The organism is Rhizobium pisi, assembly GCF_003938655.1.
Taxonomy (GTDB): domain Bacteria; phylum Pseudomonadota; class Alphaproteobacteria; order Rhizobiales; family Rhizobiaceae; genus Rhizobium; species Rhizobium pisi.
The window spans coordinates 1-56,379 of sequence record NZ_RJJT01000019.1; the positions used below are offsets into that span (position 1 = coordinate 1).

Below are 56,379 nucleotides of genomic sequence, written 5' to 3' on the forward strand. Positions count from 1 at the left end.
TTCATACTGATAGCGGATGGAGTTGTGCAGCGTTTCGACCGAACCGATGTCATCGGTTTCACCCGAGAGGCCATCGTCCCACCAGCTGTAGAACAGACCAGCGCGGAAGCCCGCGATGTCGAGATAAGCGGAGTCGAGCTTGGCTTCCTGAGTCGACGCATTGTCAGCATTGAACTGCATGACGATGACGCCGGTCAGCGGACCATACTCGGTGTCGCTCTTGGCCGTGAACTGAACCTGACCGCGGGTCACTGCATCCCAGTCAGAATCGCCGCCGACGTCTTCGCCAACGTTAACCTGGAAACGGATGTAGCCTTCGATCTTGAGGCAGGTTTCGGTGCCCGGGATGTAGAAGTAGCCGGTGCCGTAAGCGTCGCAGACGCGAACATATTCAACCGGTTCCGGCTCAGCAGCAACAATAGCGTCAGCTGCAAGAACCGGCGTCGATGCAGCAAATGCTGCTGCTGATGCTAGCAAAACCATTCTGATGTTCATTTACCAATCCATTCCTTTGTCGATCGGGGCTAGCTTCCAATCGGGTAGTCGATTTGAAGCCGGCCCAGTTTGAACAGCCATCTCGGCGTGCGGATCGATCGAACCGCCAAACCGTCATCACATACAAGGCGCTATCAAGCAATTCTCGATACACGCCAGACGGGCCTCCCAAGGCAACTTTACCCGACGCCGTGATTTTTATACAACAATATCAGAGAATTACGCAGAAAACACAACAAACGGCTCCGCGACGGAAATCCTCCATCGCAAGCCGCAACCGCTACACCCATCATCGAATTCTTCACCGTTCGAACCCTGTCGAACACATTGGTGAAGTTCATAAGTTCTACCGCCGGCTAATGAACACAAGCAAGGCGGCGGTTTGGAACATGGTGTTCTAATTTCGGTACCAATGAGACAAAATGATGACATAGCGCCCACTGGTTCTACGCAACATACGCCCGCAATTGTTATCAGGCTATATATTTTTCCAGGATTTCGCCGCGATTGGCGCATTTTTTTGCTGTTTTTGGGGCTTTTCTAGACCGAGGCGGCATATTTCACCCCTCAGCGTGGCAACGTCGGGCGGCATTCCCGCTTGTCATGGGAATGCCGCACGCGATGCTACTCTTCGTCCGATCGTGCTCTCACGCGCCTGGGCAAGCAGGCCGCACGTCGAGACTCAGTCTTCGTTGGACTTGGCGTTCTCAAGGATCATGTAGTCGAGCGGCAACTGAGTCGAATACTTGATCTGCTCCATCGCAAAGGCGGAGGAGACGTCACGAATCTCGATCTTGGCGATCATCCGCTTGTAGAAGGCATCATAGGCGGCGATGTCCGGCACGACGACTCGCAGGAGATAATCGACATCGCCGCTCATCCGGTAGAATTCGACCACTTCGGGGAATTCGGCGACCACCTCGGAAAAGCGCCGCAGCCATTCGATCGAATGGGTCGCTGTGCGAATCGACACGAAAACAGTGACCTTGGTGTTGACCTTCTCCGGATCGAGGATAGCGACTCGACGCTTGATGACGCCGTCTTCCTCCATCTTCTGAATGCGCCGCCAGCACGGCGTCGTCGAAAGCCCGACTTTCTTGGCGAGATCGGCAACGGCAAGGGTCGAGTCTTCTTGCAGCAGACGTAGTATTTTGCGGTCGAGGCGGTCCATGCGCACAACAGTCCTTTCGAATTATTTTTCTTTGTATAACGCGATTCCGCACGACGAAAAGAATTTTGTTTCAGAAAAGCAGCATTCTTGTGCGTTCCCGCAAGACCGGGAGCAACTCTTCCTCAAACCACGGATTGCGCTTCAGCCAGCCGCTGTTGCGCCAGCTCGGATGCGGCAGCGGCAGCACCGCCGGCGACCGGTTGGAAAGAAGGCTGTCGCGCCATGCCCGCACCGTCTCCGTCATGTTGTCCCGCCTGGCGCCAGCCATATGCCAGGCCTGCGCATATTGGCCGATGACCAGCACCAGCTCGATCTGCGGCATGGCCGAAATCACCCTTTGCCGCCAGAACGGCGCACATTCGCGCCGCGGCGGCAGATCCGCGCCCTTGTCGTCGTAGCCAGGAAAGCAGAAGCCCATCGGCACGATGGCGAATCGGTCGCGGTCGTAGAAACTTACCCTGTCAACGCCGAGCCATGATCGCAACCGGTCGCCGGAAGCGTCGTCGAACGGAAGACCGCTCTCGTGCACCCGAAGTCCCGGCGCCTGCCCGGCGATCAGGATGCGCGCGCTCGACGAGATCACGGCCACCGGCCGCGGCTCGTGTGGCAGTCGATTCTCCGGGCCTCTTGCCGGCGTGTCACGACAGATGCGGCATAACGCGATCTCCCGCCGCAGCGCCTCCAGCATCGCTTCGTCGATCATGTCTCTATTCCCATCCGGCAACCTGCCTGAGGAAGAGCAGGGTGTGGTCGAAACCGGAACCCGCGCGCGCATGGTCGCGCACATCTCGCGGCCGCTCGAAAGTTCCGGCCCAAAGCCCTGCCTTCTCAGCTCTCGCCTCGGCCTCCTCCTGGCCATATCCACCATAGGAGATGGCCATGCCCCGGCGCACCATGGCGGCATTAATGTCTACGCCTGTCCCGCTCCGGCAGACGACGAGCAACCTGTCGTAGCGGTCGCGCTGGCTGCCCTCACATAATGTTCCCGATCCCAGCACCATGCCCTGGAGCGTCTCGCGCGCCATCCGCCCGCAGGCCCAGGCCTTCCCGTCCCGCTCGCAGCTTTGGTTGAGCTCCGGCGCATCGATGCCTTCGAGGCGCAAACGATCTGCTCCGGATGTCAGGCTGTCTCCGTCGGCAGCGCGGAAGGCGCCGGCATACTTGATTTTATCGGCATCGTTGAGCTTGGCGGCGATCAGCGCGGCCAGCGCCAGCAAGGCAAAGGCAGTCACGCCGTCGCGAATCAGGCGCAGGCCCCGTGTCACGCTTTTGCCTCCTTAAAAAACAAATCCTTGGCAAAGATGGCAAACATCTTCTTAAGAATTGTCGGTTAAGCTCTTATCCACCCTGGGATGAAGTTTCAACGTGCACATGAGTACCGGCGTAAGCACATCGACCGACAAGATTATCGTCGACAAGTCGCGCAGCCACCGCAACAAGGCCGTTTCCAAGGCTGTGCGGCAGACGCGCGAACGTCTTCAGTCTGGTCATGCGTCCAATTCCTCCTTCGACCGCGATGTACTTAAGATGTACGTGACGTCGGTGCTGCAGGGCGCGACGATCATGCCGCTCTTCGTCGTCATCATCACCGCACTCGGCGTTTACTTCACCCAGAACACGCAATTGCTCTTCTGGGCGCTGCTGACGCTCACCTGCCACGCCGGCAACATCCTGCTTGCCCGGCGCGCCCGCAGGCAGGAAATCACCGCCGAAAGCGCCCGCAGATGGCGCCGCCTGCTGCTCTTCGGCCAGTTCCTGCTCGGCTGCTGCTGGGCGATCTTTGCGCTGCAGGGCTGCGACACCTGCGAGCCGTCGAGCTTCATTCTTTATAAGGGCGCGACGCTGTTGATCGCGCTCTCCGTCACGGCGATGTCGAACTTCATGCTGACACCGTCCGTGCTCGTCGCCTTCTCTCCGGCGGTTCTGGCGCTCGGCGCCAAGAGCGGCCTGTCGCGCGACCTTCTCGAAATCAGCCTGACGGCGGTCTTCACCACCACCGTCGTCTTCTTCAGCTATATCAGCGACCGGCTCTTCAAGTCGAACCTCATGATCCTCTCCTACCAGTCGGAAAAGGACGATCTGATCGCCGAGCTGGAAGTGGCGAAATCCATGTCGGACGAGGCTCGCCGTCGCGCCGAAGAGGCAAACCTCGCCAAATCCCGCTTCCTCGCCTCCATGTCCCACGAGCTCAGAACCCCGCTCAACGCCATCCTCGGTTTCTCCGAGGTAATGTCGGCCGAAGTGTTGGGGCCGCTCGCCAATCCGACCTACAAGGAATATGCCGGCGACATTCATCGCTCCGGCCAGCATCTGCTCGATCTCATCAACGAGATCCTCGACCTCTCGCGCATCGAAGCCGGCAAATACGAGCTGAGCGAAGAAGCGATCTCGCTTCTCGATATCACCGAGGATTGCATCGGCATGGTCCAGCTGCGCGCCCGCGCCAAGAACATAGCCATTTCGGATCAGTTCGAACGGCAGTTGCCCGCCATCTGGGCGGACGAGAAGTCCATGCGCCAGGTGGTGCTCAATCTCCTCTCCAACGCCGTCAAGTTCACGCCGCAGGGCGGAGAGATCCATGTCAAGGTCGGCTGGACCGCCGGCGGCGGACAATATATCTCCATCAAGGACAACGGCCCCGGCATTCCGGAAGACGAGATTCCGGTGGTGCTGTCGGCCTTCGGTCAGGGTTCGATCGCCATCAAGAGCGCCGAACAGGGCACGGGCCTCGGCCTGCCGATCGTCCAGGCGATCCTTGCCAAGCATGATGGGCAATTTCTGCTGAAATCGAAGCTGCGCGAAGGCACCGAGGTCATTGCCATCCTGCCGGCGAAGCGCGTGCTCCAGAGCCTGCCGGCCGTGGAAGAAGCACATGCGGTCGCCCGCAAGCGCCGGAGCTTTGCCTGATTCAGCTACAGCATGATGCCGAAAAGTGGGAGCGGTTTTCGGACAACATCATGCGGTTCCAAAGAACAGATGCTTGCCGAGAACGAAGCCGAGATAAAGGCAGCAGGCGGCAATCATGCAGGTCACCGCGAAGGAACCGAGATCCTTGGCATGTTTGCCGACGATTGAAATCTCCGGCGAAATCCGGTCGATCACCTCTTCGACGGCGGTATTCATCGCCTCCATCGAAAAGAGCCCGAGAAACAGGAGCACCGCGACGATGATCTCGCCGGCACTCGCCCCCACCAGCGCCAGCGCCGCGAGCGAAACGACGAAGAAGCCAAGCTCCTGGCGGAAGGCCGCCTCTTTCAGCACGCGCAAGAAGCCCGCCCAGGAATAGCTGGCAGCGGCGATGAAATGCCGAAGTCCGGTCTCTTTCGTCACCGCAGGCTTCGTCAAGGCGTCCCTCTCCTCTTTGATGAGCGAATACGCAAATACAAAATCAGGCTGAGCGGCGCAAGCCGATCCGCTCGCGGCCGGCGCAGCACGCCAGCCGCTCTCAATGCTTGTTGGCCACACCCGCCTGGGCAAACGTCGCCATGCCGGAATGACAAGCGGCGGCCGCCTTGACGATGCCGGCGGCCAGCGCCGCGCCGGTGCCTTCGCCGAGCCGCATGCCGAGCGCCAGTAGCGGCGTCTTGCCGAGCATCTCGATCGAGCGCAGATGCGCAGGTTCCGCAGAGACGTGGCCGATCAGGCAATGGTCGAGCGCCGACGGATTGGCGGCTTTCAGGATCGCCGCTGCCGCAGTTGCGACGTAGCCGTCGATCAGCACCGGAATGCGTTCCATGCGCGCGGCGAGGATAGCGCCGGCCATTGCCGCGATCTCGCGGCCGCCGAGCCGGCGCATGATTTCGAGGGGATCGTCGAGATGGTCGCTGTGCAGTTCTACCGCTCTTTCCACCGCCGCGATCTTGCGCTCCAGCATCTCGCCTTCCGAGCCGGTGCCGGGGCCGACCCAGTCACGCGCCGAACCGCCGTAGAGCGCATAGTTGATCGCCGCGGCGATCGTCGTGTTGCCGATGCCCATCTCGCCGATGCAGAGCAGGTCGGTGCCGCCGGCGATCGCCTCCATGCCGAAGGCCATGGTCGCGGCGCAATCGCGCTCGGAAAGCGCCGCCTCTTCGGTGATGTCGCCTGTGGGATAATCGAGCGCCAGATCGAAAACCTTCAGCCCGAGATCGTAGGCGACGCAGATCTGATTGATCGCGGCACCGCCGGCCGCGAAATTCTCGACCATCTGCTGCGTGACAGCGGGCGGAAAGGGCGTGATCCCCTGCTTGGTGACGCCGTGATTGCCGGCGAAGATCGCCACAAGCGGCCGGTTGACGGCAGGTGTGCGGCCCGTCCAGGCGGCGAGCCAAAAGGCGATTTCCTCAAGCCGTCCGAGCGCGCCCGGCGGCTTGGTCAGTTGCGCGTCGCGTTCGCGCGCGGCCACCAGCGCACGGGCATCCGGCCCCGGCAGGTCGCGGAGCAGGGTACGGAAATCGTCGAACGGCAGGCCTGAAACGCTCATCTGTGCGGTTTTCCTATGAATCCAGGTATTCTTGTTTTCTCGCAAACCACTTGTTTGCGTCGCGCAAATCAGCTTCTTTGCGGTGGCAACTCTCTTAAAGCCGCCGGACGAGGCGAACAACACCAAAAGCGCCGCCGCGACCATAAGCCGAGGCCTCCGGCAGAACGAAGCAGAATGAAGATCAAGGACTATGCGGTTGATACCGCCCGCGCCGTCGCCTTCTTGAGCCGTATTCCCATGCCTCAATCGATGTTTACGGGCTATGACGGCAGGCTTGGCCGGCTGGTGCGCGCATTTCCTTTCGCCGGTATCGTCATCGGCTTTGTCCCCGGCCTCGCCCTCCTCCTGCTTTTGAGCCTGCGCGCCGATCCGCTGATGGCGGCGCTGATCGCGCTTTCCATCCAGGCCCTCGTCACCGGCGCGCTGCACGAGGACGGCCTTGCCGATACGGCCGACGGCATCGGCGGCGGCAAGAGCCGCGCGCAGGCCCTCATTATCATGAAGGACAGCCGGATCGGCACCTATGGCGCGATAGCGCTGATCCTCTCCTTCGCGATCCGGGCCGCCGCGCTTTCCGCCCTCGCCCGCCACTCCTCGCCGCTCGCCGCAGCCCTCGCCGTCCCGGCCGTCGCGGCGCTGAGCCGCGGCGCCATCGCCTGGCACTGGCAGCGGCTGCCGGCGGCAAAGCTCGATGGCGTGGCCGCCTCCACGGGCCAGCCCGACGAGGCGGCGATGCAGTTTGCGCTCGTTGCAGCCTGCCTCCTCGCAGCGCTCCTGATCGGGCCGGCATTCGGGCTGCAGCCGCTCGTCGCAAGCCTGCTCGCCACCGGCGTCGCCGCGGTCGCCTTCACAGCCTTCATCCGCCGCAAGCTTGCCGGCCACACCGGCGACACGCTAGGCGCGACGCAACAGATTTGCGAGATCGCCGCCGTCTGCGCCCTTGCCACAGCTCTTTGAAACTCCGATATGTCTACCATGCAAACACCGTGCATTCACGTCTGCTCCATGGAGCCCTCCTCCGGATTTTGCGCCGGATGCGGACGGACTCTCCAGGAAATCGGCGGTTGGATGAGTTTTTCCGACGCCGAGCGCCAGCGGATCATGACGCTGCTCCCGGCAAGGCTGGCAGGCGTGGTCACGGTGTCAAACCACGCAAAGGCGAATTTCGCCGGCGGGCCGGAGCGGCCTTTATGATCCGTCTCATCATCCTTCTCGTCGTGATCGGCATCGGCCTTGCCGCACTGATCATCAACGATGACAGCGGCCGTATCCTCGGCCTGCGGAGCGACGAGTTCGGCCGCGCCATCTATCTGCTGCCGATCGCGCTGATGCTGTCGGCCGGCATCTGGGGAAGCCGGCGCAATGTCGGTGAGACAATGCGCCAGATGATGATCTGGCTGGTCATCATCCTCGCGCTCGTCACCGTCTACCTCTACCGCCAGGAGGCGCTCGGCGTCGGCAACCGGCTGCTTGCCGGCCTCGTTCCCGGCCGGGCCGTCGTCGTCACGACAAGCGGGGGCGGCCAGGAAATCATCCTTCACAAGCTGCTGAACGGCCATTTCGAAGCCGACGTCAGCGTCAACGGCCAGACGATTGAAATGCTCGTCGACACCGGCTCCAGCATGGTGGCGCTCTCGCAGGAAGATGCCAAGCGGATCGGCATCGACCTCTCCCACCTCACCTATTCCATGACCGTGATGACCGCCAATGGTCGCGGCCGCGCAGCTCCGGTCACGCTCGACCAGGTGGCGATCGGCCCTATCGTCCGCAACAATGTCGCAGCCAGCGTCGCCGAGGACGGCAGGCTCGATCAGAGCCTGCTTGGCATGAGCTTCCTGGAAACCCTCGGCTCCCTGCAGATGCAGACTGACGAACTCCGCATTCGCGATTGAGGCCGCGGCCCGCCTCACCCGCTTTCGGCGGGTTCTCCATCAGGAAGCCGGCCCGCGAGCCGCCGGTCGATAAGAGCTGTAAATAACGCTGCCGACAAGGCAAGCGATGCCGATGTCAACAACATCAGGAAGAGGCTCGGGATTGCGCCCGCCTCCCGCAGAAACAGTCCCGCAATCGAGGCAATCAACGCGCCGCCGGCGATCGACATCGCGGCGGCAAGGCCTGCAGCCGTGCCTGCGAGATTGGCGCGAACGGACATGACACCCAGATTGGCGGCGGGAAAGGTCAATCCGTTGCCAATGCCGATGAAGATGCACGGTCCGAAAAACGCCAGGACATGCGTAACGCCTGACATCGAGAGCACCAGCCCCAGCAACAAACCCATGCACGTCGATAGGCGCGCAATGACGAGGGTCATGCCGAGCGATTTGCCGGTGAAACGAGCGGCGAGGTAGCTGCCCAGAATGAACCCCGCGGGCACCATTCCCATGAAGAAGCCCAGTTTCGCACTCGATCCGCCGAGCGAACTGCCGACCGCCAACGATGCGCCGCCGAGGAAGATGTAAAGTGTGCCCATGGAACAGGCCATGCACAGCGCATAACCCCAGAACCGCGCCGAGCTGAGCAACTGCCCATAGGAGACGAAGTAGTTACCCCGCGGCTTCGGCATATGCCCGGAAGTTTCCTTCAACTCGCGCATGGATATGGCGAGGATGGCCGCGCCGAGCAACGCAAGGGTAACGAAGATCGCCCGCCACGCGAACATTTCGTCCAGGACGCCGCCGAAGGTGGGACCGAGCATGGGGGCAATCGCCCATCCCATGGCGGCGTAGCCGATCCTGCTGGCAGCCTGGCGTTCGCCCGCCGTCTCCTTGATAACGACGAGAGCAACACAGAAGCAGGCCGCGATAGGGGCTTGCATCACGCGAAACAGAAGGAAAATGCCGATATTGGGCGCAAGGGCGCAACCGATGGAGGCGACGATGAAAATCGAGACGGCTGTCAGCGCGACCGGTCTGCGCCCATATCGATCCGACATAGCGCCCGCGATGATTTCCGTCAGGGCGCTGACGATCGCATAGCCCGCAATCGAAAGGTTGACGAGTGCGAAATCGGCCCGGAATGCGACCGCGATGTTTGGCAGCGCGGGCAGATATATGTTGACCGGCAGCACGGAGAGTGCGGTCAGCAGAAGGAGAATCGAGCGTCGGGGAGCCGCCGTCGAAGGCGCGGCCGCTTCCCCGGTCATGCGGCCGGCAGAAGTCTGAACGGAATTATCGCGAGTCATGATCTTGCCCGTCTTGTCAGCGAGATGGTGTGGGAAATCCGACGGGGGCGAAGCGCAAATTCAGGGCACAAAAAAAGCCCCGTCAGGAGCTTGATTGACCGCGCATGGGGCTGATCGCCGAATGGTTACACCATCTTGCCCATGCGCCCTATCACCACGACAAGAACCATTGCGATCTTCATGACCGCTACAGCTAGACGGATATCTCCATCTCGTCAACGTGCGGTTTCAGCGCTCGTTGCAATACAAGTCCACGAAGTCAGGCCGCGGGAACGTCTGCGCGATACGGCTTTACGGCAGGTCGACATGGTCAAGCTCGCCGCCGGCACCCTCCTCATCCTGTCGGGCGCCCTCCTGGTCAGCAGTGCCTGACGGAATGCGCATGGCTGGCTGAACGTCAGGCTGTCCGCCTGTCGAGCAGGGTGCAAAGTGCACGAGACAGTCCCACAGGAGTTTGTGGCGATGGTTGCACGGCCTTTGAATGGCCTGCGCTTCTGCCCATTTCAACAGCCTTCCTGATCGCGATGCGGTGCGGATCGAGGACAGGAACCTCTGATGTCGCGATCACCTCCGGAAGGATTCCGATCAGCCCTGCCCCGCCAAGTACGATTCGGCTGGCTCCGATCTCCGCAGCCGTGGCGGCAAGAAACTTCGCGATTGAGCGGCCGTCGTCGAGATGCTCGACGGATCGTATGCCTGCGATTTTATCGCTGATCCCAAGCCGCTGAACCAATTCACCCAACATCTCGCACCACAGGCTTCCCTTTGTGGCAACGAGCGTCGTGCCCGGCTCCGCCGCGGCAGCTTGCAGTCCTGCTTCGGCGAAACCGACGACCGGAAGGCCGGTCAGCTCGCAGAGCGCTTCCCTTCCGGGGTCGCCAAAGCAGGCCAAAAGAATCGCATCCGGCCTGAATTGATCGACGATGAATTTGGCGGCCGCGTCGAGAACGGCGTGCGCGGCGATCGCAACCCCGCTCCGCGTCGAGATATAGTCGAATCCATAGTCTGAAGTAACGACATGGACCTCGGCCGTCGCGCCGACCTCGTCTCGCACGAGAGCGTCGATTTTCTGGCTCATGCGTGTCGACGTGTTCGGATTAATCACAAGCAAACGGGCCATTGAACCCTCCATGTTTATTCCGGGAATGAGCGGGGAATTGTCGCGCTATAGGGATCTGAGCGCGCTTGTCATCCGTTCCAGCGCTTGCGCAAGGACCGATCGCGGGCAACCGACATTGAGGCGAATGAAGCCCTCTCCACCGGGTCCATAGACACGCCCATCATAGAGATTGACACCTGCCCGCTCGACGAAGAAGCGGTGCACCCCGTCCACTCTCGCATCCAGTTCCCGTGCATCCAACCACACCAGGAAGGATGCGTCCGGCCGCATCGGAAGGACACCTGGCAGTCCACTTGCCGCAACGTCGCAGACGAGGCGCACGTTCTCGCGCACATAGGGTGTCAGGGCCTCAAGCCATGGGTCGCCCGAGGTATATGCGATCTCCAGGGCCAATCGCCCGAAGTAGTTCGCGTTCAGCATGAACGACGCCTGCATCACCTGAAACAATTCCTCGCGACGTTTCGGATCGGCAACGGAAAGCGTCGCGGCTGGCACGCCAGCCAGATTGAATGTTTTGGTGGGGGCCGTGCAGATGAAGGATCTCGCCGCCGCCCCGTCACTGATCGAGGAGTAGACAATGTGCGGTCGGTCGTTCAGCCGAATATCGCAATGAATGTCGTCGGAGATGACCAGAATGCCGTATCGCTCGCAGAGAGCGTCGAGACACTCAAGTTCCTCTCGCGTCCAGGCCTTCCCTGCCGGATTATGGGGGTTGCACAGCAGGAATGCCCGTGCGCCACTCGCGGCCTGGCGTTCAAAATCGTCCAGGTCCAGTTCATAGGCACCGTTCACAAGCTTGAGGCGGTTGATAAGAAGGTTCCTGCCATTATCCCTGATGACCTGGAAATATGGCGAATAGACCGGAGCCTGCACGATCACGCCGTCGCCAGGTTGGGTAAATGTGCGCAGAATGGCCGCTACCGAAGGCATGATTGCCGGGGCAGGAAGGAGCGTTTCAACACCCACGCTCCAACCATGACGCCGCTCGAACCACGATTTCACGATGTCGTAATGGGCCGGATCACGCTTGGTATAGCCGTAGATCCCATGGTCGACGGCCTCCCGAAGCCGCGCAATCACCGGCTCCGGTGCGCGGAAATCCATATCGGCCGTCCATAAAGACACCAATCCGTCGCCTTGCACGCGGGGAGAAAATTCGTCCCATTGGTTGGCCCATTTCGCAGATCCGAACTGGCTGCGATCATGGATGGTGTCAAAGCTCCGCTCTTCCGCGGCCAGCTTCCCGGCCGCCGGTACACTTGTCTCAGAGTATGTCATTGCTTCAGTTTCCTAGTAGAAATTCACCATGAACCACCGCGAGCAGGCAGCTGCCACCGCAGGATCCGCCGCAAGAATTGCTGCAATCGCTCTCAACGGGGACTGTTCTGACCCCGCCGGCTGGCGTGTGTTTTGGATTGTTCAACATCGACTTTTCCTATGATTTGTGGCCGCGCGCGAGGTGACGTTCCACCGAATGGGAGTACCGGGACATCCCGAAGCAGAAGATCCAGTAGAGGATCGCGGCGAACAGATAACCGGTTGACGAGATGGTCGGACCGGCCCAGTTTGGATCGATACGGGCGGTTTCGACCGCGCGCAGGAAGTCTGCGATGCCGACGATTGCGACGAGTGTCGTATCCTTGAAAAGCCCGATGAACGTCGAAACGATACCGGGAATGACGATCGTGAGCGCCTGGGGCAGGATGATGAGCCTCATCATCGTGAAATATCCGATGCCGAGGGCCTGAGCCCCTTCATATTGCCCTTTGGGCATGGCCTGCAGTCCGGCTCGAACCACTTCCGCCATGTAGGCCGCCGAAAACAGCGCAGTGCCGATCATTGGCCGCAGAAGTCTGTCCGGCGTCAGCGCCTCGGGCACGAACAGCGGCATCATGAAGTTCGCCATGAAGAGCACGGTGATGAACGGTACGCCCCGGACAACCTCGATATAGAAGACACAAACGGCCTTGATGATCGGGAGCTCGGAGCGTCTGCCGAGTGCGAGAACGATGCCGATCGGCAGCGAAAACACGATCCCGACGACCGACATCAGGAGCGTGATCATCATCCCGCCCCAGAGCGTTGTGTCTATGACAGGCAGACCGATCGTTTCGACGCCGCGAAGCAGCACAAACGCCGCAATCGGGTAGATTCCGAAGAACAGCACCGCCGCCATGTTCCGACGCGGGGCATTCCGCCACAGGAGCCAGCAGACCAGGGCAGCGCCCATCACCTGCGTTAAGTCAACGCGCCAGCGCTCGGATGCCGGATAGGCTCCGTACCGGAGATAGTTCAGCTTGGCGCTGATGAAGGACCAGCACGCGCCGTCAGGATTGGCGCGGCAAGTCTCGCTGTCGCCGCTCCACACCGCCTTGATCAGCGCAAAGCCGACGAACTGGGAAATGAGCCATATCGCCAGCGCAGTGAAGCACACCGTCAAAAAGCATGAGAACGGACTTGAGAACAGATTCTCTCGCGCCCAGGATATGGGACCAGGCCGGATGCCCGCCGGCGGGGGAACGGCCGGAAGGTATTCGTATCGATATGTAGCCGCAGCAGGAAGAGTGTCGTTCATCTCATCTCTCCACGAGCGCGAAATACTGGTTGAAGGTGTTCATTGCGGCCGATGTGATCAGGGAAATGACCAGGTAGGCCGCAAGCGTTATGGCCATCACCTGGACTGCCGCGCCCGTTTGATTGAGAACCGATCCGGCAAAGACCTGAACCAGGTCCGGGTAGCCAATGAAGACGGCGAGCGATGAGTTCTTGATCAGGTTCAGGTATTGGCTGGTCAAGGGCGGGATGATGATCCGCAAAGCTTGCGGAACGATCACCAGGCGCAGCGTCTTGCCGTGCGAAAGACCGAGTGCGTGGGCCGCCTCTGTTTGCCCTTTGGAGACGGCCTGGATGCCGAAGCGGACGATCTCGGCGATAAATGACGCCGTGTAAACGGAAAGGCCGATCAGCAGCGCTGCGAATTCAGGATAAATCTGCTGGCCGCCGCGGAAATTGAAGCCCTTCAACTCCGGATAGGAGAAGGTCCACGGGCGACCCGCTGCCAGAGAGGCAAGCAGCGGCAACCCGATGAGAACAACGATGGCGACCCGCAGGACCGGAAGTTGGCGGCCGGTTCGCTTCTGGACGGTCCGGGCGTAGGCGCCAAATGCAACGGCGCCAGCGACCGCGGCAAAGATTGCCGCTCCCACCCAGCCGGCCCCCGCCTGAAACTCGACCGCGGGCATGATGATCCCGCGGTTGTTGAGGTAGATTCCTCCCGGGATGGAGATCGATGCCTTCGGAGCCGGCAGCGGCTTGAGGACCGCGTTGTACCAGAACAGGAGTTGAAGCAGCAGCGGGATATTTCTAACGACCTCGACATAGGAGGTCGCGACCTTGGCGGCGATCCAGTTGTTGGAAAGGCGTGAAATGCCAATCAGGAAACCGATGATCGTGGCAAGCACGATGCCAAAAGCGCTGACCAGCAGCGTGTTCGCAACGCCCACCCAAAATGCCTGTCCATAGGTGGAGAGCGTGTCGTAGGGGATGAGCGTCTGACTGATTTGGAAGCCTGCCGTTTGCTTCCAGAAATCAAAAGTAAGGGGAATGCCGCGCTGTTTCATGTTGGAAACAGTCTGGGTTGTAACTCCCGCGACAATCACCATCAAGCTGACAGCCAGTGCGGTCTGGTAGGCGATTCCACGAACTTTTTTGTCGTAGACCGAGAAGGTGCTGCGCACAGGCGCAGGCTGAGAAATGTCAACCATCCGTTCCTCCCAACAGGAAGGAGGCCGCGCTCCTCGCGACGGCCTCCCCGTCTTATCAACGGATGGGCGGCGCGTACTGGAGGCCGCCGGCGTTCCAGAGCGCATTCACCCCACGTTCTATCTTCAAGGGGGAGTCCTTGCCGATCGAACGCTCGAAAATCTCGGAATAATTGCCGACCTGCTTGATGATGTCCTGAGACCAGGTCTCTCCGAGCCCGATGTCCTTGCTGAAGCTTCCTTCAACGCCCAGCAGGCGGCGGATGTTCGGATTGTCGGAATTCTTCATTTCGTCGACATTCTTCGAGCTGACGCTGAACTCTTCCGCGGCGACCATGACATAGAGCGTCCACTTGGCGATGTTCAGCCACTGATCATCGCCTTGCCGGACCGCCGGCCCCAGCGGCTCCTTCGAAATGATCTCGGGAAGCACGACATTCTCGTCAGGCTTCGCCATGCGGATACGCGCAGCGTTCAGGCTCGAAGTGTCGGCGGATAAAACGTCGCAACGCCCTTCTTCATAGGCCTTGATGACAGCCTCTTCATCCGCGAAACCGACAGCGCTGTAGGTCATGCCGTTGGTGCGGAAGTAGTCGGCGAGGTTCAACTCTGCGGTGGTTCCTTGTGAAACGCAGATCGATGCGCCATCCAGACCCTTGGCAGACTGAATATTTTCCGACTTGCGGACCATAAAACCTTGGCCGTCGTAGAAATAAGTGCCTGCGAAAAGGATGCCGAGCGAGGTGTCGCGCGAGGACGTCCATGTCGCATTGTGCGCCAGGATGTCGATCTCGCCGGACTGGAGCGCGGTGAACCGATCCTTGGCGTTGAGCGGGATAAATTTAACCTTCGTGGCATCTCCGAGGACGCCCGCGGCAACCGCGCGGCAGTAATCGACGACGAAGCCTGTCCATTTCCCGTCATTGTCAGGAATGCTGAAACCGGCCGTTGCCGGATTGGTCCCGCAGGTCAGGACACCTTTTGCCTTGACGTCGTCCAATGTTCCCGCCCAGACGGTGGACGCATAAGCGGCGAGTGCCGCGCCAAGAACGCCGGTCATTAATTTTCGCATGGAAGGATCCCCTTTTTTTGAAATTTGCAAAAGGAGGGTGGTTCGCGACCCATTAATTTGTCAAATTGATTATCATCATTCACTTTATGAACAGAATTCATTACCCGTTTTACAAGCTATAGCTTGAAACAAACGAAGTGCATTCACCGGACGACGATGGTAATTCCATAGAACAAATCAGATAAATTGCCAAAACAACAAATTAGACGATCACGTCTTTTGCCAATATTACTTCATTCTTTCTGATTTGAGCGGCGTGATATAATTCTGTTATTAAGCGACGCAGCCAAAGGACGCCCTGATCGCCAGCCATTTGCCGATGCATCACGAGATTTGCACTGACGGAAGAAATGGGAATGGGAGGCGAGAGAAGCGTCACCTCGCTTGCTTCATCGAGCATTTGAAAAATGCTGTCGCCGCAATGGGTGATAAGGTCGGTCCCTCTGAGCACCCAAGGCATCACGAGATAATTCGAGATGGTGGCTACCACCTTTCGCTTGAGGCCGCGCTCTCTAAGTGCACCATCGGCCAAACCTTCGGACTGACCATCGGCGGAAATCTGAAGGTGAGAAGCCGCAAGATATGTCTCCAGACTTAACGGGCTTCTGGCGATCGGGCTGCCGCTCCAAACGGCACAGAGCATCCTGTCCTGTCCAAGTTCTATTTTAGTCAGATTGGGGTCATCCTTGAGATTTGCGCCCGTTAAAGTGCAATCGACCTGTCGGAAATAATCCGTGCTTTCGGCCTCGACCCGGTTAGCCGGTATGACATTGAGCGTGGCATGCGGCGCCTGCTTTGAGAATTCGCGAATGAGGCCCGGGATGAAAATCATCGCATGATAATCGGTAAGCCCGACGCGAAACTTTCGCTCGGTCGTCGCAGGATCAAAGATCCTGTACCGCCCGATCGACGCGCGAATCTTTCCGAGAGCATCGGATAAATCCCCGACGAGCTCCAGTGCGCGAGGCGTTGGCCTCATCAATCCGCCGTCACGCGTAAAGAGTTCGTCCTTGAAAAGGATGCGCAATTTGGCAAGTGAGTGACTGACTGCCGATTGGGTCCGCCCCAGATGATCCGCAGCGCGCGTCACGCTCCTCTCCTGCATCAGCACATCGAAGACGCGCAGGAGATTGAGGTCAACCTCGTCTGAGGACATCGCGAACTCCATGAAAATGGCTCATGGAATTCATCGAAGCATGCCGTGTGGCGCATGACAAGAAGATACCGCCGTCGATGCTCCCCACGTTGCCGTCCGATCCGCTTTGTTGATAGTCTTCATCAAGGCCGCGTCCCGGCATAGCGGAATCCCGACATGAACCCACGACAATTGAAGACATTCCTCGCGGTCATCAGACACGGAAATCTCACGCGCGCCGCCGCCGAGGTCAATCTCGCCCAGTCGAGCCTCAGCGACCAGATCCAGGTGCTGGAAGAAGAGCTCGGCACCGAACTCTTCCTGCGCTCCCGACAGGGCGTTGCCCTGACACCGGCAGGCGCGACGCTGAAGACCTATGCGGAAGAGATCCTGGCGCTGAACGACGAGGCAAAGGCTGCCGTCCGTGCGGCCGCCGGCAGCATCGGACAATCCATCACCTTGGGCACGCTCGAAACCATCGCTTCCCAAAGGCTCGCCCCTTGGCTGTCGCTCCTTGGCAAGGAGAACCCGGACATCGGACTGAAGCTCAGGATCGGCGGCAGCGGCGAATTGCTCGGGCAACTGCAAGACGGCTCGATCGATGTCGCCTTCACCTTCGATCGCGGCCAGCAGGATGAGCGCTTCGCCATGCGCCGGATCTCCAGCGAGCCGCTGGTGCTGATCGCCGGCCGCGATTCGCAAGCCCGGCCGGTCGAAAGCCTCGCCGCGCTGGCCAGCATCCCCTTCGTCGCGACGGAAACCGGTTGCGTCTATCGCCACCTGTTTAATACAGCCTTTGCCGAAGCGGGCATGGTGGCGCCGCCCGTCGTGACGGAAGCCGACAGCATCGCGACGATCATCAGCCTGGTTGCCTCAGGCGCGGGCTATGGCCTCGTTCCGCGCCTTGCGGTCTCGTCATGTCAGTTGCTGGGGAATGTCGTCGAACTGCCATGGCCGGGCGAACCGCCAGCCGCCTCGCTGGTGATGATGTGGCGGCGCCGGCGCGTGCAGCCGCCGGCACTCGCTCTCGTGCTGCAATCGGCAAGCCAGCACCTTTCGCCGATCAGATCAGCCGATGCCCGCCTTCAACGTGCAGGATAGTGCCCGTGGTGAAGCCGTTGCCGATCAGGAAGCGGATCGCATCGGCAATATCCTCCGGCTTGCCGACGCGGCCGGCAGGCAGGCGCTCGGCCATCGCATCCATCGTCGCCTGTTTGGCGTCGCCGGCAACGAGGCTCCAGATCGGCGTATCCACCCATCCCGGCGATACGGCATTGATACGGATCGGCGCGAGTTCGACCGCAAGCGCCCTGACGAGGCCCTCGAGCGCGGCATTGACGGCTGCGACCACCGATCCGCGCGCTGCCGGCCGATAGGCCGCAATCCCTGAGGTAAAGGTGATCGATCCCGACAGCGGCAGATGGGCGGCGCCATGCTTCGCTAGGAGCAGCGGCCCGTAGATCTTGCTCTCGACCACCCGTTGCGCCGCCGCAAGTTCGAGCGAGGGCAGCAGCTGATAGGCCCCTTCGATATCGGCCGCAGTGCTGACGATATGGTCCATCGGACCGCTGGTTCGAAACAGTGCGACGACTTCCTCCTCCCGCGATATATCGACGGCGCGCGTTTCAAGTTTCGGATGGTCGGCGAGGTGGTGGCGGGCCGCGGCGAGCCTGTCTTTGCTGCGTCCCGCAATCGTCACCGACGCCCCCTCCTCCAGCAGGCGCATGGCAAGCGCCAGCCCCATGCCGGAACTGCCGCCGACGATCAACACATTCGCATCTTCGATCCTGATAGCTGTCATCTTGCATCTCCATTTGGAATGAGAGAGCAGATGCCGCAGGCCGAAGCGGAAAAAAATCGGAAGAAATCGATGGCATCATCGGATTTTCCGATGATGGCGCTCAAGCGGTCAGTTTCGCAGACGGTAACCGGTCTTGAAGATCCAGCCGAGCGTCCCCAGGCAGATCGCCAGGAACCCCGTAATCATCGCCAGGCTGATCGCGGGATTGACGTCGGCGATTCCGTAAAAACTCCATCGGAAGCCGCTGACGAGATAGAGCACCGGGTTGAGGTGGCTGACCGCCTGCCAGAAGGGCGGCAGCATGCTGACCGAATAGAAGCTGCCGCCGAGGAAGGTCAGCGGCGGCACGACCAGCATGGGAATGAGGTTCAGCTGCTCGAAATTGCCGGCCCAGATGCCGATCATGAAGCCGAACAGGCTGAAGGTGACCGCCGTCAGCAGGAAGAACAGGATCATCATGAAGGGATGCTCGATCCGGACCTCGACGAAGAGATTGGCCGTCAGGAGAATGATGAAGCCGATGATCACGCCCTTGGTCGCGGCTGCCCCGACATAACCGAGCAGGATCTCCGTCATCGCCACCGGCGCGGAAAGCACCTCATAGATCGTGCCGGTGAATTTCGGGAAATAGATGCCGAAGGAGCCGTTGCTGATGCACTGGCCGAGCAGCGTCAGCATGATGAGGCCGGGTGTGATGAAGGCGCCGTAGGACACGCCATCGACTTCCTGGATGCGTGAGCCGACGGCCGCGCCGAACACGATGAAATAGAGCGAGGTCGAGATGACGGGCGAGATGACGCTCTGCAGCAGCGTGCGGCGCGTGCGCGCCATCTCGAAGAAATAGATCGATTTGACCGCCTCGAAGTTCATTTGTCCGCTCCCACCAGCGCCACGAAGATATCTTCGAGCGAGCTCTGCCGCGTCGAGAGATCCTTGAAATGAATATTGTTCTCGCCGAGCCGCGTCAGTAGGGCAGCGATACTTTCCTGCTCGTTGTCGGCGTCGAAATCGTAGGTCAGCCGGTTGCCGCCGGCTTCCAGCGTCAGCCCGTTGCCGGCAAAACAGTCCGGCAGGCGGCCGAGCGGTTCGTTGAGATCGAGAATGAGCTGCTTGCGACCCAGCTTGGCCATCAGCGCCTTCTTGTCATCGACGAGCAACAGTTCGCCGCCGTTGATAACGCCGACGCGATCGGCGATTTCCTCGGCCTCTTCGATATAATGGGTGGTCAGGATGATGGTGACGCCGGAGGCCCGAAGCTCTTCGACCACATGCCACATGTCCTTGCGCAGCGTCACGTCGACGCCAGCTGTGGGTTCGTCGAGGAAAAGAATATCCGGCTGATGCGAGAGAGCCTTGGCGATCAGCACGCGCCGCTTCATGCCGCCGGAGAGCTGACGCAGCATATTGTCCTTCTTGTCCCACAGCGAGAGCGCGCGCAGCACCTTCTCAATATGAGCGGGATTGGCCTTCTTGCCATGCAGCCCTCGGGAAAAACTCACCGTGTTGAAAACCGTCTCGAACTGGTCCGTCGTCAGCTCTTGCGGCACCAGCCCGATCATCCCGCGGGTCGCGCGAAACTCCTTCACGACGTCGTGGCCGTCGACCAGCACCTTCCCGCCGCTCGGATTGGCGATGCCGCAGATGATCGAGATCAGCGTCGTCTTACCGGCGCCGTTCGGCCCGAGCAGTGCCAGGATCTCGCCCTTTTCGACGTCGAGGTTGATGCCTTTCAGGGCCACGAACCCGTTGGCATAGGTCTTGGTGAGGTTCTGGACGGAAATAATGGGGGCCATGTGGGCTCTTGCGGATTCCAAAGGTGATTTCGCCCCGGTATATAAGCCCTTTGCGACGCTTTGACATCCTGTGGGGCGTGAACACAGCATTCACGCCTAGCTAACACAGTTGTCAGAGGCGCCGCCGCTGCTGCCGGCGACACTCATTTTTCAACGAGATTGGAGGAGCAAGCGCGCCTCCCGGCGCGGTCGAAATGGCCGGCATCCCACGTCTTTGCGGCCGGCCTTCCCTTGGTGAAAAGAAAGGTAGTGGCCGGTTTCGGATGTCATCATCCGGTGATATTCATGCCCGATAAGGGAGCCGAGGCAAGCACCGGCATCCGCCCCGCCGCCCATCCCTTTGCGGAGCCGTCCTCGGGTGTTCTCGTTGCGCCCCATTTTCGCTGCCTCGGCATGTAGTGAAAGTTATTGTCAGTCACCAAGTGCTTGGAACCGGCCAGTATCCCCTGTCCAGCCGCGTTCGTCTCAGCCGGCCTCCGTGCCGGCTTTCTTTTTTGTCGTCGCGAGCAGGGGGCATCCGTAGCAGATGCCCACCCTCACAATTCGTCATAAGCAAACCAGTCGAAATCCGCGACCTTCCCGCGCCCCGATGTATCGAAGGCAAACATGCCCGCAAAAGCGCCGGTGAAGGAGCCATGTTCGCCACGCCCGCCCTCGTCGGAGATCACCCCGGCGTCGAGGACCGGGCCGATTGGCTGCCAGGCGCCCTTGCCTTCCGTCTGCCAGAAGAATTGCAGGTCGTTCTCGCGGATTTCCATGGCAAGCTGGACGCGGCCCTCGGCGGCGATCGCCACTCCGCCGTCGACGGGAAAGCTCAGGCGTCCGTTCGGATAATCGCCATTGCAGGAGAGGATGGTGACGCAGCGGCCCAGCGTTTCGTGCAGCGTCACGGCAACCGCATGGAACTTATGGCGGTTGTAGTAATGCGTCAGTCCCGCGACCTGCTGATAGGTGTCGGGCGAGAATTCGACCACCGCCTCGGCGCGAAAACTGTGATGTTCCTGCCGGCGGGCGACCAGCGCCTGTTCGAACCAGGAGCCGATGCTTTCGCGCCCGATCAGGCGCAGATGGCCGGAACGGTCCGTCAGGTTGAAAATGCGGGCAGGTTCGGGCGTGCGCAGCCACTGGAAGTCGGCGGGCAGCTTGGCTCCATCGAAGCTGTATTCGCTGCGCATCGGCTTTTCCACCGGCGCCGCGCCGAAGAGGCCGGGCACCTCGACATCGGGCACCGAAGTGCCGTTTTCCAGATAGAGCCAATCGTCGTCGCGCCAGACGCATTTCTGCAAGGAGGTCTCGCGCCCCAGCGTGCAGCGCCGCTTCGGCGGCAGCGGTCGGCCGCAGAGATGGGTGTGATATGCCTGGCCATCTGACGTCTCGACGTACTGGCCGTGCCCTGCCCGCTGCAGAATTGCGCCCGGATGATCCTTGGAGGTGATGAGGTGCATGTTCGGATGCATCTCATAGGGGCCTTCGATGCTGCGCGAGCGCGCCATGGTGACGGCGTGGTCGTAGCCGGTGCCGCCCTCGGCGGTCGTCAGATAATACCAGCCGTTGCGCTTGAAGAGATGCGGCCCCTCGACGAGGCCGAGCGGGCTGCCGGCGAAGATGTTGCGGATCGGACCTTTCAACGCCTTCGTCGCCGGATCCCATTCCTGCAGCAGGATGCCGTCGAAAGCGGGCGATTTTGGCGAGCCGCCGAAGCTCTCGGTGCGGTGGTTCCATTGCATGTTGACGAACCACTTGCGGCCGTCGTCGTCGTGGAACAGCGAGGGATCGAAGCCCGAGGAATTGACATAGACGGGCTCGGACCATTCGCCCTCGATCGAGGGTGAAGTCACGATGTAATTATGGGCATCCTTGAAATTGCCGTCGAAGCGTTTGACGTCGGTATAAACAAGCCAGAACTGCCCGTCGGCATGGGAAAGACACGGGGCCCAGATGCCGCAGCTATCGGGATTGCCGCGCATGTCGAGCTGCGATCTCCGCTCCAGCGGCCGGCGCACCAGCGTCCAGTTCACCAGGTCGCGCGAATGGTGGATCTGGACGCCGGGATACCATTCGAAAGTCGAGGTGGCGATGTAATAGTCATCGCCGACGCGGCAGATAGACGGATCGGGATTGAACCCCGGCAGGATGGGATTGCGGATCATGAGAGCGGCCTCCTCCGATTGGCGGGCTATTTGCTGCACGTACATCAAATTATAGCAGAAAAGAGCCCGGGAGGCTTTCCTCCCGGGCCTGATGTGATTATGCGCGTTCGGCCGACTTGGCCCAGAGATTGATGTCGGCCTCGCGGGCGTAGACATCAATCTCGGCAAGCTCCTCGGCAGTGAAATCGAGATTATCCAGCGCCTTGACGCAATCGACGATCTGCGATGAGCGGCTGGCGCCGATCAGCGCCGAGGTCACGCGGCCACCGCGCAGCACCCAGGCGATCGCCATCTGCGCCAGCGTCTGGCCGCGCCTTTCGGCAATCCCGTTGAGCTTCTTGATATTGTCGATGATCGAGGGGCGGATGAAGTCGCGCTTCAGGAAGTGGTTCTGCGCCGCACGGCTGTCCTCTGGAATGCCGGCGAGGTACTTCGTCGTCAACATGCCCTGGGCGAGCGGCGAGAACACGATCGAGCCCATGCCGACGTCGTCGAGCGTATCGAGCAGCTTGTCGTCCTCGACCCAGCGGTTGAGCATGGAATAGCTCGGCTGGTGGATCAGGCAGGGCGTGCCGAGTTCCCTGAGGATGGCGGCGGCTTCGCGGCTGCGCTGCGAATTATAGGAGGAGATGCCGACATAGAGCGCCCGGCCGGAGCGGACGATGTGGTCGAGCGCGCCGCAGGTCTCTTCCAGCGGCGTCTCCGGGTCGAAACGATGCGAATAGAAGATGTCGACATAATCGAGGCCCATGCGCTTCAGGCTCTGGTCGCAGGAGGCAATCAGATACTTGCGGCTGCCCCATTCGCCATAGGGTCCCGGCCACATGTCGTAGCCGGCTTTCGAAGAGATGATCAGCTCGTCGCGGAGCCCGGAAAACTCGGTGCGCAGGATTTCGCCGAAGGCCGTCTCGGCGCTGCCTGGAGGCGGGCCGTAGTTGTTGGCGAGATCGAAGTGGGTGATGCCAAGGTCGAAGGCCGTGCGGCACATGTCGATCTTGCGGTCATGCGACGTGTCGCCACCGAAATTGTGCCAGAGGCCGAGGGAGACGGCCGGCAGCTTCAGGCCGGAACGACCGGTACGGTTATATTTCATTTTCGAATAGCGGTCTGCGGCCGGTTGCCAGCTCATGAAACTCTCCTTCGTATAATATCCGTGTAGTCGTTATGCGACGTCCGGGCTTAAGACAGCGTCGGCGCCTGCCCCTCATCCGCCTGCCGGCACCTTCTCCCCGCAAACGGGGCGAAGGGACATGCCGCACCGCCTTCCCCAGCCTCAACCTCCACGTTGCGTTTGGCACGTCCCCTCTCCCCGTTTTTACGGGGAGAGGGTTAGGGTGAGGGGCAGCCATCAGCACGAACCGGACGGCCGTGGGGCAGGCCCGAGGATGACGAGACTATTGGAGCAAGCGCGCCGACAGGGCAAGCCCACGGCGCGCGTCATCTCTACCGCAACAGCGCCTGCGCTTCTTCGATGCCCAGTGCTGCAGGCTGCGTGCAAGTCGTCGTCAAGTCGATGAAACGGCCCTCCTCGCCCGACTTCAGGATCGAGGTCATGACGTCGACGCCGTGCAGCGTGCGGTCGAGCGAGCAGCGGGCATCGCGGCCCTCGATCAGCGCAGTCACCATGTCGGCAAGGCCGGCCGTGCGATAATTGGCACGCGCGCCGTTCGGGTTTTCCTGGTTGATCTTGCCGAACGGATGGTCCCAGGCCTCGAGCGGCTTGATGTCCTTGTCGCGGCCGCTTGCCTCGACGGTGCCGCCGAAGAAGTTCGGGTCCGGCACGTAGAGCGAGCCGTCCGTGCCGTAGAGCTCCATATTGGCATGGCGATGCGACCACACATCCCAGCTCGCCGTCAGCGTTACCGTGGCGCCGCTGACGAATTCGAGCAGCGCCTGGATCGTCGTCGGCGTCTTCACAGGGATGATCTCGCCGTGACGCGGCTGGCTGGTGATCGTCCGGGTTGCCGATGCCATGGACGTCATGGCCCCGACGCGCTTCACCGGGCCGATCAGGTTGATCAGGTTGGCTACATAATAAGGCCCGAGATCGAGGATCGGGCCGCCGCCGGGCAGGAAGAAGAAATCAGGATTCGGATGCCACATCTCCATGCCGGGGCTCATGACGTAGCAGGCGCCTGAGGTCACCCGGCCGATGCCGCCGTCGTCGATGAACTTGCGGGCGAGTTGATGGGCGCCGCCGAGGAAGGTGTCAGGCGCGCAGCCAACGGCAAGATTCTTCGCCTTGGCGATGCGGCGAAGCTCCTCGCCCTGCTCCAGTGAAAGCACCAGCGGCTTTTCCGAATAGACGTGTTTTCCGGCCTCGAGGATCGCCTTCGACACCGGAAAATGTGCGTCCGGGATCGTCAGGTTGACCACGACGTCGATCTCGTCATTGGCGAGAAGCGCGTCGATCGTCTGTGCCTTGACGCCATATTCCTTGGCGCGGGCCTCGGCGGCCTGCACGTTGATATCGGCGCAAGCGAGCACCTTCAGCCCCTTGAAGAGCGGTGCGAGCGAAAAATAGGTGGTGGAGATGTTGCCGCATCCAATGATGCCGACGCCAAGTTCCCTGGTCATGATGTGCCTCAATAAGTCTGGAAGGATGCGATCGAGCGGCTGATGTTGCGGTCGATATCATTCGGGTTGTCATGTTCGACGACGTAGTGCTTGGCCTTGGTGGCGCGGAGCGCCGTCAGCAGCTTCGCCCATTCGACCTTGCCGTGGCCGACATCGGCCCAGCCGCCCTCATCTGTCGCTTCGCCGGCCGGCGCGATGTCCTTGACATGCACGGCGGTGATGCGCGGTCCGAGCTTCTCGATCCAGGCGAAGGGATCGGCGCCGCCGCGGATTACCCAGGCGATGTCGGCTTCCCAGGAAATGTCGGGCGCGCCTTCGAAGATGCGCTCGATCGGCCGCGAGCCGTCCTGCAGCTTGAAGAATTCGAAATCATGATTGTGCCAGCCGAATTCATAGCCGGCATCCTTGTAAGGCTTGCTCATCTCCTGCAGGCGCTTGCCGAAGGCAACCCAGCCGGCGGCATCGGTCGGGCGCTCGTCGGCGCCGATATGCGGCGCATAGATCGAATCCATGCCGAGGATCTTGGCAATGTTCAGTGACTTCTGAACTTCCTTCTCCAGGAAATCGGGGCTGAAATGGCCGGTCGCCATGACGAGACCGTTCTTGTCGAGATCGGCGCGAAGGCTCTTCAGCCCGGCATCGTCGAGATCGGCATAGATGCCGCCGAAGCCCTCGACTTCGGCATAGCCCGCCTTGCCGAGCTTTTCGAAAATCGCCGAATAGGGCTGGAAGTTGCGCGCGCTGTAGAGCTGGTAGCTGAGTTTGGTCATCATGGTCTCCCTGGGCCTCGTGCCCATTCTTTCAAGGATCAATCCGCCGATTGGCAGGAATGCAGGTCGTAGAACCGGAATTCCGGCAGCCCGCCGCTGGCAAGCGGCGCTGCCGGGGTGAAGGTGATGCGACGGCTCTCGCCGGCCGCAAGATCGAAGGCGTTGTCGGAATATTTACCGTCCGTTTCGCTCTCGATCATGACGAAGAGCGCAAGTCCCCTGGCGGTGACATTGATTTCGATCGCGCCACTTGCCTCGACATATTCGTGGGTGACAACAAGCCCGGAAGGCTCAAGCTCCAACGCCTTGTAGGTGCCGTTGACATAGTGCCCCTCGCCGCCCATGCCGTTCGACGCGGTGAAATTCCAGGCAAGCAGCGTTCCCTCGGCAATCTCGGAGACGTCGATCGTTGCAGCCGTTACCGCCGCATCCGGCGAGCACATGGCCTGCACGTCGCTCAGGTGCTTGCGCTCGCCCTTCATCGTCAGGATCGAGATCGAAAGATCGACGCTGACATCGGCCAACATGTCGTTGACAAGCGAGAAGCGGATCGTCTTGCCGTCGTCGGAGGGAATGGCGGCGACCGCCACCGGCTGGAAAAAGCGCTTGACGAGATAGTGCATCGCTTTCCAGCGCCCGCCATAATCGAGGCTCGACCAGGAGGCGACCGGCCAGGTGTCATTGAGCTGCCAGTAGATCGTGCCCATGCAATGGGGTTTCAGCGACCGCCAGTATTCCACCGCCGTCTTGATCGCCAGCCCCTGCTGGATCTGGGAGAGATAGACGAAATTCGGGAAATCCTTGGGAAAGCGGAAATAGCGGAACATCGTGCCGGCGATGCGCTCGTTGCCGCCGGCATTCTTCTGGTGCAGTTCCATCACGGGAGAAGCGACGTTCATGTCTTTCGCCTCAGCATAGGTCCTGATGACGGGCAGCGAGGTATAGGACTGGAAGCCGAACTCCGAGCAGAAGCGCGGGCGCACCGAACGGTAATTGTCGAACGACTTGTTCTCGTGCCAGACCGACCAGTAATGCATGTCGCCGGAGCCGTCGGCATGCCAGGCATCGCCGAAATCGAGATAGCCGGAGGCCGGGCTCGACGGCCACCACAGCGCGCCGGGCAGCGCCTTCTTCACCGCCTGCTCGATGGTGCGGTTGAGACGATCATAGGAGACGAGATAGCGGTCGCGATCCTTCCGCGATTCCTCGAACCAGGTGAGTGCGCCCACCAGTTCGTTGTCGCCGCACCAGAGCGCGATCGAAGGATGCGAGGAAAGCCGGCGCACCTGGTAATCGACCTCGATGTTCACATTGTCGAGGAAGTCCTCGGTCGAGGGATAGAGGTTGCAGGCGAACATGAAGTCCTGCCAGACCATCAGGCCCAGCCGATCGCAAAGATCGTAGAAATGATCCTGCTCATAGAAGCCGCCGCCCCAGACACGGATCATGTTCATGTTGGCGGCCTTGGCCGATTGCAGCAGGTCCTCGGTCTTTTCAGGCGAAGAGAGCGAATAGAGCGCGTCGGCCGGGATCCAGTTTGCGCCGCGGCAGAAGATCTCGCGGCCATTGACCTTGAAGGCGAAGCGGCTGCCTGATGCATCCGGCGTGGTGATCAGCTCGATGGTGCGAAGGCCGATTTGCTTGGTCACCACTTCATCGGAGAGCTCGACGGAAAGTGTGTACAGCGCCTGCTCACCGCTGCCGGAAGGCCACCAGAGGCGCGGCTTGTCGATATGGAAGAGATAGTTGACATCCGTCTCGCCCTTGACGCCGACATCGAGGCGCACACGCTCGTCGTCGAGGTCGAAATAGACCTGGGCGACGCCGGCATGCTTGGAAAACAGGCTCGCCGTGACCGTAAAATCGACCGAGCCGTCGTTGTTGTGGGTCTGGCGGGTGACGACATGTTCGATGCGCGCCGTCTCCAGCTTGCGCAGCGCGATCGTGCCGTAGAGACCGAGCGGCGCAATGGCGATGTTCCAGTCCCAGCCGAAATGGCATTGCGGCTTGCGCAGCATGTTGCCGTCGGGGATCGGCGAATTGCCAGTGCTGTAGGGAATGTAGAAGGGCTGCTGCTTCTGCCGCGCCGCAGCGGTGGCAACGCTGGAGGCAAAGACGATGCGGATGGAATTATCGCCTGCTTTCAGCATGCTCGAGACATCAGGCCGGTAGCGGCGGAAGCTGTTGTCGGCTTCGAGCGCCAGAAAGCCGTTGACGTGGACGCTGGCCACCGTGTCGAGATAGTCGATATCGAGATACCAGTCGCCCTCGACCTCCTGAAGCGTGAAGCTGCGCTCGACCGCCCATTCCCGCTCGGCGACCCACTGCACCTTCTCCTCGTTGCGACCGAAATAGGGATCGGGAATCAGCTTCGCCCGGTGCAGCGCCGTGTGCACGTCGCCCGGCAGCGCGATCGATGTCCGGATCTCGCCATCGACGGAGGTAAGCTGCCACGAACCGGAAAGGTCGATGCTGGAGGGGGTCGGTTGTTGCGTCACGATGTCATTTCCGATTTACGTTCTTGAAAAGGACGGCGTTTGGTCGCCGTCCGGTCGCTGTCGTTCGTCAGAGGCCCCCCCTCGCCCCCGCTCCGTCATCCCAGGGCTTGACCCGAGGATCCACACCGCATCCACCTGCAGCAGCGGGCATAGATCCTCGGGTCAAGCCCAACTATGACGGAGAGCGGGATTAACGCTCTCGCCCAACTCGCCCCGGCCCGATGGCCCCGCCCGCAAAATCTTCTAGAGACGCAACTCGCTCTCGGCATCGAAGACCGAGGCGACCGTCATGTCGAAGCTGAGCTTCACCTTGGCGCCGACATTGAAGCGGCGCGCACCGTTGACACGTACCGACATCGTGTGACCGGCATGTTTCAGCCACAGAAGATTGTCCGCACCCATTGGCTCCTCGATATCGACGGTCGCGTCATGTTCCTCGCCGCCTGTATTCTCGTTGACTTTGATGTGCTCGGGGCGAACGCCGAGCACCACCTTGCGGCCGGGTTGCAGCGTCTCGGAGGCGTCGTAGCCGGCAAGCGAGAAGTTGACGCCGTTGGCCGTAAAGGCGATGCCGTCGCCTGATTGGATGAGTTCGCCGCGCAGGAAATTCATCGACGGCGAGCCGATGAAGCCGGCGACGAAGAGATTGCGCGGCCGGTTGTAGATCGTCGTCGGGTCGTCGAGCTGCTGGATGATGCCGCTCTTCATGATGGCGATGCGGTCGGCGAGCGTCAGCGCCTCGATCTGGTCGTGGGTGACGTAGATCATCGTATTCTCAAGCGACTGGTGCAGGCGCTTGATCTCGACGCGTAGTTCCGAGCGCAGTTTGGCGTCGAGGTTGGACAGCGGCTCGTCAAACAGGAAAACATCAACGTCGCGCACCAGCGCCCGGCCGATTGCCACACGCTGCCGCTGGCCGCCGGAAAGCTCGGCCGGCTTGCGCTTCAGGAGCGGCTGGATCTGCAGGATCTCGGCCGCACGCGCCACGCGCTTGTCGATCTCGGCCTGCGGCACCTTGGCGACGCGAAGGCCGAAGGAGAGGTTCTTTTCGACAGTCATCTGCGGATAGAGCGCATAGGACTGGAACACCATGCCGATGCCGCGGTCCTTCGGCTCTTCCCAGGTGACGTTCTTGCCCTTGATGAAAATCTGCCCTTCGGAAGCGTCGAGCAGGCCGGCGATGCAGTTGAGCAAGGTCGACTTACCGCAGCCCGACGAGCCGAGCAGCACCAGGAACTCGCCGTCGTTGATGTCGAGGTTGAGATCCTTCAGCACGCTGACCGATCCGAAGTTCAGCGACAGATCCTTGATGGAGACGCTCGCATTGGAGACACTGGAATTCATGTTCATGTGATCACCCCTTCACTGCGCCGGCGGCGATGCCGCGTACGAAAAGCCGCCCGGAGACGAAATAGACGATCAGCGGCACCAGGCCGGTGAGAATCGTTGCTGCCATGTTGACGTTGTATTCCTTCACGCCCTGAACGGAATTGACGATGTTGTTGAGCTGCACGGTCATCGGATAGGTATCCGGCCGGGTGAAGACCACGCCGAACAGGAAGTCGTTCCAGATGCCGGTCACCTGCAGGATCATCGCCACGACGAAGATCGGCAGCGACATGGGCAGCATGATCTTCAGGAAGATCTGCCAGAAGCCCGCCCCGTCGACGCGCGCCGCCTTGAACAGCTCTTCCGGCAGCGACACGAAGTAGTTGCGGAAGAGCAGCGTCAGGATCGGCATGCCGAAGATCGAATGCACGATGACGAGGCCGGTCAGCGTGCCGTAGATGCCGATTTCGCGCAGGATGATGACGATCGGATAGATCATCACCTGATAAGGAATGAAGGCGCCGATGATGAGGATCGAGAAGAACAGCTCGGATCCCTTGAAGCGCCAGTTTGCCAGCGCATAGCCGTTCACCGAGGCGATCGCGATCGAGATGATGACCGACGGCACCGTGATGCGCACCGAATTCCAGAAACCGCGCGACAGGCCATCGCAGTTGAGGCCGGTGCAGGCTTCCGCCCAGGCCTTCACCCAGGGTTCGAAGGTGATCTCCATCGGCGGCGAGAAGATGTTGCCGAGACGGATTTCCGGCATGCCCTTCAGCGACGTCACGACCATTACGTAAAGCGGCAGCAGATAATAAAGCGCCGCCACACCAAGCGTGCCGTAGAGCATGATATTTCGCGCCGACAGCGCAGGGCGCGGCCTCGCGCCGCTCGGGCCTTCGCCGAGCTTCGGCGCGACCGCGTCGGTACCGGCGGCAGTGGTGTTGAGAGTCCCGATATTAGCCACGCTTGCGCCCTCCTCCGAATTCGAGATAGGCCCACGGAACGATGATGATCGCGACCGTGACCAGCATCATGGTCGATGCGGCGAAGCCCTGCCCCAGGTTCTGCGCCTGGAACATGTAATCGTAGACGTATTTGGCCGGCACTTCCGAGGAGATACCGGGACCGCCCGACGTCTGCGCCACGACGAGGTCGTAGACCTTGACGATGCCGGAGGCGATGATGACGATCGTCGTGATGAAGACCGGCCGCATCATGGGGATGACGATGAAGAGATAGGTTCTCCACATCGGAATGCCATCGACGCGCGCAGCCTTCCAGATATCCTCGTCGATGCCGCGCAGGCCGGCAAGCATCAGGCACATGACGAGCCCCGTTCCCTGCCAGAGCGCCGCGATCAGAATGCCGTAGATGACGATCTCCGGCGTATAGAGCGGATTGAAGGTGAAGCTCGTCCAGCCGAGCGAGCGCACCACCGACTGCACGCCGAAATCCGGGTTCAGAATCCATTGCCAGACGAGACCTGTCACGATGAAAGACAGCGCGAAGGGATAAAGGAAGATGGTGCGGAAGGTGTTTTCGAAGCGGATCTTCTGGTCCATCAGCGCGGCGAGCATAAAACCGATGACCAGGCTGAAGATCAGCGACAGGACGCCGTAGAGCGCAAGGTTCTCGATCGCCGTCACCCATCGCGGCGCCGCCCAGAGACGCTCATACTGATCGATGCCGACAAAGCCGAGCCGTGGAAGCAGCTTGGAATTGGTAAAGGAATAAAAGACCGTCCAGAACGTGCCGCCGACAAAGATCACCAGCGCTGTCAGGATCATCGGAATGGACGCAATCTTGGCATTCAGATTGCGCAGTAACTTGTTTGGCCGGCCTGCTTGCGCTTGACCCGTCATGAACACTTCTCCTCACATCGCAGCTGCGACCCGTGATAAAACGGCGTGGCCGCCTTCCACCCCTGTCCCGGGATCCGCCGGCAGTGCCGGAAAGACCATCGATATTCGTCCGGAAGGATCCGGCTCCGGGGAGCCGGATCGCAAGGGCAGCGAATCTGCCGATCAGTCAGCCGAAGCGATGATCTTGGCGAAACGCTTCTGGGCGTCTTCCGGCGTCATCGACGGATTGGCGAAGAATTCGGAGAAGAGGTCTTCCTTCTGCTTCTGGCTGTCGGCCGAAAGCAGCTGGTCGGTGGCCTGGATCACGTTACCCTTCGCCAGGATGTCGAGACCCTTCTTCATGCAGTCGTTGGCGGCGGCGAGATCGACGTCGGCGCGAACCGGCAGCGAGCCCTTCTTCAGGTTGAAGGCAACCTGGGTCTTGGGATCGAGCAGGGTTTTGGCGAGCACGGCCTGCGCCTTGGACTTTTCCGGGTCCTTCAGCAGCGGGAAGTAGAAGGCATCACCGTTGGTCGAGATGATCTCGTTCACGCCGAGGCCAGGCAGGCAGGTATAATCCTTGCCGGCAACCTGCTTGGCGACCTGGAATTCGCCCTGCGCCCAGTCACCCATGATCTGGCCGCCGGCCTTGCCCGTGATGACGAGGTTGGTCGCCTGGTTCCAATCCTGGACGTTGCTGCCCTTGGACATCTTGCGGGCGTCGTCAGCGGCCTTGAAGACCTTGGCGATCTCAGGGCCGGCGGCAACTTCCGCGTCCTTGTCCTTGAATACCTTGTTGAAGACGTCCTTACCGGCGACCGCAACCATCAGCACGTCGAAGGCGCCTGTCGCCTGCCACGGCTGGCCGCCGACGGCGAGCGGAATGATGCCTGCCTTTTCAAGGGCCGGAGCGGAGGCGACGAACTCGTCCCAGTTCTTCGGAACCGGAACGCCGGCCTTCTTGAAGGCCGCGTTCGAAAGCCACAGCCACTGCCAGGAGTGGATGTTGACGGGAGCGCAGTAGATCTTGCCGTCGATCGTGCAGGAATCGAGCAGGCTCGACGGACGAACGATGTCCTTCCAGTGCTCGGCGGTCGCGACATCGGTCAGGTCGCGCATCAGCCCGGCCTGAACGAGCTCCTCGGCCTGGCGGCCGTGGTTGAACTGGGTGGCGCCCATCGGGTCGCCGCCGGTGATGCGGCTGATCATGATCGGACGCGCGGTGCCGCCGGAACCGGCGATTGCGCCGTCCACCCAGTGGTTGCCGGTGGCGTCGAATGCCTTCGCCAGCTCGGCGACCGCTGCGGCTTCGCCGCCTGAGGTCCACCAATGGGTGACTTCGAGATCGGTGGCGCTGGCGGCACCAAGCGGAAGCGCTGCCGAAGCGGCAAGCATGGCCGCCATCATACGGATTTTCATGAGTTCTCCTCCCTCACTGAAACGTTGCCGGAAAAACTTAGATCAATCGATTTCCCCACGCAACTGCCCGCCTGTAAATTTTTCCTTAAAGATCGATATTACTACTTATAACTGTTTCCCTTCTGATCGCCACACCCGCCAAACCGGCGACAGAAGAGGCTTTCTCGCATATGCGATATCGATCCAATAAATTGAAAATTAACAGTAAATTTCACAATGTAATTTCATCTCCTATATTATCCGCTTCGCAGGTGCAAAAAATCCGGGAAAAAAACCGCGATTCAACCTATGCGAATGATGCTGCGATGCACGCAAGAAAAAACACTCGACATTTCTACTGTATCGTTACAGATTGACCTCCTTAGGGAGGCGCGATTTTGGCAGGCGACGGGCTTACCGCGCTTGAAAAAGCCTCTATAAGCGAGACCAATTCGCGCGAGGCAGGCCTAGAGGGATGGAAAACAAGGGAAATTTCGGACAAGCGGCATCGGCGCCGGTGACGCGCGAGCGCCCGACACTGAAGACGATCGCCTTCATGACCGGCCTTGGCGTGACCACGGTATCGCGTGCGTTGAAGGATGCGCCCGATATCGGGGCGGAAACCAAGGAGCGGGTACGCATGGTCGCCCGCCAGCTCGGCTACCAGCCGAACAGGGCGGGTGTCCGCCTGCGGACCGGCAAGACGAACGTCATCGCCCTCGTCCTCAGCATCGACGAGGAGATCATGGGCTTTTCGAGCCAGATGGTCTTCGGCATTTCCGAGGTGCTGTCCGGCACTCCCTACCATATCGTCGTCACGCCGCATTCCCACAGCAAAGACCCGATGCTGCCGGTGCGTTACATTCTCGATACCGGCTCGGCCGACGGCGTCATCATCTCGCGCATCGAGCCGGACGATCCGCGCGTGCGGCTCTTGACCGAGCGCGGCATGCCCTTCGCCACCCACGGGCGCACCGATGCGGGTCTCACGCACCCCTTCCACGATTTTGACAACGAGGCCTTCGCCCATCAGGCGGTGGAGCGGCTGGTCAAGCGCGGCCGGCGCCGCATCGCCCTGCTGCAGCCTCCGAGTAAGCTCACCTACTACGCCCATATTCGCATCGGCTTCCAAACCGGTCTGCACGATTACGGCGCCGAGGAAGTGCCGCTGCGCGTCAACACCGACGCACCGCTCGCCGACATCCGCGATGTCGTCGAGGTGATGATGCGCTCGGCCAACGCCCCCGACGGCATCGTCTGTTCGGCCGGCAGCGCTGCGATCGCCGTCAATGCCGGCATCGAGGCCGCCGGCAAGGCAGTCGGCCGCGATCTCGACATGGTCTCCAAGCAATCCATACCGATCCTCAACTGGATCCGCCCCGAGATCATCACCGCTCAGGAAGACGTGCGCCAGGCCGGCCGCGAAATGGCCAAAGCCGTCATCGCCCGCATCGACGGCGTAGAGCCGGAACTGCTCCAAAGCATCAGCCAGCCGGTCTGGCCGGAGAGTGGGCGGTAGGTGATTGGAGAGATGAAAGCCCGGCGGGATGACTAGTCCCAGCTTTGATTGTCTCACAATGCCACCAGCGGCAGTGTCTGGCCCATTGCAGCCATCTCCGGGCCTACTCATATAGGCACCAGCACTTTATCAGGTGGCGTCCATTGGCAATAGCAATCCCAGAGAGCATGAAATCAGAATTGGCCGCTTGGAACAACGGCCGGGGTATCGACTTGGATAGTTGGGTCGGTTGCGAGGGACGATTCGCGCTCGCAGTCGGCTATTCCGCGATTTTCTGGCCGGAATTCGTGGCTTTCGAACGTTATGTTCTGAGAAAGGGGTTTGGCGAGGCGGGGTTGCGAAGCTTTGAACGAAACGCCGATTGCACCCGGCAGGCCATCGAATGGGCCATGAACCACTTGCATATCATGGATATTCAGCATCAAGACTGCGAGGATATCGCCATTGATAAGATTGTCCATCTCGGCAAAACGCTCAGTGAGATCTACGAAGCCAAACTCCGATGGCAGTTTCCGGACCGCAGATTTGTCGTGGATTTTCATACCCCGGCAGATGAAGAGGACCTGAGAGGCTACCAACTGTCATTTTGGCAGGAATGACCGCTACCGCCACAAAACCGACCATTGAATTCAAAAGCCCCACATCGGACGCGGCATCCTCCAACGCCCCTCATCCTGAGGCGCGCAGCCCATAGGGCGAAGCCTCGAAGGACACGTCGCGGCGTTGCTCCTTGCGCCATTGTATCTAACGCCTGCACACCCCCTCGCCCTTCCACTGTTCGTCAGGAGCGCTAACCCCTCCTCCGTCATTCCTGTGCTCGTCACAGGAATCCAGTACGCCCATGTCCTTGGGCGCGGGAGACTCTTTTGACTGGCGCAGAGAGTCATTCACCGCACGGACGCGCGGTGGCTGGATTCCTGTGACGAGCACAGGAATGACGGAGGGAGAGGTTAACGCATCCCAGCAAGGGCTCCATATGATCAGACAGACGCGGCACCGGCTCGAAAAAGCCAAGATTGCCCGCCATCTCACAGACGCCACGGGGGATATCGATAGAATGCAGCAGAGCGGCGTGCCCTATTTCAGCCAATGGGAAACACCCGGCATGACGCTGCCGGTGCTTGCCGAGGGGGCGCAGGCCCTGCTCGGCGATCCGCTCTGGCATCAATCGGGAGCCGGCACGGTCGAGGAATATGCGCGCTGGGCGGTGAATGTCTGCGGCATGGCCTGCCTGAAGATGATCCTTGCTGCGCGCGGCGAGATCCATCCGACCATCGCGTTGGCCCACGCCTGCACGCATTATGGCGGTTATGTCGTCAACGAGATCGACGCCTCGATCAAGGGGCTGATCTACGCGCCTTTCGTCCGCTTCGTGACCGAGCGTTTCGGGCTTGCCGCCGAGACGGTGACCGGCGTTGCGACATCCGCCCTTCCCGAGCATCTCGCGAAGCGGCGCTTCTTCATTGCCTCGGTGAACTCAGGCATCCGCTGGCCGGAGCGCGAGCCGCCGTCGAAGGGCGGGCATCTGGTGCTGGTGACGGCGGCCTCACCGGAAACGATCCGCTTCCACAACCCATCCGGCCATGACGAGGCGAGCCAGGCCGACGTCACGCTTCCGCTTGCCGTCTTCGATCGCTTCTTCGCCAATCGCGGCATATCGGTCGAGGCCTGACCCTTTCAACAGCAGATCATCAGGAGGCTTCGTGACCCCTTCTCCCAACAGGCTGCGCATCGCCGTGCTCTTCGGCGGCCGCTCGGCCGAGCATGAGGTTTCCATCCTTTCGGCAACCAACGTCATGGGCGCGCTCAATCCCGAGAGATATGACGCCGTGCCTGTGTTCATCACGCGGGAGGGGCAATGGCTGCTGAGCAGCTTCGAGGACGGCGCGCTGGCGACACCTTCGTCAGGCACGGAAGTCTGCCTCGTGCCGGGCGGCCGGGGCCGAATGCTGGCGATGTCAGCCCATGGCGCGCCGCATGAACTTCGAAGGATCGACATCCTGTTTCCCGTGCTCCACGGCCCGCATGGCGAAGATGGGTCGGTGCAGGGTGTGGCCGAGGTGGCGCGCGTGCCGCTTGCCGGCTGCGGCATCCTCGGTTCGGCCGCGGCCCTCGACAAGGATATCGCCAAGCGTTTGTTGAGGGCTGCGGGCCTGCCGGTGGCGCGCGCGGTAGCGATCCATGAAGGTGCCGCCCCTCCGTTCGCCGCGCTCGAAGGCGAACTCGGCCTGCCGCTCTTCATCAAGCCGGCGCGGCAGGGTTCGTCGGTCGGCGTCGCCAAGGTCCATGCCAGCCAGGAATTCGCGCCCGCCCTTGCCGAAGGCTTCCGCCAATCGTGCACGGCCGAGAGATCGAATTCAGCGTGCTGGAGGCTGCTGACGGAAATCTCCTCGTTTCGCGCCCGGGCGAGATCGTGCCGGCGGAAAGCCACGGCTTCTACAATTACGACGCCAAATATATCGACGAGGACGGCGCCGTATTGAAAGTGCCGGCCGACCTGCCGGCGGAAGTCGAGGCCGAGATGCGCGACATGGCCGCAAAGGCATTCCGGGCCGTCGGCTGCGACGGCATGGCGCGCGTCGATTTTTTCCTGACGTCGGACATGCGCTTCGTCGTCAACGAGATCAACACCATTCCCGGCTTCACCGATATCAGCATGTATTCCAAGGCGATGGCGGCAAGCGGCGTCAGCTATGCCGAAATCATCGACCGGCTGGTCGACCACGGCATGGCGCGCGCCGGTCGGGCGGCTTGAGGGGACGGAGCGTTCAGCGCCTCCTGAAGACGCACCACTGGAAGGACTGCCGGCCGCCGCCGGGTGTCGTGTGCTCCTCGCGCCAGTCGCGCGCCAGCGCAAAGGCGGGTGAAAATTCCGCCGCCAGCGCGGTCGCGTCGTAACGCTGAACCGGCAAGCCGCTGCACCGTTCCGGCCCGTCCGGTGCGAAGGTCGCGATGATCAAGACGCTGCCGGGCGCCGTGCCGGCTTCGAGCGCATGGCGATAGGCGAGCCGCTGCGCCGGCTCGGCCAGGAAATGAAAGACGGCACGATCGTGCCATACATCATAATGGCGGCTGGGTCGCCATTCGGTGACATCCGCCACGACCCAGGCCACCCGGATGGCTTCATCGCCCAGCCGCGCTTTCGCCACATCAAGCGCCGGCGCGGCAATATCAAGGACGGTGAGGTCGGACCATCCGCGCTCGATGAGGCGATCGGCAAGGCTCGACGCGCCGCCGCCGACATCGATCAACGAGGCTCCGGCCGGCAATTGCAGCTCGTCGAGCGCCTGCAGAGAAGGTTCCGGCGTCGGCTGGTACCAGCTGACGCTGTCGGCAGCTTTCGTGCGATAGACCTCGTCCCAGTGCTCCCGCTTCACGCCCATCATATGGCATCCCCATCTTGCAGTGTCCGTTTCCCCGAACAAGATATAGGGATTGAGACGTTCGCCACCAACGCGCCGATGAGCATGGCCTCAGGACGCGAAGTGGCGGTAGACGAGATCCTTGGGATCGGTTCGGGGCGCTGCGGGATCGAGGCGCGCGCCCAGCCGTTCCGCAACGGCAATGGATGCTGCATTGCCGGGCGCGATATAGCTGACGAGCGACGCCGGCTTCAGCATCGCAAAGGCCCAGCCGCGCAAGGCGAAAGCCGCCTCGGTCGCATAGCCCCGGCCCTCGTGTCCCTCATAGACGAACCACCCCAGCTCCTTTTCCGGAAAGAGAGGCCCATGATTGATCCCCACCTGGCCGACACATTCGCCGGTTTCGGCAAGATCGACCATCAGCGCCCCATGCCCGAAAAGCTGCCACAGAGCCACGTCAAGGCAGAACATTCCCCATGCCGCGCGCAGATCGAACGGCCCGCCCATTCCGACCGAACGCGGCGAAGCCATCAGTTGTGCTTAGGCGGTGAAATCGTCGATCTCGGGCATGCGGAGCGTCAGACGCTCGGTTCGGATGGTCATCGCGCCCGTTTCGGACATGTCGTCGCTTTCTGTCAGATTGGTTTTGGAGTTCGGGTCTTTGAACGGAGCGTTCTAACGGCCAGACGTTTCGTATCGGATGAGCATGTCGTCCCTCCGGCATCAATGTCGATCAGGTCTCTCGGCACCCCTCTGCGGCGCCGATGGCATCATTCCTCGTCAAGGCGCAGTTCCTGTCCGCCGGACATGATCCTGAGGATATAGACAGTTTCTCTTTCGACGATGAAAGCAATACTCAGGCTGCGCTCGAAGCCGATGATCCTTAGGCCATCGCGAATCTCGTCCCGAACCGTTCCTCGCTTTGGAAAGGTTTGAAAGCCTTCCAAAAAGGTTTGAAGACGGTCGATATAGCTTTGGGCAATGGCCTCCCCTGCCACCGGCACGAGATAGTCCAACAACGCATCGACGTCGCGTTGAGCGGCTGCACTCAACCTGACGGTGTATTTCATTATTTGGTTTTGGCTGCGAGGGATTTGATGCGCTTGTTGAAACCGTTGAAGGCATCCTCAATGGATACTGACTTCTCGGGATGCGCCTTGATCTCGTCGTAAACAGGGGCGACCTCTTCACGCAGCCAACGCTCCACCGCAGCATCGCGCGCGGCAAGGCTACGCAGTCCGTCGCGGATGACTTCGCTTTCGGTGGCATACTCCCCCGAGGCGACTTTAGCCTTGACCATTTCAGCCATTTCGATCGGCAAGGTGATGCTTAAGGATTGGGTCGTGCGCATGGAACGGACTCTCTTCTCTTTCATTCTTATCGCACAAAGCACGATTAAATCCTACACCTTCCCGAAGATACCAACCTCTGCGTTAGGCGTCTTGCATATGCAACAGCACGACGCACCTCACGAAAAAGCCCGGCACGACGGCCGGGCTCTTCCTCGATCTCTTTTCGGCAAACCTCAGAAGGTCGCCGCACCGCTGCCCCAGGGGCCGTGGTGGAAATCCTTGCCATCAAGCCGGTCGAAGCCGTGGGCGCCGAAGAAGTCGCGCTGCGCCTGGATGAGGTTGGCCGTTCCCCTGCCCTGGCGGTAGGCGTCGAAATAGGTGAGCGCCGAGGTCAAGGCCGGAACCGGCAGGCCGGCGGCTATCGCGGCGGCGACGACGCGGCGGAGCGCCGGGATCGATTCCTTGACCATTTCCGAGAAGGCGGGCGTGACGATCAGGTTCGCGGCGTCAGGCGCCTTGGTGAAGGCCGAGGTGATCTCGTCGAGGAACTGCGAGCGGATGATGCAGCCGGCGCGCCAGATACGGGCGATCGTCGGCATCGGCAGCGACCAGTTGAACTCGCGCGATGCTTCCGCCATCACCGCAAAGCCCTGCGCATAGGCGCCGATCTTGGCAGCAAACAGCGCCAGTTCCAGGTCCTTGTTGAGTTCGGGGCCGTAGGCGATCGGGAAGGACACGGCCTGGGTGCCGAAGATCTTCTCGGCGGCTTCGCGCTCAGACTTCATCGAGGAGAGGCTGCGGGCGGCGACGGCGGCTTCGATCGCCGTTGCCGGAATACCCATGTTCTGCGCCTCGATCGCCGACCATTTGCCGGTGCCCTTCTGGCCGGCCTTGTCGAGGATCATGTCGATCATCGGACCGCCGGAGACGGGGTCGGTCGCCGCAAGCACCTTCTCGGAAATCTCGATCAGGTAGGAGTTCAGCCGGCCCTTGTTCCACTCGCCGAAGATGCCGGAGATTTCGGAGGCGCTCTTGCCGAGGCCGTCGCGCAGGATGCCGTAGATTTCGGCGATCATCTGCATGTCGGCATATTCAATGCCGTTATGGATGGTCTTGACGAAATGGCCGGCGCCGTCATTGCCGAGCCACGCGACGCAGGGCTCGTCATTGTAGCGGGCAGCAATCGAAGTCAGCACCTTTTCGACGCGCTTCCAGGATTCTTCCGTGCCGCCGACCATGATCGAAGGACCATGGCGCGCACCTTCCTCGCCACCGGATACGCCCATGCCGATGAAGGTCAGATCGGTATTCTTCAGGCCGTCGAAGCGGGCGACGGTGTCGCGGAAATTGGCGTTGCCGGCATCGATCATGATGTCGCCCTTGGAAAGATGCGGGCGCAGCAGCTCCATCTGCTGATCGACAGCGTCACCCGCCTTGATCATGATGATGATCGGGCGCGGCGGCCGGATTGCATCGACGAATTCCTCAATGGTCTTGCAGGGGATGATCTGCTTCTTCAGATCGCCGGCGCTTTCGTAGAATTCGTCGGTTTTTTCCGGCGTGCGGTTGAAGACCGCGATTTTATTGCCTTTCTCCGCGATATTGAGCGCCAAGTTGGAGCCCATGACCGCAAGGCCGATCAGTCCGATTTCTGCCTTTTCCACGACAAACCTCCGATGTGTCATTTGGACCGGTGTTGTGGCACTGTCTCGATCAAACGGCAAGTCTGGCAAGGGTCTAATCGGTTCGCAATAACCGATGAAATGCAGCTTTGATGACCGGACTTGTCCGACAACTGCCAGCCGCGGCGTGCTCGGCACGCGGCAAATTTTCGCAAGCCACGCATCCGCAATGCCTGTCCCATGTTATCATCAGCGCCTCGGGAGATCTCGCATTGGCATCGGGAAAACGAAAAGAAACGGCGATGCTCGCGGCCAGCGCCGGCCGCTACCGCCAATTCGCCCCGCCGCCGGCGCTGCGATGCCATTTCAGCCGCCTCTGGTCACACACGCTCCGCGACGGGCCGCCGGCAAAGGTGGCGATCGTGCCGGACGGTTATTGCGACCTCCTTTGGATCGGCGGCCGCCTGGTCGTCGCCGGCCCCGACAGGACAGCGGCTTTTCCTGTCATCCGGCCGGGCACGACGGTCATCGGCGCACGGTTTGCGCCCGGCGCTGCAGCATCCTGGCTGAAGACGCCGCTCTCGGCGCTGGTAGGCCTCTCGGTGCCGCTCGCCGATATCGGCCGGAAGGACACGGCCGAATTCGAGGCGCGGCTTCAGGATTGTCCCGATCTAGCCGCCGCCGCGATGCTGTTTGCCCGTCTGCTCGAAGAGGCCGCAGGCGATGAAGAGGCGCCCGCCCGCGACGCCGCCGTGATCTTTGCCGTCGCGGACAGAGGCCGCCAGATCTCCGGCCTGCTCGGCATCAGCGAAAGGCAGCTGCGCCGCCGCTGCCACCATCATTTCGGCTACGGCGCCAAGACGCTGGAACGGATCCGCCGGTTCCAGCGTTTCCTCGACCTATGCCGCAGTTCGGACACGATGCCGCTTGCCTGTCTTGCGCTTGAAGCGGGCTTTGCCGACCAGCCCCATATGACGCGTGAGGTCGGCGAACTCTCGACGCTGACGCCCGCTGTCATTCTCGATCAGCTCGGCATGCGGAAAACATCCGGTTGACCGTTTTGTTCAAGACGCCGCCGGCCGGTCTGTTATTCCAGGGAAACGAGTTGCGAAGGACCTGCGAGCCATGCCGACAATGCCTGCGAAAATTATCCACCGCTCCATCGAGCGCGATTGGCGCGACGTCTATGAGTTCGCCGGCAAGCCCGAGAACATGCCGCTCTGGGCCTCCGGTCTTGCAAGCGGCCTCGATCCCGACGGCGCCGACTGGATCGCCCATGGCCCGCTCGGCTCCGTCAAGGTGAGCTTCGTGCCTGCCAATGAATTCGGCGTGATCGACCACACGGTGACCATCGCGTCCGGCATAAGGGTTTATAATGCGCTCCGCATCGTGCCGAACGGCGATGGCTGCGAGGTCATGTTCACGCTGCTGCGCCTGCCCGGCATGACCGACGCGCAGTTTTCCGCCGACGCCGCCCACATCGAGAAAGACCTCGCGATGCTGAAAGCCTTGATGGAGAGATAGATGGCCGAAAAATCAGAAAACCCCGAACACAACGACCGCCGCATCGATTATGTCGAATTCAACGTCGCCGACATCGCCGCCGCCAAAGCCTTCTACGGCTCGGCCTTCGGCTGGCGTTTCACCGATTACGGCCCGAACTACTGCGAATTCGACGACGGCCGGCTGAAAGGCGGCTTCACCGATTTCGGCCCCGTGCGGCCGGGCGGCCCGCTTGTTGTCGTCTATGCCAGGGATCTGGAAGAAGTGCTGACCTCGGTTCAAAAGGCCGGCGGCACGATCTGCCGGCCGATCACCGATTTTCCCGGCGGCCGGCGCTTCCATTTCCTCGACCATGACGGTTACGAACTTGCGGTCTGGGCGAGCGCCTGAGAAAGTCAGCCCTGGCTACAGCCCGATATCTTCCATGACGAGTACCGCGCCGATCACCGTGCCGCCTGCATCATGCAGCGGCGACATGCGACAGCGCACCTGCCGCGATCCGGCATCGTCGGTCGGCCGCTCGTAGATGTATTCGATCTGCTCGCCGGCAAAACAGGCGTCGAGCTTGTGCTTGGCGCATTGCGCAAACTGCTCCTCGCCGATGAATTCGGAAACATGGCGGCCGATCAGTTCCATCGGCTTTCTGTTGAGATGGGCGCTGTTGGCCGGATTGGAATAGAGATAGCGATAATCCCTGGTCAGCACCGCCACGCGATCCGGCAGGCTTTCGAGAATCACCGCGTTGAGGAACTGGCCGTTGTCGGTATCCGGCACATAGGCCGCCGGCGGCTCGACACGCACGTCCTGCGGCAAAGGCCGCCAGTCCGGCGCATGCGTGCCGAAATAGCGCTCGAGCAGGTAGGAAAGCACCGTCGTGTGCTCGGTCACGCTGGCGCTGTCGTCGGCGTCCCGAGCAATGAGATGGCTTACAAACTGAAGTTGCATGTAGACTTCGAGCAAATTGTCCGCCCGACAGGCAAGGATAGCCTCCACCAGCGGCTCGACATGGCGGTCGAGCGCCGTTACGCGCTGGTCGTCACCCAGGCGTATGGCTTCCTCTATTTGCGTGCAACGCAAGGAAAAGGCTCGAAAAAGCTCCAGCAAGACGCTCCCCACTCCCAATTCCCAAGAGACGAGTCCACGACCGGAAACGCTGCATCTTTCGAAAAAACGCGGCCCTGCAGTAGACATTATTCGCGTCTTGGTGGTGACGGGTAACATGAAGCGTACGCCGTTTCAATCCGAGAGCACCTGCCGCTTTTCACCGCTGATAAATAAGGGTTGGCTTTTGTAAGAGAGCATGTCGCGCAAGACAACGTCGTCGTTTTTGCAGTAACGACATGTGTAAAAACAAAGACCTAAAGCGCGAGGAGCGAATCTGAAAGATTACGGCGCGCTTTAGGCAAGTGTCTTCTTGATGTGCCAGCGGTCGTGATACCACAGCCACTGTTCGGGATACTCCCGCACCCAGCTTTCCACCTTGTCATTGAGCAGCTGGGCGGCGGCCGGCAGGTCGAGATTGCCTTTGGCGTCGCGCGGCATATCAAGCCGCGGCTCAATTTCCAGCCTGTAGCGGTTTCCAGGCAGGCGGATGCAGCGGGCCGGATAGACTTCACAATTGAACTGGCGCACCAGCTTCGGCAGCAACGGATTGGTCTTCACATCGCGCCCGAAGAAGGTGCCCTTCAGCCCCTTGCGGAACTTCTGGTCGACGAGGACGCCCACGCCCTGCCCCGCTTCCAGCTGACGGGCGAGCGCGAAGGAGGAGCCCGCATGCGAGGGCACCAGCTTGCCCATCCGCGCGCTCCTGAAATCGAACACCTTCTTGGCGATATAGGGATTGTTCGGCGGGCGGAAGAGCACAGTCACCGTCAGCCCGAAGGCCGCACCCGCCACCGGCAGCAGCTCGAAATTAGCGGTATGGCCGGTAAAGACGATGAAGGGGCGCGGATTGTCGCGCAGGTCGAGGAAAATCGGAATGCCCGACACCTCCACCCTGCCCGGTTCCGATTTTTCGGGATCATAATCGAAGAGCTGATCGAGGAAGACGTATTCGGCCGCCAGCCGGCCCATGTTGCCCCAGCTTCCGAGCGCGATCTCCTCGATCTCGGCATCGCTCTTGTCAGGGAAGGCATTGCGCAGATTGGTCAGCATTAGCCTGTGGCGGCGGGTCAGCGGGCCGATGCGACGCATCATCCGATCAGCAAAGCGGATCGCGCCGTCGGCCGGAAACAGCTTGAGGAAATTCAGGAAGCCGAACATCACCTGCGCCACCAGCCATTGCTGGAAGTGCATGAGCGCCAGAACGATCCGGGTGATGAACAGCTTCACTTGGGGCTCAATCCATCTTCAGGATGATCTTGCCGAAGATCTGGCGCGATTCCATCCGCTCCAGCGCCCGGTCGATATCGCTGAAGCTGACTTCGGTATCGATGACGGGATGGACGAGCCCACGGCCCATCTTCTGCATGGCGTCGGCCATGTTCTCCATGCGGCAACCGAAGGAGCCGAGCAGCTTCAATTGCTGCTGGAAGAGCATCATCAAGTTCATCTCTGTGGAAACGCCCGAAGTCGAACCGCAGGTGACGAGCCGCCCGCCGCGCTTCATGCAGAGCATCGAGCCTGCCCAGGTGTCCTTGCCGACATGTTCGAAGACGACGTCGACGCCCTTCTTCTTGGTGAGCTTGCGCACCACGCCTTCGAAGCGGTCGGTGCGGTAGTTGATGACGTGATCGGCGCCGAGCGCCTTCGCCTTCTCGATCTTGTCGTCGGAACCGACAGTCGTGATAACAGTGCAGCCGATCTTCTTGGCAAGCTGGATCGCCGCCGTGCCGATGCCGGAGCCGCCGGCATGGACGAGGATCGTTTCGCCGGGTTCGAGCTTGGCGTTGTCGAACAGCATGTGCTCGACCGTGCCGAAGGTGACGGGCGCCAGCGCTGCCCCGATTGCGTCGACGCCGGGAGGGGCCGGAACGAGCAGGCGCGCGGGAAGGTTGACCTTCTCCTGCGCAAAGCCGTCGAGATGGAAGCCGTGCACGCCGGAGACATGTTCGCAGAGATTGTCGCGGCCTTCGCGGCACGGGCGGCAGAGGCCGCAGGTGCGCGCGCCGTAGATCGAGACGAGCTGGCCGGGAAGGACGTTGGCAACACCGGGACCGATCGCTTCGACGACGCCGGAGGCTTCCGCGCCGATGACGAGCGGCATCTTGCGCTTGGCAAACGCCATGCCGCGCCAGCCCCAGACGTCGATGTGGTTGAGCGCCACGGCCTTGACGCGCAGCGTCACCTCGCCGGCGCCAGGCGCATCGGGTTCCGGCAGGTCGGTGATCTCAAGCTTGCGGTCGTCGATCAGTTGCAAAGCGCGCATGGCAAAATCCCTCGCCTTCTAGGCGGTCTTCTTATCCTGAATTTGTCGGGAACCGCTTAAGCCGGTTCGAGCGCCATGACAAGGCTGGCATTCTGCCCGCCAAAGCCGAAGGAGTTGGAAAGCACGGCCGAAACCTGGGCTTCCCGCTTCTTGTTCGGCACGACATCGAGCACAATCGACGGATCGGGATTGTTGTAGTTGATCGTCGGCGGCAGCGTGCCGGTCAGCATGGTCTGCAGCGAGAAGACCGCTTCGACGGCGCCGGCCGCCGTCAGCGTATGGCCGATCATCGACTTGTTGGACGAGACGGGAATGCCGACCAGCTTCTCGCCGAAGACGGCGGACATCGAGCCATATTCCATCTTGTCGTTTTCAGGCGTCGACGTGCCATGGGCGTTGATATAGCCGATATCGTCCTCGCTCATGCCGGCATCGGCAAGGGCGGCACGGATCGTTGCGATCGCCGGGGCGCCATCCGGCGAAGACCGGGTGCGGTGGAAGCTGTCGGCCTTGTCGCCCGCACCCTTCATGATGCCGAGCACCTTGGCGCCGCGAGCAATCGCCGATTCCAGCGATTCCAGCACCAGCGTGGCGGCGCCCTCGGCGATGACGAAGCCGTCGCGATCTTTGCTGAACGGCTTGGAAGCCTTGGTCGGCGGATCGTTCTGCGTCGAAAGGGCAGACAGCAGCGAGAAGCGGATCAGCGCTTCGGCGCTGAGAGACCCGTCGGTTGCAACCGTCAGCGCGCGGGTCGTGCGGCCCTGGCGGATCGCCTCGATGCCGAGCTGGATCGCTGTGGCGCCGGAGGCGCAGGCCGTCGACAGCGTCACGGGAAGGCCGCGCGTTCCGAACCGGTCGGCAAGGCGCTCGGAAATCGCGCCGAACAGGGCCGCCTCGTGGAAGGCGGGATCCGGCCGCTGGCGCAGCGCCGTCAGGAAGCGCTCATAAGCGTCACCCGGATGATCTGAGGCCGGCGAACGGTCGGCAAGCTCGAAGCGCGCGCTCCATTCCGGCTCGATCGGCGGGGCGGCAAGGAACAGCGGGCCGTTGAAATCGCCAGAAAGGCCGGCATTGGCAAGTGCCTCGATCGTCGTTTCCCGCGCGAACGCGTAGGAGCGCTCGACGGCGTTCGGCGTGGGAATGCCGATGAAATCGACAGTGCCGGCGATCTTGGTCGACAGGCCCTCGGTCGGGAAGCGGTTGATCTCGTGGATTCCCGATGTTCCGGAGACAAGGGCTGCCCAGTTATCGGAAAGGCCCTGGCCGAGCGAGGTGATGATGCCCATGCCGGTTACCGCCACGATCGGACGGCCGAGATGATCCTGGTAAGCGGAAGCTGTCATATCCTCACTCCTCACGCATTTGCGGAAAGAACGGCGACGCCCTCGCCGCGCTGGTGCCCGACCGTCGTCACGATGGCAGCCTTGGTGCCGGCGCGCATCGGGCCTTCATGGGCGGCATCGAACGGCGGCACCTTGGCATTGCCGTCAATGGCAAGGGCTGCGAGCGCCAGGCCCAGCGTGAACTGCGTCTCGATCGTATGGCCGGTGACGCCGCCGAAACCGCGGATCGCAACGTCGGGCAATTGATGTTCGAGCACCGCACGCTCTCGGGCGGCAAGATCGTGCATGCCAGTCGAGCCGGAAAAGATCGCCGTGCTCTCGGGCGCAAGCCCGGCGGCCGGCGCCAGAAGCCGCTCGAGGCGGACTTCGAAATTGCCGGCATTGCGGTTGCCGCGATCGCCCTCGACCGCGTTGACGACGGCATAGATATGGGCACCGCGCGCTTCGGCGTGCTTGCGCGATTCGAGCACCAGGAAGGCGCCGGCCGAACCGGTGATCATGCCGCCGCCGTCGCTTGGCTTGCGGGACCAGAGCGGCGCCCAGTCGCCGCGCGCATGGGCGCCGATCGCCTCGGTGAGCAGGATCATGTCGGGACGTTCGGCCGCAAAGGCGCCACCAACAAGCGCATGCGAGGATTCGCCCGATTTGATACGGTAGAAGGCGGTCTCGACGGCCGAGATGCCGGCCGCTTCCTCGCCCATGAAGGTGCGCGAGGAGCCGGTGACCTTGTGGACGATCGAGATATTGCCGGCAAGCAGGTTGGAGAGCTGGGCGAGGAACAGCGTGGGCCTGAGTTCCGTCGTCAGCTTCTCGTTCAAGAGCAGCTCGCGGTCGTTGCGCTTCAGCGCCTCGTCGACGATCAGCGTATCGACATTGATGTCACGCTCGCCGCCGCCGGCCGCCACGATCATGTCCATCGTGCCGCAGGCTTCGATATCGTCCTTGAAGCCGGCATCGTCGAGCGCCAGCCCGGCGGCGAAAACGCCGATGCGCTGCCAGTTTTCCATCTGGCGCTGGTCGCCGCGCTTGGCGATCTGCTGCGACCAGTCGATCTCAGGCAGCGGGTGCACCGGATAGGGTTTGAATTTCTCGGTCTCGACGATCGCCTTCGGCGCGCTTTCGGCCGAAAGCAGCGCGATATGCGCATCCTTGCCGACGCCCTGACAGGTGACGATGCCGACGCCCGAAATGACGACGTCGTTTGTAGCCTTGCTCATCCAACCACTCCCTGCGCCGCGATCGCTTCGAGAAGCCCTATCTCGCCGGCGCGTTTTTTCACGATATCGCCGAGCGGCACCTCGGAAAACGGCATGGTGCGCAACTTCAGCTGCGCGTCGCACACCTTCTTGCCGCCGCTGGTGATCTTGGCCTTGGTGACCGCGAAACCCGAACCGTCATGTTCCAGCACCGCCTCGATGTCGAGTACGGCCTCGGGTTCGACGAAGGTGCGCATCTTGGCGCCGTCGACCGTCATCAGGAAGGGCATGGCAGCGAAATTAGTGACGGCTAGCACCAGCATGCCGGAGGCCTGCGCCATGGTCTCGATCAGGAGCACGCCGGGAACCAGCGGCATTCCGGGAAAATGGCCTTCGAAGACGGGGCTTTTGGCCGGCACGACAGATCGCGCCTTAAGCGTGCCCTTCTTCAGGTCCACCGCTTCGACGCGGTCAATCATCTGGAAATATTCCAGCAGCATTCGGATCCTCCGGCCCAACGCGCAAAAGCCCTGGGAAGGCCTACTTAGGAACAAAATCGCCCGGCCGCCATATCAACGGCGGCAGGGCGTGAAAAAAAGACGATGGTGTCGCTTCAAGCCTTGGCGGCTTTGAGTTCGTCGATCTTGGCGCAGAGGTTCTTCAGCACGAAATATTCTTCGGTGGAAACCTTGCCTTCGTTGACTTCCTGCGTCCACTTTTCGAGCGGGATCTTGATGCCGAATTCCTTATCGATCGCAAAGACGATGTCGAGGAAATCGAGGCTGTCGATACCGAGGTCGTCGATCGTATGGCTTTCCGGCGTGATCGTGGCGCGATCGATCTCGCTGGTTTCTGCAATAATGTCGGCAACTTTATCGAATGTAGCGGTCACGCGCTCTACCTCATGAAATGACGATTTAAACCCCCTCATAGGCAAATCCATTTCAAAAGCCAATGCTTTCGTCCCGGCGTTGCGGCAATTTGCCGATTGGGTGTTGCCTAAACAGCAATGGATACCGGCCTTTCCGGGCCTGAGACAGGCGTCGAGGCGGGAAGCGATGCCATTGCGGAAAACCCACCACGCCGGCTGGGCGATGAAGCCGTCCGAATCAAAGCCGGCGACTGCCCACACTTGATCTGGATCAAATCGCGATCGCGGCGAAATTGATAATCATCAAACCGCGCTGGAAGAAATCGGGATAGCCGAACCCGCAATAGCGGCGTAATCGTCTCAGGCATGCCCGGACATGTCTGGGATTTCGAAGGGATCAGGAATATGGACGTCGCACGCAGTGAGGTTTCCGAGGTCGGCATCCCCGTCGCCTGCCGTTCCTGTCAGGCGCGACACGGGGTCGTCTGCGGCGCGCTGTCGAGCAATCAGCTGAAGGAGCTCGGCCGCCACTCGCTGCGGCGCAAGGTCGATGCCGGCTGCGAGATCATCGCTCAAGGGTCGGAAAGCTCTTTCTATTCGAACATCATGCGCGGCGTGGTGAAGCTCTGCAAGGTGATGCCGGACGGGCGCCAGCAGATCGTCGGCCTGCAATTTGCCCCCGATTTCGTCGGCAGGCCCTTCGTGCGCGAAAGCACGCTGTCGGCCGAGGCTGCGACCGATGCCGAAATCTGCGTCTTCCCCCGCAACCTGCTCGACCGCATGATATCGGAAACGCCGGAACTGCAGCGCAGCCTGCACGACCAGGCGCTGAAGGAACTGGATGCCGCGCGTGAATGGATGCTGACGCTCGGCCGGCGCACGGCGGAAGAGAAAGTCGCAAGCCTTCTCTACCTGATCGCCACCCACGCCGAGCCGCAAACGGCCACGAGCGCCGCCTTCGACCTGCCCCTGTCACGCGCCGAGATCGCCGATTTCCTGGGGCTGACGATCGAAACCGTCAGCCGTCAGATGACCAGATTGCGCAAGCGGGGCATCATCCTGATCGAAAACTCCAGACACATCGTCGTTCCCGACATGGATGAGCTGGAGAGGATTACCGCGTAATAACAACCCGGGTATTGGCAAGACCGATCTGCCGCGCCAGTGAGAAGAACTGCGCCGCATTGTCGGGATGCAGGCGGACGCAGCCATGCGAGGCGGGCGTGCCTAGACGCTTCAGGTCGTAGGTGGCGTGAACGGCATAACCGCCGTTGAAAAAGACGGCGTAGGGCATCGGCGCATTGTCGTATTTCCGCGAGCGGTGATCGCGCGACAGCCACTTGGCGCTCCACGAACCGGTCGGCGTGACATAGCCGTTGCGCGCGGTGGAAACCTTCCAGCGATACTTCACCCAACCGTTCTCGGTGACGGTCATCGTCTGCTTGCCGATGCTGATATTGGCAACCAGGGTCGCCGCCACGGCGGCAACGGGAGAAAACTGCAGCAATAAACTTGCGGCCGCGGCGGCCAAAATCGTCTTCATGATAACCCCTCTTCGCACTCGCGCAGTTTCAACTGCGCCCTCACGAAAGAGAGACTATGGCAATACTTATTATATAGCTTTAACCCGAATGGTAATCACAATTCTAACAAGCCAAAGCGGAAGTAAGCAGCAAGCAGCGGCGCCGGCTCACTGGAGCTTGCGCGCCGCCGAAGGCTGCTTGAGCCGCTGATAGGCCTTCTTCATCTTCTCGCGGATCGAGGCCATGGTGCCGAGATTATGCCCGCAGGCCGCACAAGTGATGATGTCGGTCTCCCGGATCTCAGCCCGCTCGAACTTCATCTTGGTGCTCTTGCACTTCGGGCACGGTAATTCAACCTGAACTGACATGGCTCTGCTTCCGGTGTGATTGGATATGAGGCGCTTCGCATAAACGTTTGAGTGGGGCATGTCCACAGGAGTGTACGGTGGGATACCCCTACAAAAGACACAGGAACAACCCGAACGTCATGCCGGCAAGCACCGTGCAGCTCGCATGAAACACCGATATGCCGTCCTCAACATCGCGCGATGTTGCAAGGTCGCGGCCGGGATTGTTGATCATCGGCTCGGTCACGACGACGCCGCCATAGATGCGGGGGCCGGCGAGCTGGACATTCAGCGCCCCTGCCATTGCCGCCTCCGGCCGGCCGGAATTCGGCGAACGGTGCAGGCCGCCGTCGCGGATCGCCACGCGGATCGCCTCGCGGCAGGCGCTCGTGCCCCGCCGAAGCCAGGCGCCGGCGGCAATCAGCAGGATGGAAAGCCGGGCGGCCGGCCAGTTGGCGAGATCGTCGAGTCGGGCCGAGGCCCAGCCGAAATCGATGTATTTTTCCGACTTGTGGCCGATCATCGAATCCGCGGTGTTCAGCATCTTATAGGCAAGCAGCCCTGGCAGGCCGAACACGGCATACCAGAGCGCCGGCGCCACGACGCCGTCGGAGAAATTCTCAGCAAGGCTTTCAATCGCCGCACGGCAGACGGCCGGTTCGTCCAGCGTCTCGGGATCGCGCCCGACGATGCGGGAGACGGCGGCCCGTCCGCCGGCAAGCCCCTCGTCCCGAAGCGCGGCGGCAACGGCCCCAACGTGATCGGCAAGGCTTTTCTGCGCCAGGAAAATCGCCACCAGCCCGGTTTCGAGCAGGATGCCGATCGGGCCGAAGAGCGCGAAGAAACGGTTGAACACGATGCCTGCGATGACGGCCACGAGAAGAAGCGCCAGGATGGCGGCAACACCGTTCATCCGGCACTGCGACCCCTTCAGGCTCGCATTGTTGAACTTTCGGTCGGCAAAGGAGATCGCCTCACCGAAAAGGACGACGGGATGCGGCAGCCGCGACCACAGCCATTGCGGATCGCCCATGAGCCGGTCGAGCAGCAGCGCCAGAAGCAGCACGAGAAGGTTTTCGTCGATCGTCATCGTTCAAATCTCTGAAGGGCTTCGCCAAGCCGCCTGTCGGCCGCCGGATCCGGGGCAAGCCCGAAACGCAGCCAGTCCCGCGCATAGTCGAATTTGCGGACGAGAATATGATGGCGGCAGAGATGCGTGTAAATGTCGCTCGCCCTGCTATCAGCGACAACAGTGAAGAGCGTCGTTCCGCCTGCGATGCGCAAACCGGCGCCGGTCAGCACTCCATGCAGGCCGGAGCTGCGTTCATCGATGCGGCGGCGGATCGCGGACACGTCCTGGCGCAGCAGCGAGTCGGCCAGCGACAGCGCCGGGCCGGAGACCGACCAGGGACCGAGCCACTCCTCGAAACGATCGAGAATATCGCCCTCGGCAATCGCGAAGCCGAGCCGCAGGCCGGCAAGCCCGAAGAACTTGCCGAAAGAGCGGAAGATCACCAGGTTGGAAAGCTCTTCTGCGCGCGCCGCAAGGCTCAGCGCCGGATCGGCATCGCCGAAGGCCTCGTCGACGACGAGAAGGCCATTTTGCGATTTCATCCTGTCGTGCAAGGCAATCAGCATTTTGGCCGGCCAGGCGCGCCCATCCGGATTGTTGGGATTGACGACGACGGCAAGCCTGTGCTCCTCGCCGATCGCAGCGATATCGCCGACCGCATCGACAGCAAAACCGGCTGCGGCGAAGGCCCGCGTATATTCGCCATAGGTCGGTGATACCACAGCAACTCTGCTATCCGTCATAGCCGCGACGCTGCTCCCTGCCATCAGACGCGGCAGAAGCTGGATCACCGATTGCGTGCCGGGCACCGGCAACGGCAGGATCTCGCCGCTGCCGTAATAATCCCGCGCAGCACGCCTTGCCGCATCGACGAGATGCCTGTCCGGCAGGCGATGCCAGACCCTTGCCGGAATGTCAGGCAGGGCGACAGGGCAAGGATTGATGCCCGTGGAAAGATCGAGCCAATCTTCCGGCCGGCCGCCGAAAGCGGCGGCAGCGGCGGTGATGCCACCGCCATGGGCGATCGGGGCGCTCATACGGCCGCCCCGGTAAGGTCGATCAGATGCATGTAGGAGCCCGCGACCTGATCGCGCCGGAGACCGGCAGCACCCAGATCGGTTCCGAGCGCATCTTGGGTCGAAAACAACCGCTTCCCCTCACCCTCGGAGACGACGGTGGAATAGTGGAATTCATGTGCCGTCATCGTCCGCGAGAAGAAGGCGCCGTCGAGCGGCGTCACCCGGCGATAGCCGAGATGGCGCTTGCGCTCCGCATAGCTGGTGACGACGGGCAGCAGGCCGAGCATTTCGTATCGCTTGCCCCCCGCATCGATCAGCCCCTCGCCCAGCACCATGTAGCCGCCGCACTCGCCGTAGATCCTGATGCCGCGTGCCGCCGCATCGAGAAGGCCGGCACGGAAAGTCTTGGCCTCGGCAAGCCTGCCGGCATGCAGTTCCGGATAACCGCCGGGCAGATAAATCGCATCGGCATCGGCAGCCGGCGCCTCGTCGGCAAGCGGCGAGAAGAAGGAGATCGCTGCCCCGCGCCGCCGCCAGCCGAGCAGCATATGCTCGTAGGAAAAAGCAAAGGCGATGTCGCGCGCCACCGCGACGCGGGCGCCCAGCGGCATCAGCCGGTCGATATTGGCCGCCGACGGGCGGTTGAGCCCCTGCCTTGCGATACGCAGCAGGAATTCGAAATTGCATTCCTCGGAAACGGCGTCCGCCGCATGGTCGATGAAGCTTTCGATGCTTGCATGTTCGCCGGCCTGCACGAGCCCGAGATGGCGTTCCGGCAGGGAAAGCGTCTTGTCGGCCCCGATGACGGTGACGACGGGCATGCGGATCGCCTCCAGCGCCTGGCGCAGCATCGCCTCGTGCCGGTCGCTGCCGACCTTGTTGAGGATGACGCCGGCCACCCGGACATCGGCGCGGAAGCCGGCAAAGCCCGCAACCAGCGGCGCGACTGACTGCGACATGCGCGAGGCATCGACGATGAGCACGACGGAAAGGCCGAGCTGGGCGGCAAGATCGGCCGCTGTTCCCTTGCCGTCGGCCGCTCCGTCGAAGAGCCCCATCATCGCCTCGACGACGAGAATGCGGTCGCCGGAGCGGTGAAGGGCCGCATTGGCCGAGATCAGCTCAGGGCGCATCGCCCAGGGGTCGAAATTCAGGCAGGGCGTGCCGCCTGCCGCCGCATGGAAAGCGGGATCAATGTAGTCGGGGCCTGCCTTGCCGGGTGCGACCGCGATGCCGCGACGCCGAAGCGCCCGGAGCAGACCGAGCGTCACCGTCGTCTTGCCGGCGCCGGAGGAAGGAGCTGCGATCAGGAGGCCGCTCATGCCAGCACCTTGCCGGACCGGCGAAATGGATCGGGTTGTAGGCGCCTGCCGGCCAGCGCGCCGAGCCAGTCGAGCGAGGCCCGGAGCCGCACCACTTCGCCGACGACGACCACCGCAGGCGGCTCGAGCCCGGAGGCCGCAATGGCGGCCGAAGCCTCGCCCAGCGTCGTTTCCAGCACCTGCTGCCGGCCAGTGGCCGCATTGCAGACGAAGGCGACCGGTTCGGATGGCGGCCGGCCGGCCGCGATGAGATTGGCGCTGATCTCGGCGATATGCTTCATCGCCATATACATGACGATGACGGGCGAGCCCCGGCCGATCGCGTCCCAGTCGATTCTGTCTGGTACGATGCCTGAGGAATCATGGCCGGTGAGAAAGGTCACGGCATGGTTGATGTCGCGATGCGTCACCGGAATGCCGGCATAGGCCAACCCGCCGATGCCGGCGGTAATGCCCGGCACGATGCGGAAAGGGATATTGTGCTCGACCAGCATCAGCGCTTCCTCGCCGCCACGGCCGAAGACGAAGGGATCCCCGCCCTTCAGCCGAAGCACCCGCTTGCCGGCGCGCGCCAACTCCACCAGCCTGAGCGAAATATCCCGCTGCTTGGCCGAGGGTTTGCCGCCGCGCTTTCCGGCATATACAAGTTCCGCGCCCGATCGGGCGAGCTTCAGACAGTCCTCATTAACAAGCGCGTCATGCACGATCACATCGGCCTCCGCGAGCCCTTTGGCGGCAAGCAGCGTCAACAGCCCGGGGTCGCCGGGACCGGCTCCGACAAGCCAGACGCTGCCCGGCTCCATCGCCGGCAAATGTAAGAATGCGCTATTCAACATTTTGTTGATCTAGGCCCCGCAAGCGGCAAGGTCAACGCCGCCAGCACCGCCTCACTTGAAGTTGCTGACATGAGGGTGATTCACTTTGCGAGCAGGCGGATTCGATTTGGCAGAGGCGCCACGTAACGACATGAATATATTATAATATTATCGACATGAGCCACCGCCTACCGCCGCCCGTCGATTTGTCGACAAGCCTTGCCTTTTATTCGGCGTCATCCTCGGCCTTGTGCCGAGGATCTGCTACATGTCCACCAGTTGCGGATGCTCGGGACAAGCCCGAGCATGACGAAAGAGCCGTTGGCTGACTGTGTGATCAGCCTGTTGCCGCGGCGCAGCCAGCCCCAAGGGCTCTCAGGCGCGAAGAAGCGTCCCGCGGATCAGATCGACCACCTTTTCCGACTCGATTCCCGTGGCAACGACCTGGCTCGGCAGGCCATCCCAGTCGCCCGGCGGGAAGCGACGGCCATCCGCCTTGACGACCGTCTGGCCGTCGGCAATGCCGCCGCAGACGACGCGCACCGCGCCGGTGATCGTGGTGAAAAGCTCCGGCGCCACGACATAGACCGAAGCACAGCTGTCATGCACCATCATGCCGTCTTCGACAGCATGGGCGTAGAAATCGATGTAATGCTGAGACAGCGCGTCGAGCTGCTTGACCGCCTTGTCGCCCTTGGCCGACATTTCGCCGAGATAGCTGCGGCTCATCGTGGTGATCGAGGTGACGTCGAGGCCGATGACGACGACCTTCCACGGCGCGGTCATCACGATATCGGCGGCTTCGGGATCGCCATGAATATTGGCTTCGGCGACCGGCGAGACATTGCCCGGCACATAGAAATTGCCGCCCATGATGACGACGTCCTTGACCAGCGTCGCAATCTCGGGGTCTTCCTTCAGCGCCAGCGCCAGATTGGTCATCCGTCCGACGGCCACCAGCCTGATCTCACCGGGGTTGGCGCGCACCGTATCGATGATGAAGCGATGCGCCGGGCGCGGATCGAGCGGCAGATCGATCGCCTCGGGCACGTCAATATTGCCGAGGCCATTGTGGCCATGCACCATGGCCGGCCATTCCCGCTCCGCACGCTCGGGATCGATCGTGACGCTGGCGCCCTTGGCGACCGGTGCCGCGATATCCCACTCGCGCTTGAGGAAGAGCGCATTGCGCGTCGTCGTCTCGACCGACGCGTTGCCGAAGACGGTCGTGATGCCGATTAGATCGATCTCGGGATGGCGGTGCAGGAAAAGAAGCGCCATGGCGTCGTCGACGCCGGGATCCGTGTCATAAATGACCTTGTGCATGTGTATCCTCTAGAGCAATTCCAGCAAAAGTGCGCAGCGGTTTTGCGTCCGGAACTGCGTTGAAACAAAGGGATAGAGCACTTCCGTGATTCGAAGAAAACGGAATTGCTCTAGATGTGAATCGCGAAGCTGCCGGACGGCGCTGCAAATTGCCGCCAACATAGCGCCGATCAGTCTTTCTGCAACCCGATGCAGGCAATCGCCGCTGTCGCATGCGCAGATTTGTTCTTGCCGAGCACCAGCTCCGCATCCGCGCCAAGCGCCGCAAGCGCTGCCGATTCCGCCACACCGTGGCAGCCGACGCGGGCAAAGACGATCTC

Annotated in this window: 56 protein-coding genes and 2 pseudogenes (1 of these 58 only partly in view); 13 read left to right on the top strand and 45 right to left on the bottom strand. The window is 61.5% G+C overall.

Going from position 1 to position 56,379, the window contains the following annotated elements:
- The 4 genes from EFD55_RS23800 to EFD55_RS23820 form a co-directional block, all read right to left on the bottom strand.
- The coding region (locus tag EFD55_RS23800; RefSeq protein ID WP_148102909.1) for a porin at positions 1–495 on the bottom strand (495 nt) is incomplete at its 3' end.
- Positions 496–1,177: 682 nt separating this feature from the next.
- Complete coding sequence (locus EFD55_RS23810; protein ID WP_004678404.1) at positions 1,178–1,666, bottom strand: Lrp/AsnC family transcriptional regulator; 489 nt, start codon at positions 1,664–1,666, stop codon at positions 1,178–1,180.
- Positions 1,667–1,736: 70 nt separating this feature from the next.
- Positions 1,737–2,369 (bottom strand): uracil-DNA glycosylase family protein, encoded by a 633-nt coding sequence (locus tag EFD55_RS23815; protein ID WP_125848029.1) that lies wholly within the window; start codon positions 2,367–2,369, stop codon positions 1,737–1,739.
- Positions 2,370–2,373: 4 nt separating this feature from the next.
- Positions 2,374–2,931: a thermonuclease family protein gene (locus tag EFD55_RS23820; RefSeq protein ID WP_125848031.1), complete on the bottom strand. Its 558-nt coding sequence runs from the start codon at positions 2,929–2,931 to the stop codon at positions 2,374–2,376.
- 106 nt (positions 2,932–3,037) lie between these two features.
- Between EFD55_RS23820 and EFD55_RS23825 the strand changes: the two genes are divergently transcribed.
- On the top strand, positions 3,038–4,573 hold the full coding sequence (locus EFD55_RS23825; RefSeq protein WP_125848033.1) for a sensor histidine kinase: 1,536 nt from the start codon (positions 3,038–3,040) through the stop codon (positions 4,571–4,573).
- Between the two features lie 48 nt (positions 4,574–4,621).
- Here the strand turns inward: EFD55_RS23825 and EFD55_RS23830 are convergent, their stop codons facing one another.
- Both EFD55_RS23830 and cobT read right to left on the bottom strand, forming a co-directional pair.
- Positions 4,622–5,011 carry a diacylglycerol kinase gene (locus EFD55_RS23830; protein WP_125848035.1) on the bottom strand — a complete coding sequence of 130 codons (390 nt, stop codon included), beginning with the start codon at positions 5,009–5,011 and terminating at the stop codon, positions 4,622–4,624.
- 100 nt (positions 5,012–5,111) lie between these two features.
- Entirely contained in the window at positions 5,112–6,128 is a 1,017-nt protein-coding gene (gene cobT, locus EFD55_RS23835; RefSeq protein ID WP_125848037.1) for a nicotinate-nucleotide--dimethylbenzimidazole phosphoribosyltransferase, read from the bottom strand.
- Positions 6,129–6,302: 174 nt separating this feature from the next.
- Between cobT and EFD55_RS23840 the strand changes: the two genes are divergently transcribed.
- Genes EFD55_RS23840 through EFD55_RS23850 form a run of 3 tightly spaced genes read left to right on the top strand, consistent with a single transcriptional unit; the run spans position 6,303 to position 8,020 of the window.
- Positions 6,303–7,085, top strand: a complete 783-nt coding sequence (locus EFD55_RS23840) for an adenosylcobinamide-GDP ribazoletransferase (protein ID WP_125848039.1) — start codon at positions 6,303–6,305, stop codon at positions 7,083–7,085.
- Between the two features lie 18 nt (positions 7,086–7,103).
- The gene (locus tag EFD55_RS23845) at positions 7,104–7,322 is read left to right on the top strand and encodes a DUF1289 domain-containing protein (RefSeq protein WP_125848270.1); all 219 of its coding nucleotides are present in this window, start codon (positions 7,104–7,106) and stop codon (positions 7,320–7,322) included.
- Complete coding sequence (locus EFD55_RS23850) at positions 7,319–8,020, top strand: TIGR02281 family clan AA aspartic protease (RefSeq protein WP_125848041.1); 702 nt, start codon at positions 7,319–7,321, stop codon at positions 8,018–8,020. Before EFD55_RS23845 ends, EFD55_RS23850 begins: the two co-directional genes overlap by 4 nt.
- A gap of 14 nt (positions 8,021–8,034) precedes the next feature.
- On the opposite strand, the gene EFD55_RS23855 is transcribed toward EFD55_RS23850, so the two are convergent.
- From EFD55_RS23855 to EFD55_RS23890, 7 genes are all read right to left on the bottom strand, one after another.
- The gene (locus EFD55_RS23855; protein WP_125848043.1) at positions 8,035–9,309 is read right to left on the bottom strand and encodes an MFS transporter; all 1,275 of its coding nucleotides are present in this window, start codon (positions 9,307–9,309) and stop codon (positions 8,035–8,037) included.
- A 397-nt stretch (positions 9,310–9,706) separates the two neighbouring features.
- Entirely contained in the window at positions 9,707–10,429 is a 723-nt protein-coding gene (locus EFD55_RS23865; protein WP_165504826.1) for an aspartate/glutamate racemase family protein, read from the bottom strand.
- 45 nt (positions 10,430–10,474) lie between these two features.
- Positions 10,475–11,707 (bottom strand): MalY/PatB family protein, encoded by a 1,233-nt coding sequence (locus EFD55_RS23870; RefSeq protein ID WP_125848049.1) that lies wholly within the window; start codon positions 11,705–11,707, stop codon positions 10,475–10,477.
- Between the two features lie 157 nt (positions 11,708–11,864).
- On the bottom strand, positions 11,865–13,004 hold the full coding sequence (locus tag EFD55_RS23875; RefSeq protein WP_125848051.1) for an amino acid ABC transporter permease: 1,140 nt from the start codon (positions 13,002–13,004) through the stop codon (positions 11,865–11,867).
- A gap of 1 nt (position 13,005) precedes the next feature.
- A complete protein-coding gene (locus EFD55_RS23880) occupies positions 13,006–14,193 on the bottom strand; it encodes an amino acid ABC transporter permease (protein WP_125848272.1) in 1,188 nt (395 codons plus the stop codon).
- Between the two features lie 55 nt (positions 14,194–14,248).
- Positions 14,249–15,262 (bottom strand): amino acid ABC transporter substrate-binding protein, encoded by a 1,014-nt coding sequence (locus tag EFD55_RS23885; protein ID WP_125848053.1) that lies wholly within the window; start codon positions 15,260–15,262, stop codon positions 14,249–14,251.
- 202 nt (positions 15,263–15,464) lie between these two features.
- The gene (locus EFD55_RS23890; protein WP_125848055.1) at positions 15,465–16,430 is read right to left on the bottom strand and encodes a LysR family transcriptional regulator; all 966 of its coding nucleotides are present in this window, start codon (positions 16,428–16,430) and stop codon (positions 15,465–15,467) included.
- Positions 16,431–16,574: 144 nt separating this feature from the next.
- Here EFD55_RS23890 and EFD55_RS23895 point away from each other — a divergent pair, with 144 nt between their 5' ends.
- Positions 16,575–17,498 (top strand): LysR family transcriptional regulator, encoded by a 924-nt coding sequence (locus tag EFD55_RS23895; RefSeq protein WP_125848057.1) that lies wholly within the window; start codon positions 16,575–16,577, stop codon positions 17,496–17,498.
- On the opposite strand, the gene EFD55_RS23900 is transcribed toward EFD55_RS23895, so the two are convergent.
- The 12 genes from EFD55_RS23900 to EFD55_RS23955 form a co-directional block, all read right to left on the bottom strand.
- Positions 17,461–18,198: an SDR family oxidoreductase gene (locus EFD55_RS23900; RefSeq protein ID WP_125848059.1), complete on the bottom strand. Its 738-nt coding sequence runs from the start codon at positions 18,196–18,198 to the stop codon at positions 17,461–17,463. The genes EFD55_RS23895 and EFD55_RS23900 overlap by 38 nt on opposite strands.
- A 108-nt stretch (positions 18,199–18,306) precedes the next feature.
- Positions 18,307–19,068, bottom strand: a complete 762-nt coding sequence (locus EFD55_RS23905; RefSeq protein ID WP_125848061.1) for an ABC transporter permease — start codon at positions 19,066–19,068, stop codon at positions 18,307–18,309.
- Entirely contained in the window at positions 19,065–19,991 is a 927-nt protein-coding gene (locus EFD55_RS23910) for an ABC transporter ATP-binding protein (protein ID WP_125848063.1), read from the bottom strand. Before EFD55_RS23910 ends, EFD55_RS23905 begins: the two co-directional genes overlap by 4 nt.
- A 536-nt stretch (positions 19,992–20,527) precedes the next feature.
- Positions 20,528–22,141, bottom strand: coding sequence for a glycoside hydrolase family 43 protein (locus tag EFD55_RS23915; RefSeq protein ID WP_125848065.1), 1,614 nt, complete (start codon positions 22,139–22,141; stop codon positions 20,528–20,530).
- Between the two features lie 97 nt (positions 22,142–22,238).
- Positions 22,239–23,270 carry an L-glyceraldehyde 3-phosphate reductase gene (gene mgrA / locus EFD55_RS23920; RefSeq protein WP_125848067.1) on the bottom strand — a complete coding sequence of 344 codons (1,032 nt, stop codon included), beginning with the start codon at positions 23,268–23,270 and terminating at the stop codon, positions 22,239–22,241.
- A gap of 314 nt (positions 23,271–23,584) precedes the next feature.
- Positions 23,585–24,718 (bottom strand): Gfo/Idh/MocA family protein, encoded by a 1,134-nt coding sequence (locus EFD55_RS23925; protein WP_125848069.1) that lies wholly within the window; start codon positions 24,716–24,718, stop codon positions 23,585–23,587.
- A gap of 8 nt (positions 24,719–24,726) precedes the next feature.
- Positions 24,727–25,488: a sugar phosphate isomerase/epimerase family protein gene (locus tag EFD55_RS23930; protein WP_125848071.1), complete on the bottom strand. Its 762-nt coding sequence runs from the start codon at positions 25,486–25,488 to the stop codon at positions 24,727–24,729.
- Positions 25,489–25,526: 38 nt separating this feature from the next.
- Entirely contained in the window at positions 25,527–27,986 is a 2,460-nt protein-coding gene (locus tag EFD55_RS23935) for a beta-mannosidase (RefSeq protein ID WP_125848073.1), read from the bottom strand.
- Between the two features lie 243 nt (positions 27,987–28,229).
- Positions 28,230–29,336, bottom strand: coding sequence for an ABC transporter ATP-binding protein (locus EFD55_RS23940; RefSeq protein ID WP_125848076.1), 1,107 nt, complete (start codon positions 29,334–29,336; stop codon positions 28,230–28,232).
- A 4-nt stretch (positions 29,337–29,340) separates the two neighbouring features.
- Positions 29,341–30,285, bottom strand: a complete 945-nt coding sequence (locus tag EFD55_RS23945) for a carbohydrate ABC transporter permease (RefSeq protein ID WP_125848078.1) — start codon at positions 30,283–30,285, stop codon at positions 29,341–29,343.
- Positions 30,278–31,183, bottom strand: coding sequence for a carbohydrate ABC transporter permease (locus EFD55_RS23950; protein ID WP_125848080.1), 906 nt, complete (start codon positions 31,181–31,183; stop codon positions 30,278–30,280). The genes EFD55_RS23945 and EFD55_RS23950 overlap by 8 nt, the downstream gene beginning before the upstream one ends.
- 162 nt (positions 31,184–31,345) lie before the next feature.
- A complete protein-coding gene (locus EFD55_RS23955) occupies positions 31,346–32,581 on the bottom strand; it encodes an ABC transporter substrate-binding protein (protein WP_125848082.1) in 1,236 nt (411 codons plus the stop codon).
- A gap of 454 nt (positions 32,582–33,035) precedes the next feature.
- Here EFD55_RS23955 and EFD55_RS23960 point away from each other — a divergent pair, with 454 nt between their 5' ends.
- From EFD55_RS23960 to EFD55_RS23980, 4 genes and pseudogenes are all read left to right on the top strand, one after another.
- Positions 33,036–34,079, top strand: coding sequence for a LacI family transcriptional regulator (locus EFD55_RS23960; RefSeq protein WP_125848084.1), 1,044 nt, complete (start codon positions 33,036–33,038; stop codon positions 34,077–34,079).
- 143 nt (positions 34,080–34,222) lie between these two features.
- Entirely contained in the window at positions 34,223–34,678 is a 456-nt protein-coding gene (locus tag EFD55_RS23965) for a hypothetical protein (protein WP_131588355.1), read from the top strand.
- Between the two features lie 458 nt (positions 34,679–35,136).
- Positions 35,137–35,751 carry a cysteine peptidase family C39 domain-containing protein gene (locus tag EFD55_RS23975; protein ID WP_125848089.1) on the top strand — a complete coding sequence of 205 codons (615 nt, stop codon included), beginning with the start codon at positions 35,137–35,139 and terminating at the stop codon, positions 35,749–35,751.
- Positions 35,752–35,782: 31 nt separating this feature from the next.
- A pseudogene (locus tag EFD55_RS23980) lies at positions 35,783–36,834 on the top strand (D-alanine--D-alanine ligase family protein).
- Between the two features lie 13 nt (positions 36,835–36,847).
- Here EFD55_RS23980 and EFD55_RS23985 read toward each other — a convergent pair.
- The 5 genes and pseudogenes from EFD55_RS23985 to gnd form a co-directional block, all read right to left on the bottom strand.
- A complete protein-coding gene (locus EFD55_RS23985; protein ID WP_125848091.1) occupies positions 36,848–37,465 on the bottom strand; it encodes a class I SAM-dependent methyltransferase in 618 nt (205 codons plus the stop codon).
- Positions 37,466–37,552: 87 nt separating this feature from the next.
- Positions 37,553–38,062: pseudogene (locus EFD55_RS23990) on the bottom strand (GNAT family N-acetyltransferase).
- Between the two features lie 149 nt (positions 38,063–38,211).
- Positions 38,212–38,511 carry a type II toxin-antitoxin system RelE/ParE family toxin gene (locus tag EFD55_RS23995; protein ID WP_125848093.1) on the bottom strand — a complete coding sequence of 100 codons (300 nt, stop codon included), beginning with the start codon at positions 38,509–38,511 and terminating at the stop codon, positions 38,212–38,214.
- The gene (locus tag EFD55_RS24000; RefSeq protein ID WP_125848095.1) at positions 38,511–38,792 is read right to left on the bottom strand and encodes a ribbon-helix-helix domain-containing protein; all 282 of its coding nucleotides are present in this window, start codon (positions 38,790–38,792) and stop codon (positions 38,511–38,513) included. The genes EFD55_RS23995 and EFD55_RS24000 overlap by 1 nt, the downstream gene beginning before the upstream one ends.
- 174 nt (positions 38,793–38,966) lie before the next feature.
- Positions 38,967–40,418: an NADP-dependent phosphogluconate dehydrogenase gene (gene gnd, locus EFD55_RS24005; RefSeq protein WP_183736839.1), complete on the bottom strand. Its 1,452-nt coding sequence runs from the start codon at positions 40,416–40,418 to the stop codon at positions 38,967–38,969.
- 209 nt (positions 40,419–40,627) lie between these two features.
- Here gnd and EFD55_RS24010 point away from each other — a divergent pair, with 209 nt between their 5' ends.
- The 3 genes from EFD55_RS24010 (at position 40,628) to EFD55_RS24020 (ending at position 42,248) form a co-directional block, all read left to right on the top strand.
- Complete coding sequence (locus tag EFD55_RS24010) at positions 40,628–41,410, top strand: helix-turn-helix domain-containing protein (protein WP_125848099.1); 783 nt, start codon at positions 40,628–40,630, stop codon at positions 41,408–41,410.
- A gap of 70 nt (positions 41,411–41,480) precedes the next feature.
- Positions 41,481–41,879: an SRPBCC family protein gene (locus tag EFD55_RS24015; protein ID WP_125848101.1), complete on the top strand. Its 399-nt coding sequence runs from the start codon at positions 41,481–41,483 to the stop codon at positions 41,877–41,879.
- Positions 41,880–42,248: a VOC family protein gene (locus EFD55_RS24020; RefSeq protein ID WP_125848103.1), complete on the top strand. Its 369-nt coding sequence runs from the start codon at positions 41,880–41,882 to the stop codon at positions 42,246–42,248.
- 15 nt (positions 42,249–42,263) lie between these two features.
- Here EFD55_RS24020 and EFD55_RS24025 read toward each other — a convergent pair whose 3' ends face one another.
- The 7 genes from EFD55_RS24025 to EFD55_RS24055 form a co-directional block, all read right to left on the bottom strand.
- Complete coding sequence (locus EFD55_RS24025) at positions 42,264–42,962, bottom strand: PAS domain-containing protein (RefSeq protein WP_125848274.1); 699 nt, start codon at positions 42,960–42,962, stop codon at positions 42,264–42,266.
- 294 nt (positions 42,963–43,256) lie between these two features.
- A complete protein-coding gene (locus tag EFD55_RS24030; protein ID WP_125848106.1) occupies positions 43,257–44,189 on the bottom strand; it encodes a lipid A biosynthesis lauroyl acyltransferase in 933 nt (310 codons plus the stop codon).
- 7 nt (positions 44,190–44,196) lie between these two features.
- Positions 44,197–45,225, bottom strand: a complete 1,029-nt coding sequence (locus EFD55_RS24035; protein WP_125848108.1) for a zinc-binding dehydrogenase — start codon at positions 45,223–45,225, stop codon at positions 44,197–44,199.
- Positions 45,226–45,281: 56 nt separating this feature from the next.
- On the bottom strand, positions 45,282–46,568 hold the full coding sequence (locus tag EFD55_RS24040; protein ID WP_125848110.1) for a beta-ketoacyl-ACP synthase: 1,287 nt from the start codon (positions 46,566–46,568) through the stop codon (positions 45,282–45,284).
- Positions 46,569–46,579: 11 nt separating this feature from the next.
- Complete coding sequence (locus EFD55_RS24045) at positions 46,580–47,785, bottom strand: beta-ketoacyl-ACP synthase (RefSeq protein ID WP_125848112.1); 1,206 nt, start codon at positions 47,783–47,785, stop codon at positions 46,580–46,582.
- Positions 47,782–48,264, bottom strand: a complete 483-nt coding sequence (locus tag EFD55_RS24050; protein ID WP_125848114.1) for a 3-hydroxyacyl-ACP dehydratase FabZ family protein — start codon at positions 48,262–48,264, stop codon at positions 47,782–47,784. The genes EFD55_RS24045 and EFD55_RS24050 overlap by 4 nt, the downstream gene beginning before the upstream one ends.
- Before the next feature lie 113 nt (positions 48,265–48,377).
- On the bottom strand, positions 48,378–48,656 hold the full coding sequence (locus EFD55_RS24055; protein ID WP_003540486.1) for an acyl carrier protein: 279 nt from the start codon (positions 48,654–48,656) through the stop codon (positions 48,378–48,380).
- A gap of 384 nt (positions 48,657–49,040) precedes the next feature.
- Here EFD55_RS24055 and EFD55_RS24060 point away from each other — a divergent pair, with 384 nt between their 5' ends.
- On the top strand, positions 49,041–49,760 hold the full coding sequence (locus EFD55_RS24060; RefSeq protein ID WP_125848118.1) for a Crp/Fnr family transcriptional regulator: 720 nt from the start codon (positions 49,041–49,043) through the stop codon (positions 49,758–49,760).
- Here the strand turns inward: EFD55_RS24060 and EFD55_RS24065 are convergent.
- From EFD55_RS24065 to EFD55_RS24100, 8 genes are all read right to left on the bottom strand, one after another.
- Positions 49,750–50,178: a L,D-transpeptidase gene (locus EFD55_RS24065; RefSeq protein WP_125848120.1), complete on the bottom strand. Its 429-nt coding sequence runs from the start codon at positions 50,176–50,178 to the stop codon at positions 49,750–49,752. The two genes, EFD55_RS24060 and EFD55_RS24065, sit on opposite strands and share 11 nt — an antisense overlap.
- A gap of 147 nt (positions 50,179–50,325) precedes the next feature.
- A complete protein-coding gene (locus tag EFD55_RS24070) occupies positions 50,326–50,526 on the bottom strand; it encodes an ECs_2282 family putative zinc-binding protein (RefSeq protein WP_125848122.1) in 201 nt (66 codons plus the stop codon).
- A gap of 88 nt (positions 50,527–50,614) precedes the next feature.
- A complete protein-coding gene (gene cbiB, locus EFD55_RS24075) occupies positions 50,615–51,595 on the bottom strand; it encodes an adenosylcobinamide-phosphate synthase CbiB (protein ID WP_125848124.1) in 981 nt (326 codons plus the stop codon).
- Positions 51,592–52,614 (bottom strand): threonine-phosphate decarboxylase CobD, encoded by a 1,023-nt coding sequence (cobD, locus tag EFD55_RS24080; protein WP_125848125.1) that lies wholly within the window; start codon positions 52,612–52,614, stop codon positions 51,592–51,594. Before cobD ends, cbiB begins: the two co-directional genes overlap by 4 nt.
- Positions 52,611–53,918, bottom strand: coding sequence for a cobyrinic acid a,c-diamide synthase CobB (locus EFD55_RS24085; RefSeq protein WP_125848127.1), 1,308 nt, complete (start codon positions 53,916–53,918; stop codon positions 52,611–52,613). Before EFD55_RS24085 ends, cobD begins: the two co-directional genes overlap by 4 nt.
- The gene (gene cobA, locus EFD55_RS24090; protein ID WP_125848129.1) at positions 53,915–54,754 is read right to left on the bottom strand and encodes a uroporphyrinogen-III C-methyltransferase; all 840 of its coding nucleotides are present in this window, start codon (positions 54,752–54,754) and stop codon (positions 53,915–53,917) included. Before cobA ends, EFD55_RS24085 begins: the two co-directional genes overlap by 4 nt.
- A gap of 354 nt (positions 54,755–55,108) precedes the next feature.
- Entirely contained in the window at positions 55,109–56,059 is a 951-nt protein-coding gene (locus EFD55_RS24095; protein WP_125848131.1) for a nucleoside hydrolase, read from the bottom strand.
- 170 nt (positions 56,060–56,229) lie between these two features.
- Positions 56,230–56,379, bottom strand: partial view of a cobalamin biosynthesis protein gene (locus EFD55_RS24100; RefSeq protein WP_125848133.1) — the final stretch only. The gene runs 270 nt beyond the window's last position; the window shows 150 of its 420 coding nt (coding positions 271–420); the start codon falls outside the window, past its right edge; the stop codon is at positions 56,230–56,232.

Bases quoted from the DNA above. Each gene is read 5' to 3' on its own strand.
- EFD55_RS23810 (WP_004678404.1), bottom strand. From the start codon at position 1,666: ATGGACCGCCTCGACCGCAAAATACTACGTCTGCTGCAAGAAGACTCG.
- EFD55_RS23815 (WP_125848029.1), bottom strand. From the start codon at position 2,369: ATGATCGACGAAGCGATGCTGGAGGCGCTGCGGCGGGAGATCGCGTTA.
- EFD55_RS23825 (WP_125848033.1), top strand. From the start codon at position 3,038: ATGAGTACCGGCGTAAGCACATCGACCGACAAGATTATCGTCGACAAG.
- cobT (WP_125848037.1), bottom strand. From the start codon at position 6,128: ATGAGCGTTTCAGGCCTGCCGTTCGACGATTTCCGTACCCTGCTCCGC.
- EFD55_RS23840 (WP_125848039.1), top strand. From the start codon at position 6,303: ATGAAGATCAAGGACTATGCGGTTGATACCGCCCGCGCCGTCGCCTTC.
- EFD55_RS23845 (WP_125848270.1), top strand. From the start codon at position 7,104: ATGCAAACACCGTGCATTCACGTCTGCTCCATGGAGCCCTCCTCCGGA.
- EFD55_RS23850 (WP_125848041.1), top strand. From the start codon at position 7,319: ATGATCCGTCTCATCATCCTTCTCGTCGTGATCGGCATCGGCCTTGCC.
- EFD55_RS23855 (WP_125848043.1), bottom strand. From the start codon at position 9,309: ATGACTCGCGATAATTCCGTTCAGACTTCTGCCGGCCGCATGACCGGG.
- EFD55_RS23865 (WP_165504826.1), bottom strand. From the start codon at position 10,429: ATGGCCCGTTTGCTTGTGATTAATCCGAACACGTCGACACGCATGAGC.
- EFD55_RS23870 (WP_125848049.1), bottom strand. From the start codon at position 11,707: ATGACATACTCTGAGACAAGTGTACCGGCGGCCGGGAAGCTGGCCGCG.
- EFD55_RS23875 (WP_125848051.1), bottom strand. From the start codon at position 13,004: ATGAACGACACTCTTCCTGCTGCGGCTACATATCGATACGAATACCTT.
- EFD55_RS23880 (WP_125848272.1), bottom strand. From the start codon at position 14,193: ATGGTTGACATTTCTCAGCCTGCGCCTGTGCGCAGCACCTTCTCGGTC.
- EFD55_RS23885 (WP_125848053.1), bottom strand. From the start codon at position 15,262: ATGCGAAAATTAATGACCGGCGTTCTTGGCGCGGCACTCGCCGCTTAT.
- EFD55_RS23890 (WP_125848055.1), bottom strand. From the start codon at position 16,430: ATGGAGTTCGCGATGTCCTCAGACGAGGTTGACCTCAATCTCCTGCGC.
- EFD55_RS23895 (WP_125848057.1), top strand. From the start codon at position 16,575: ATGAACCCACGACAATTGAAGACATTCCTCGCGGTCATCAGACACGGA.
- EFD55_RS23900 (WP_125848059.1), bottom strand. From the start codon at position 18,198: ATGACAGCTATCAGGATCGAAGATGCGAATGTGTTGATCGTCGGCGGC.
- EFD55_RS23905 (WP_125848061.1), bottom strand. From the start codon at position 19,068: ATGAACTTCGAGGCGGTCAAATCGATCTATTTCTTCGAGATGGCGCGC.
- EFD55_RS23910 (WP_125848063.1), bottom strand. From the start codon at position 19,991: ATGGCCCCCATTATTTCCGTCCAGAACCTCACCAAGACCTATGCCAAC.
- EFD55_RS23915 (WP_125848065.1), bottom strand. From the start codon at position 22,141: ATGATCCGCAATCCCATCCTGCCGGGGTTCAATCCCGATCCGTCTATC.
- mgrA (WP_125848067.1), bottom strand. From the start codon at position 23,270: ATGAGCTGGCAACCGGCCGCAGACCGCTATTCGAAAATGAAATATAAC.
- EFD55_RS23925 (WP_125848069.1), bottom strand. From the start codon at position 24,718: ATGACCAGGGAACTTGGCGTCGGCATCATTGGATGCGGCAACATCTCC.
- EFD55_RS23930 (WP_125848071.1), bottom strand. From the start codon at position 25,488: ATGACCAAACTCAGCTACCAGCTCTACAGCGCGCGCAACTTCCAGCCC.
- EFD55_RS23940 (WP_125848076.1), bottom strand. From the start codon at position 29,336: ATGAACATGAATTCCAGTGTCTCCAATGCGAGCGTCTCCATCAAGGAT.
- EFD55_RS23950 (WP_125848080.1), bottom strand. From the start codon at position 31,183: ATGACGGGTCAAGCGCAAGCAGGCCGGCCAAACAAGTTACTGCGCAAT.
- EFD55_RS23955 (WP_125848082.1), bottom strand. From the start codon at position 32,581: ATGAAAATCCGTATGATGGCGGCCATGCTTGCCGCTTCGGCAGCGCTT.
- EFD55_RS23960 (WP_125848084.1), top strand. From the start codon at position 33,036: ATGGAAAACAAGGGAAATTTCGGACAAGCGGCATCGGCGCCGGTGACG.
- EFD55_RS23975 (WP_125848089.1), top strand. From the start codon at position 35,137: ATGCAGCAGAGCGGCGTGCCCTATTTCAGCCAATGGGAAACACCCGGC.
- EFD55_RS23985 (WP_125848091.1), bottom strand. From the start codon at position 37,465: ATGATGGGCGTGAAGCGGGAGCACTGGGACGAGGTCTATCGCACGAAA.
- EFD55_RS23995 (WP_125848093.1), bottom strand. From the start codon at position 38,511: ATGAAATACACCGTCAGGTTGAGTGCAGCCGCTCAACGCGACGTCGAT.
- EFD55_RS24000 (WP_125848095.1), bottom strand. From the start codon at position 38,792: ATGCGCACGACCCAATCCTTAAGCATCACCTTGCCGATCGAAATGGCT.
- gnd (WP_183736839.1), bottom strand. From the start codon at position 40,418: ATGACACATCGGAGGTTTGTCGTGGAAAAGGCAGAAATCGGACTGATC.
- EFD55_RS24015 (WP_125848101.1), top strand. From the start codon at position 41,481: ATGCCGACAATGCCTGCGAAAATTATCCACCGCTCCATCGAGCGCGAT.
- EFD55_RS24020 (WP_125848103.1), top strand. From the start codon at position 41,880: ATGGCCGAAAAATCAGAAAACCCCGAACACAACGACCGCCGCATCGAT.
- EFD55_RS24035 (WP_125848108.1), bottom strand. From the start codon at position 45,225: ATGCGCGCTTTGCAACTGATCGACGACCGCAAGCTTGAGATCACCGAC.
- EFD55_RS24040 (WP_125848110.1), bottom strand. From the start codon at position 46,568: ATGACAGCTTCCGCTTACCAGGATCATCTCGGCCGTCCGATCGTGGCG.
- EFD55_RS24045 (WP_125848112.1), bottom strand. From the start codon at position 47,785: ATGAGCAAGGCTACAAACGACGTCGTCATTTCGGGCGTCGGCATCGTC.
- EFD55_RS24050 (WP_125848114.1), bottom strand. From the start codon at position 48,264: ATGCTGCTGGAATATTTCCAGATGATTGACCGCGTCGAAGCGGTGGAC.
- EFD55_RS24060 (WP_125848118.1), top strand. From the start codon at position 49,041: ATGGACGTCGCACGCAGTGAGGTTTCCGAGGTCGGCATCCCCGTCGCC.
- EFD55_RS24065 (WP_125848120.1), bottom strand. From the start codon at position 50,178: ATGAAGACGATTTTGGCCGCCGCGGCCGCAAGTTTATTGCTGCAGTTT.
- EFD55_RS24070 (WP_125848122.1), bottom strand. From the start codon at position 50,526: ATGTCAGTTCAGGTTGAATTACCGTGCCCGAAGTGCAAGAGCACCAAG.
- cbiB (WP_125848124.1), bottom strand. From the start codon at position 51,595: ATGACGATCGACGAAAACCTTCTCGTGCTGCTTCTGGCGCTGCTGCTC.
- cobD (WP_125848125.1), bottom strand. From the start codon at position 52,614: ATGAGCGCCCCGATCGCCCATGGCGGTGGCATCACCGCCGCTGCCGCC.
- EFD55_RS24085 (WP_125848127.1), bottom strand. From the start codon at position 53,918: ATGAGCGGCCTCCTGATCGCAGCTCCTTCCTCCGGCGCCGGCAAGACG.
- cobA (WP_125848129.1), bottom strand. From the start codon at position 54,754: ATGTTGAATAGCGCATTCTTACATTTGCCGGCGATGGAGCCGGGCAGC.
- EFD55_RS24095 (WP_125848131.1), bottom strand. From the start codon at position 56,059: ATGCACAAGGTCATTTATGACACGGATCCCGGCGTCGACGACGCCATG.